This window comes from Streptomyces cinnamoneus (assembly GCF_014650495.1).
GTDB lineage: Bacteria > Actinomycetota > Actinomycetes > Streptomycetales > Streptomycetaceae > Streptomyces > Streptomyces cinnamoneus.
This window is the reverse complement of the sequence record NZ_BMVB01000003.1, coordinates 1-55200: the sequence shown is the minus strand read 5'-3', so window position 1 is coordinate 55200 and position 55200 is coordinate 1. Positions and strand designations below refer to the sequence as shown.

Sequence of the window (55200 nt, the reverse complement as noted above, 5' to 3'; positions counted from 1 at the left end):
GCAGGATGCGACGCAGCACCGCTGCGTGGTCCTTCCAGTCGCACGCGGACCATGTCCGGTAGAGGAGGTCCGGATCGAGCTCCGTATCCGGCGTCATCAGCAGTGCGAGCTCCTCCGCGCTGCCCCAGTGGCACTCGCAGTTCGATTCGTCTGGCCGTGCGGTCATACCGCGGAAGGCCGTCGCCACACGGGCCAGGGCGGCATCGAGGCGCAAGTACACGTCAGTCGTGTCACAGCTCATGTTTCAGGTGCAGCTCTCAGGACTCCCGCGGGCACCGCCCCGCCGAAGAGCGCAACCTTACTGACTACTTTCGCCTCGCACCAGCGTGCGTACCCACGGCGTGACACGTTCGCCCGTCCGCCATGCATTGCCGCGATCCGGTCACCGGTCCTGGGGCGGGAGTAGCGGGTGCGGCAGGCTCGCCTCCACGGACGTGAGGTCGGGGCGGCCGCACCGGGCCATCGGCCCACGGCTTCCTGGCCCTCGCCCGGCCACGTGCGCCGAGCCCAGCCAACTGCTGAGTGGATGAGATCGATAGCCTGAACGAGAGCCCGGCGGATACTTGTCGGATGGATGGATCAAGGACTTCTTGGGTCAACACCACGCACGACTGGGCCGGCACCGTGGACGCGGACCATCTCGGCCGGGTCCGGAAGGAATCTGCAGAGTTCGCTCCGGGCGGACCGGGACATCTCGTTCTTGAGGTCGTTGCTTATGCCGCTGACGAGGCAGTGAGCCGGGGCGGCGGACGGTGCGTGGTCACGCTGCATACTGACGGCTCCGTGTCAGTAAAGGATGACGGGCGAGGCACCGACACCCGGGTCGACGAGCATGGCCGTGTAGTGAAGAAGCCGGTCATGGCCACGAAGGACCTTCGGTTCTTCGACGTCCCGGAGGCGGAACGGCTCCCGGACGGGCATCCGCGTCGCGGCATGTCCGTCGTCGCAGCGTTCAGCGAGTGGCTGATCCATACCAACCGTCGTCTCAACGGATCCTGGAGTCAGCGCTATGAGTACGGCATCCCGGTGACCGATCTGGAACCCGTCGAGAACGACGGGACCACGGGGACCTGCGTCCGCTTCCTGCCGGACGAAGCCCTGGGCTCGCGGTGGGCGTTGACGGTGGATGACCTGGCGCGGTGGTCCGAGCACTGGCCCGAGCTGACTGTCCGCCTCGTGGACCAGCGTGACGACGGGGGCCGGTCAGGCCGGTGACCGCGGGGTGTGACCGAACTGCACCGAGGGGAGCAACCCGAAGCAGAACTGGGTTTGGCGCAGCGCGAAGGTCACGTCGCGATCGCCGTCGTTCTCGGGGAGTACGTACACCTCGGCTTCGAAGGCGCTGTGCGCCCTGGCCGTGCCGGGGGTGGCGAGGGCCCGGCCGCGTTCGACGTCCCAGCGTGTGACCATGCAGCTCGGGCCGACGTTGTTCCCGGTCTCCGCCCGCTCCGCGCGGTCGCCGCGGGACCGTTCGGTGGCGGTGGCGGTCCCCGAGGTGCTCGGGCCGGCGTACTCCACTCGGCGGCCGGCTGTTCGACGGGCGAATCGAAAAAATCATGGATTGCGGGAAACCCGGCTCCGGGGTGCGCACGAGCCTGCACGATGTGAATCCGCTGTCTCTCTGCAGCTCATCCCTTAGGTGGCCCGCATGCCCGCACCGCATTCCCGAAGCGATCGCAGCATTCCCCTGTGGGCGGCGGTCATCACGGCGTTGGGCTCGCTGCTGGCTGCGCTGATCGGCAAGTACGGGCTGCCGTCCTTCTCGTCCGACCGCTCCCCGTCCCGGCACGACGGCGGCGTGCCGGACGCGTTCCTCGGGCAGTGGCGGGGCGACGTCACCGAGGAGGGCGTGCGGCCGTCCGCCTACGCGGCCACCGTGTCGATCGGCGATGCCGGTCCGGGAGACGAGGTCGGCGGCATCGAGTACACGGCTCCCGGGCTGCTGTGCAAGGGGGTTCTCGTGCTGCAGGAGGTCGGTGACGACCGCAGGACGATCACGCTGGGGGAGGAGATCAGGACCGGACGGTGCGTCCCCCGGGGACGGATCACCCTCACCGCGGGGACCGAGCGCCATGTGACGTTCTTCTACACCGGTAAGAAGTACGACGGCACCGTACAGGTGGTCAGGGGAGGGCTGGACAAGAGCGTGTGAGCCCGATCGCCGCCCTTCGTGATGATCTTCGTGTGGGGCGGGGAGATCTGAGGGGATTCCGCGCGTCGCGCTGAGTCCTGCGGCATCCGGCGGTCGTAGTGTCGACCCCTGTTCGCGAGGAGGGCTTCTGATGCGCAGCGTGACCTATTCGATGGGCGTCTCACTTGATGGCTACATCGTCGGGCCGGCCGGCGACTTCGGCTGGACGGCGCCCGACGAGGAGGTCTTTCGTTTCGTCACCGACGAGGTGCGGGGGGTCGGCGTCCATCTGTTGGGGCGACGGTTGTACGAGACGATGCTGTACTGGGAGACCGCCGACCAGGATCCATCGCTCGACGACTCGATGCTTGAGTGGGCTGCGATCTGGAAGCTGCTCCCAAAGGTGGTGTTCTCCACTACGTTGTCGGCGGTGCAGGGCAATTCCCGTTTGGCCTCCGGTGGCCTGGCGGAGGAGATCGAGCGGTTGCGGGCCGAGCCGGGGGAGGGCGACATCGCGATCGGCGGCGCGACTCTCGCCGCCGAGGCGGCCGCGTTGGGCCTGATCGACGAGTACCGGGCCAGGGTCTACCCGGTACTGGTCGGCGGTGGCATTCCGTTCTTTCCCCGGTGCGAGCGCAGGGTGGATCTCGAACTCGTCGAGACCCGCACCTTCAGCTCAGGAGTCGTCTACCTCCACTACCGCGCGGCGCGCCAGGCTTTGCTTTAGAAGTTGCTGATGCGCTGAGTGGGCTGTCCCGGGAAAGGTGCGGGCGGCTATCCAGATCGTCAGATCGCGGGCAGTCCGCCCGGTGCTCTTCTCGGAGGCGGCGTGGCGTTCGCGGCGGATGGTGTCGCGGCAGACGGCTTCGTAGCCGCCTTCATCCAGGGTCGCGACGGAGGTGAACCAGGCTGGTTCGCCTTTGTTGGGGTGGATGACGACGAAAGCATTGTCCGGCGACCAGGCGACCAGGCGACCCGGCGACCCGGCTACTCGGCAGGTTGCGTGGGCCCGGGAAGCCCTGGTGTGCCCGTGGTGTCAGCGAGCGCGATCCGTCCGCCCTTCAGCCAGCCCCGGGACGTACTTGTACACCGTGCTCTGGGAGACGCCGAGGAGCCGGGCGATCGACGTGACGGTCTTCTCGGGCCGGGTGAGCAGATCGCGCGCGTGGCGGATCTGCTCTTCGGCCATGGCCGGCGGGCGGCCGAGATGGGCTCCGCGGGCGCGGGCGGCGTCCAGGCCCTCGTTGGTCCCCTGGACGATGAGTTCGCGGATGAACTCGGCGAGGCGGCGAAGACGTGGAAGACCAGGCGTCCGCCGGGGGTGGTGGTGCCGAGTGCCTCGTGGAGCGAGGTGAAGCCGATGCCGCGCCTTCCGAGCCCGGACACGATCGCGATGAGGTCCTGGATCGAGCGGCCGAGCCGGTCTAGGGAGGGGACGACGAGGGTGTCGCCGGCCCGGAGCAGTCGAGGGCGCTCTACAGTTCCTCGCGCTCGGCGTACTTGCCGGACTTCTCGTCGGCGAAGATGCGTGCGCACCCGGCATCGGTGAGGGCGCTCCCGGAGCCGGCACGGGCGGGACTGCCCGCCGACGAGGCGGTCCGGGTCCGGCTCCGGTGTTCCTCTCGGACGACCGCTTGCCGACAGTGGATAGCCGCCGCCCGATTCGGATAGGGCGGAGCGTCGACGCGCCCTACGGTTTCGGAGAAATCGGCGCTCTGGAGGCGTATATGGACAGCAATCGCAGTGCACGGACGGCCGTGATCGTGGGTGCGGGCGTGGCTGGTCTGACAGCGGCCACTGCCCTGGCACGCTGCGGATGGCAGGTTGAGATCGCCGAGGTCGGGCCGCCGGAGGCGCCTTCTGGATGGGGGTTGTGCCTGACCGGTCCGTCGCTGCGCGCGCTGGACGAGCTGGGCCTTTCGGACGCATGTCTGGCCGAGGGCTACGGCATGGGCACGATCACGCACGTGGACATGAACGGCGCGCCCGCGGGCGAGGTCCAGTTGCCGCGGCTGATCGGTGCGCAGCGGCCGGCGATGGTCGGTATCGCACGCCCTGTACTGCACCGCATCCTGTACGCGGAAGCCGAGCGGCGTGGCGCAGTGGTACGCCACGGAGTGACCGTGGCCGCGGTGGATCAGGAGGGGGGACTGGTCCGCGTGCGGTTGTCGGACGGGACGGTCCGGAGGGTCGCGCTGTTGGTGGGCGCGGACGGGATCCGCTCGTCGGCGCGGCGCCTGCTGGGGCTTGAGACCTCGCTCGACTTTCACGGGCAGATGGTCTGGCGGGCTCTGGTGCCCCGCCCGCTGTGGGCCACCGGGATCCATCATTTCGCCGGGAAGGCCGGCACGGCCGGCCTCGTGCCCCTCTCGGGCAGGCAGGCGTACGTGTTCCTGACGGAGAACGGAGTGGAACAGAGCGTTCTGCCCGATGCCGAACTCGCCCCGCGCCTGCGGCAACTGCTGGAGACCTTCCCGGGCCGGGTGGAGGAGATCCGCTCCCTGATATCCGAGTCGGAATCGGTGGTGCGCCGCCCGGTGCTGACGGCGCTCCTGGAGGGCGCCTGGAACCGGGGCAACGGCGTGGTCATCGGTGACGCCGCGCATGCGCCCGCCCCGCAGATGGCCAGTGGCGCCGCCCTGGCCGTCGAGGACGGGCTCGTGCTGGCCCAGGAACTCGGGCGGCATGAGTCTGTCGGCGCGGGGCTCCGAGCGTTCGTCAGCCGGCGCACGCAGCGGTGCCGAATGCTCGTGGAGACCTCGGTGACGATCGCCGGCCTGGAGCAAGCGCAGCGCCACCACGAGGCGTATGTGCTGGGCGATTCCTGCCACCGGCTCATGGCCGAGCCCGCGTAACGCTCATGGCCGAGCCCGCATGACCATCCGGCGCGAAGGGCGGCCCGGCCTGCCGTTCGCACGACGGACAAGGAGAGAGGCTGCCCGCTGCTTCTGGTCAACGGCAAGGACGACCGGCAAGCAGAACGCCTCGGCCGACCTCTGCCTGGCTCTTGAGCATGGAGGCCCCCAAGACAGCCCCGGATGTTCCCCGGCGGCCACATGGGCGAGGGGCCCGTGCTGCCCACCGTCCTCGACTGGCTGACCGAACGACTGAGCTGACCGAACGACTGAGTTGACCGAACAACTGGACTGACCAGCGCAGCTTAAGGGAGTGCACCATGAGCAACAGCAGTCTGATCACCCACCTGCGGCACATCGATATCGCCATGCCCAACTTCGCGGAGCAGCGCCGGTTCTACACCGAGCTGTGGGGTCTGACGGAGACCGCCGGTGACACCGGTGTCTCCTTCCTGGCGGCCGAAGGCTCCCCGGAGCGGTACGTGGTGCGGTTGCGCGAGGACGCCCACAAGCGCACCGACCTCATCGCCTTCGGCGCCGCCGTCGCCGAGGACGTCGACACCCTGGCCACACAACTGACAGCTCATGGCGTGCAGTTGGTCCACGAGCCGAAATCGCTGGACACCCCCGGTGGCGGCTACGCGGTCCGCTTCTTCGACAACGAGGGCCGCGTGGTCGAGGTCTCCGCCGACGTCTGCGCCCGCCGGCACCGCAAGGTCGAGGCCCGCGAGTCGGTCCCCGTGCGCCTCTCCCATGTGCTGATGAACTCTCCCACCCCCGAGGCCACGGTTGCCTGGTACATCAAGCATCTGGGGTTCCGTCTCTCGGACACGATGTGCCTGGGCGACCGCGGCGCGATCATGTGGTTCCTGCGGTGCAACACCTTTCACCACAGCTTCGGCATCGTGCGCGGGCCGCACGCGGCCTTCCACCACGCCTCCTTCGAGATGCGCGGAATCGACGAGTTCATGCGCGGCACGGGCCGGATGCGACGCATGGGCATCGAGCGGCTGTGGGGACCGGGGCGGCACCGGGCCGGTGACAACTCCTTCAGCTACTTCCTCGACCGGGCCGGCAACACCGTCGAGTACACCACCGAGCTGGAGATCCTGGACGAGGACACCTGGCACCCTCACATCTACGACCTGCGCGATCCCGCCAACGCGGATCAGTGGGGCACGGCCGAGGAGATGGACGAGTTCATCGCCGCCAAGTCCCACAACGACGTCGACCCGGGGCTGTTCAAAGCCCCGCCGATGTGAGCGGAGAGCCCGGTGGAACCCCTGCGCACCCGGCTCGTCGCCAGCCGGGTGCGCAGGGGTTCCACCGGGCACCCGGCTCGTCGCCGGCAGGCTGCCGGCCGATGGGACGGTCTTCACCGAGGCCGGGCCCGCTGACCCGCCGCTCGGCCCGGCCGAGCGCTGCACCGCGCCTGCTCATCCACACCCCGGAGGGGGCGATGAGCGTCCACCCGACGCTGACGGACCGGGCCCACTTCACCGACGCCTCGCGCGACGCCGGCAGTCCGCAGAAGAGAGCCGCGGCGTACAGCTCGATGTGTACGCCCGCGACGGAACCCGCCGACCGCCATGGCCGACAATGGGCCCCTAGGGAGGTGACCCCACCATCGTGCCGACGCCGCTGCGCAACCACCTCATCACCAGATCTCAGAACCCCGCCGACCTGCTCAACGCAGCCACCCGCCTGTTCGGCGGCTCGATCGCCACATCGCCCCTGGACGAGCTGTGCGGCGGCGATCACGAACTGCGCGGCGTCGCCGCGCACGGCTTCGCGGTGGGCTACTTCGTCTCGCCACTCGATGTGCGCGTCGCCCCGGCCGAGTGCCGTAACCGCGGCTCCTACTTCGTCAACATCGGTGTATCCGGTGCCATCTCGGCATCGCGTGGCGACCTACGGGCGACCCTCGACGAGGCGACGGCGGGAGTCGTCAACCCCGGCGACACCCAGGAACTGCGGCCCCTGCGCAGCCGGAGGGCTGGGTTCCTGGGCCTGCGGATCGACGCTGCCCTGGTCGACCAGGAATTCGCCGCGCTGACCGGGCATCCGCCGGTGTCCACCGTGCGCTTCGATTTCGCCCTCGGCCTGGCCAACTCCAAGGGCCGGGCACTGCGGCTGCTGGTCCGCTCCCTCCTCGAACAGCTGGACTCGGGAGACCCCCTGTTCCAGCACGCGGAGCTGCAGCGCAGCCAGCTGCGCTGCCTCGTCACCGCCCTGCTCCTGGCCCAGCCGCACTCGCACACCGGCGAGCTGCACGGCGGTCCACAACCCGGCTACCCGCGCTCCTTGCGGGCAGCCCTCGCGTTCATCGAAGCGAACCTCGCCGAACACATCAGCCTCGGCGGCATCGCCGGTGCCGCAGGCTGCAGCCCGCGGACCCTCAGCTCCGCATTCCGCGCCCGGCTCGGCCTTTCGCCCCTGTCCTACGTCCGCAACCTGCGGCTCGACCGGATTCGTGAGGACATCCTCGCCACTGGCGACCCCGTCGGCACCATCGCCTACCGGTGGGGCGTCTCGCACCTTGGCCGCTTCGCCGGCGAGTACCGCGACCGCTTCGCCGAACTGCCCTCCGACACCGCAACCCGCAGGTAGCCCGGCGTCCTCCCGCCCCTGCCTGCCTGTCACCGCATCAGCCCGGGGCCGTCGGCCGAGGCCCAGCGCGGCGGTCAGGGCGACCTTGTCGGCGAGGTCGATTCCCGTGCCTGCCCATCGACGAACGGGCTGCTGCCCCCGCTCTCGACGCATCCTCGAAAGCCCCGCTCGGGGCTGGAGACCGTCTACGGACGGCTCGGCTGGAGGGAAATCGGGCGCGGCCGGGAGCTCTCCGCTTCGCGCCCAGCGACGATCGCGACGAAGCCCTCAGCTTGCCCTTGAACCTTTTGGCGCAGCCTCAGGCACCGGTAGGTTCTTCGTGGTGACTTTGAGGGAGACGCAAGACCTCGCATCGATGACCGACGAAGCGCAGTTGCGCTGGATGGCACTGGGGGACACGACTCGGCAGCCGGCGGTGGTCCTGCTCCATGGCGGTCCGGGTCTGCCGGACTATCTGGACGATGTCGCCTCCATGATCGCGGATCTCGCGCCTGTGTACCGGTACGACCAGCGTGGCACGGGCCAGTCCCCGTGGCGGGGCCCTCATTCCTTCGCCCGGCATGTCGACGATCTCGCCGAGCTGCTCGATGTATGGGAAGTGCCCAAGGCCGTGCTGATTGGGCACTCCTACGGCACCGATCTGGCGAGCCGGTTCTGCTTGAGGCACTCTGACCGGGTTGCCGCCATGCTGCTGATGTGCGGGCCGTTCGTCGGTGATTGGGATACGGGGTACCGAGCTGAGCGCGGCCGCCGCATGTCCGTAGCGCAGCAGGAGCGGTTCCGCGAATTGAAGGAGCTGCCGGACCGCACGGAGGAGCAGGAAGTCGAACTGCTCACTCTGGCCTGGTTCACCGACCACGCCGATCCCGAACGCGGGTGGCACTGGGCAGCCCGGAGTGCCCGGTGGCGTCGCCCGGTCAGCTGGTCCATGAACGACGAACTCGGCAAGGAAGGACGCGCGGATCCGCTCGATGAACACCTTGCCGATCTATGTGCGCGCCTGCCCGCACGGGCGGAGCTCCTCGGTGGGGCCGATGATCCCCGCCCTGTGACGGCGCTTGAATCACTCGCACGCCGGCTCGCTCTTCCGCTGACCCGGATCGGGGGCGCAGGGCACGAGCCCTGGCTGGAGCAGCCCGACGCTGTGCGTAGGCACCTTCAACGATTTGTGCAAGGCGCCGTGGGGGCTTAAGGCTTCGACGGGTTCGCTGGCCGGCCTACCCCAGCAGCAGGCGGCCGATGGGCGCTTGGAGTTGGCGGTGGACAAACCGTCTCCGCCGCACAGACTCACACCGGATCCGCGCGACGGCGACCACCGCATGCCGGGTGGTGGCGGCCGGGCGTCTCATGAATCACGCGCTGTCCCGCAGTTCTGTGATGTCGAGCGGTGGCAGCTGTGACAGCTCGGCGTTGGCGGCGGTCATGGCGTCGTCATAGCGGGAGTTGCCGAGGACGGCCGTGATGGCGTCGGCGATCTCGCCGCGCGTCGCGGTGAGATCCAGCGCGCGGCCCAGGCCGCGACGGGCGAACGCGGCGGCATTGTCGGGCTGGTCGGCGAGAACGCCCATGCCCAGCACAGGTGTCGCGCCCTGCACCGCGTCGAGCAGGGATGCCCGGCCTCCGTGGGTGACGAACAGGTCGGCACGGCACAGGAGTGCGGGCTGCGGGACGTGTTCGACGACCTTGATGCGGGGGCTCGTGCTGCGCAGGTCCTTCGCGAGGTCTCCCGCGGACACGATGGCATCGCAGTCGATTCCGGAGAGTGCGGCCATGGCCTCCCGGTACGCGTTTCCCACGACGGTGCGCAGACCGGACATCGCGGTGGTCAGGGTGCCGAGGCTCACGTAGACGAGCGGGCGGGAAGGGGAGCGGTCCAGGCGCTCGGGGAGGACAGTCCGGAATTCCGCGACGGTGCGCCGGACCGCGCGCGCCGAGGGCGGGGGTGTTTCGTAGAACCACTGGACCGGTGCGGGGGTGAGCATCGGGGGCAGCACGGGTGCGTCCTGGTCGTGCTGCTTGTACAGGGGGGTCAACGCGGGCGCGATGTCAGTTTCCCAGAGGTCCAGGAGCACCGGTCCCAGGCCGTTGTCCGCCGCGCACACGGGCAGATCCAGCACCATCGCCGCGAGGTGCGCGCCGAGATCGCTGCACTCGGCGATCACCAGGTCGGGCCGCGCCCGCGTCCATGCGGTGATCAGGTCATGAGCCTTCGCTTCGGCCTGATCCGGCCAGAGCCGACCAAAGATGTAGCGGTTGAAGGGTGCGTTCCCGGATTCCTTCCAGATCTCACTTGCCGCTTGCTCAACGGCGGGATCGCAGGTCCAGTCCGTTCCTGCCCTGCGGAACTCCACTCCTCGCCGCCGGGCTTCGCGGCGGAACATGAAGGGGGCGTACAGCACGACATCGTGGCCCTGCTCAAGGGCCGGGCTGGTGACGTAATCGAGCGCCGACACATGCGAAGGTATCGGCTCAGCAGTGATGGCTATCCGTAAGCTCACAAAGGCTCCAAAGGGGTTTCACCGACGTTGGCTGCGCTGATCCGATCACGGCGCATCGGCTCGTGTCCCCTTCGGGCGTCGGGTGCCCACTTACTTAGCTGAGCGGAAACAGCGAGCGAGGCCAGTTCCGTCACGAGCACGCCGCCGGCCCGTCACGCGGGCCTGCGGAGCCGCCGCCTGCGGGCGCGCCTGCTGACTCACCTGCTGACTCACCTGCTGACTCGCGATGGCCGGGCGCTGTCAGCTCGCCCAGGCGGCGTGAACGATATTGCCGCCAGGCTCTCGATCAGTGGCGAGACCGGTACTCGTCCAGGAGAAGGAAGAACATTGCCAATGGGTCCTCTCCGTCGGCATGGCGTTCTATCGCAGCAGCCCATCCGGTGGACATCGACCACCCACGGCGGCCACGCAGCCACTCAGCGAACGGGCCGCCAGGCGAGAGCTCGAAAGGCTCGTCGACGGCATGGACTGACAAGGCCGTGGCATAGCCGATCAGGATGTTCTGCAGGTCTCGGAGAGAGCCCTGAGGGATCCACATCGAGGGACGCAGCCGAACCTGTTCCAACACGTCATGGACGTCCCGGCACTGGTCGATCGGGCGGACTCCCCGTCCTGGTTCAACTGACACAGGACAGACTGTATGACCAGCGATTCCAAGAGGCTGCCGCTGCGCTGTGGCAAGGCGGCAGCAGCAGCTCTCGTCAGTCGCATGCCCGGTCTGACGAGAGCTGCTTCACCGGATCAGCCTTTCAGGCTGTAGAAGTGAATTCGTGTGTTCGGCCTGAACCCGATGCGCGGGTACACGGGGGCTCCGGCGGCGGTGGCGTGCAGTGTGGCGCGGGTCAGCCCGGTGGCCCGCTCACCTTCGTACAGCGCCTTGCGCGTGACCGCCTCGCCGTAGCCCTTGCGCTGCCACTGCGGGTCTGTGGCGACGAATGCGACGAACAGGCGGCCTTGTGCTTCGACCGTGGCGGCGCACGCCACCGGTTCGTCGCCTCGCATGGCCAGATAGGCGTAGACCTCGTTCTTCCAGAGCACGGATCCGACCAGGCCGTCGCGCCCCTCCTCCAAGGGAAGCCCGTACGCGCGTGATTGGAGGTCGGCGTAGGCCCGCAACTGCTCGTCGGTGCTCACACGGGCGAACGTCAGGTCGGGATGGGCCGGCTCGGGGACGGGGAGCAGGTCGCCGGCCATGCCCGTACCGGGGAAGGCGTACTGGAGGCCGGCCTCCTCGGCTGTCGTCTCCAGCGCGGAGCGGGCCTCGTCGTCGAGAAGGTCTTCGAAGAGCCACACGAAGCCTGGGTGCTTCTTCGTCCGCATGATGTCCGCGGCCTGGCTCAGACGGTGCCTGACGAGCTCTGCTCCCGCTTCCGCCTCGGTCAAGGTGATGCAGTTGAAGAACCCGAACCGGCTGTCGGCCCAGCGAACAGCGATGCCCGGAAGGTCGCGCACGTCCGCGTCTGCGTCGCGGTCGAGCACCATGGTCCGCCAGACCGTGGTGAGCTGCTGTACCGATTCGATGGACTCCGCGGAAACGGTCACGGTACCTCCATGACTTGTTGTGGTCGGCTAGGCTCCTGAGCAGGTGGTGCATGCTTTTGGTGCCTCTGCGGCAGCGGGGACTCTACTTGCGACATGCCGTTCTGATGTCATCAGATGATGTTTTCGGCCTCTTCGATCTGGTCGTGGGCGTTCGCCGTGCCGGCGCTGGGCACACCGTAGGAACGGCGTCCGAAGCGCCACCACAGGGCGGCCATGACGAGGGCCACCAGCAAGGCGACGGGCGTGTAGTTGAAGCTCGTGGCGGTGACCGGGCTGGACTGCGGCAGTAGGAACAGCACCGTTACCCCGGCTGCCCAGAGCACTGCCACCCAGCCGATCGGCCGGCTCCAGCGGCCCAGGTGCCAGGGCCCGGGGGTGAACCGGTCCCGGTGGCGCAGCCGCAGCAGCACCGGGATGGCGTAGGCCGGGGTGAAACCCACGACGGAAATGGCGGTCACTGCCGAGAACGCCGTGGCGGAATAGAGGGACGGCAGGGCAAGCACGAAAGCGACACCGACTGCGAGCCAGACAGCGTTGGCCGGGACGGCCGTACGGCGGCTGACCTTCTGCCAGCGCGCCGAGCCGGGCAGGGCGCCGTCCCGGGCGAAGGCGTAGGTCATGCGGCTGGCGGAGGCGGTGACGGTGTAGCCGCACAGGAACTGCGCAACGATGATCACCAGCAGCAACGCCTTCGCCGTCGCCACGCCCAGAGCGTCCAGGAAGATCTGCGCCACCGGCACCCCGGTCTCGCCGCCCAGCGTCGCGGCGTAGTCCTGGACGGCGAACAGCAAGGCGCCCAGCAGGACACCGCCGGCGATCCAGGACACCGCCACCGAGCGGACGATCCCGCGGGCCGCGGCCACGGAAGCGCCACTGGTCTCCTCGCTCAGGTGGGCCGAGGTGTCGTAGCCGGCCAGGGCGAAGCACGGCAGCAGCATGCCCAGCAGGATCACGTACACGGGGCTCGACCAGCCGGTGTTGTTGGTGAACTCCGCGAACACGAAGCCGGCCGACTGGTGGTGAGAGGGGACGAGAGTCAGGGCGCCGACGATGACGACGGCCCCGGCCAGGTGCCACCACGCGCTCAGGGAGGTCAGGACGTTCATCAGCCGGGTGCCGAAGAGGTTCAGGACGGCGTGCAGCGCGAGGATGACCGCGTACATGACCAGCAGGGACCCTGGCGTCGGCTCGTGACCGAACTGCAGGTTCGCCCAGGCGGCGGTGAAGGTCGCGAGGCCGTAGTCCTGGGCTGCGATCCCGCCGAGCAGCCCCAGAAGGTTGAGCCAGCCGGTGTACCAGCTCCACCGCTCACTGCCGAGCTGGCGGGCCATGTAGTACAGGCCGCCGCTGGTGGGGTAGCGGGAGGTGATCTCGGCCAGTGCCGCGGCCAGGCACAGCACCAATGGCCCCACGGTGAGCCACCCCCACACCACCACTGCGGGTCCACCGCTGTTCAGGCCGTAGCCGAAAAGCAGCAGCGTCCCGGACATGATGGAGATGGCCGACAGGGAAGCTGAGAAGTTACCGAAGGCGCCTATGCGCCGGTGCAGTTGCTGGGTATAGCCGAGATTCTTGAGTATGCGCTCGTCGTCGTCCGGCGGCTCGGACCGCTTCCATCGTGCATGTGCTGATGTACGCATGGAGAATCTCCGCACAGGGAAGAGCAGCAAGGGATAGGGGGCAGGCTGGCTGCTGGGCCGTCAGCGCGGCACGGCGGAGCCCGCCCGCGGAGCCAACAGGTATTCACGGCCGTCTCCCCGCGTTCGGCGGCGGCTTGAGCCGCCGCAGGCAGGCGCTGCGGGTCGCCTTGAACTCCTCCCACCACCGGTCCGGGTGGTGCGTGATGTGCTGCCACGGGGCTGGGGTGGCGTAGTCGCCGATGGCTTGGAATTCGGCAGCGGCTTCCTTCAGGAAAGCGCCTGCCGTCAACGCATGGTCCAGACGGTTCAGGTCGGCTGGCGAACCGGCCGCCGGGGCGCAGGCCAGCACCTGCCGCATCTGCATCCAGTGCCCCGCCTTCACATCGTGCACCGCCGCGTAGAGAGCGGTGTCACGGCCGGCCGGGTGGTAGACCACCATCAGCGGGAACCCCCCGTTGGCCGCAGAGCTGGTTGGACGACAGGCACCGGGCGCGGCATGGCACGATCAGCCGGCCGTCGGGGCGTGGCGGGAGGAGGAACGTCCCGGCCGCCGAAGCGGTCTCTGTAGCCGCCTGCGAGACAGCGCCACACCGGCCGCCCGTCGCAAGCTCCGGCTACCCGAAACTGCGTCGTCCCGCACCGCGGCTGGCGAAGGCCCGCAGGACGGGACGGTCAAGCACAACGCTACGGCGCTCTGGGACAGAGACAGACCGCCCGAGGGAAGAGGAGCCGCTCATGGCGCTGTGTTTGACAGGTGCGCGGTTGGCGCAGCCGCCCCGCGATGCCTGATGTTGACGGCCGAAGCCTTGGCAAGTGCCACGGGGTTCAAGAATCGCAGCGGACCGATCAGGCGGGAAGCAAACAGATACATGTGCCGCGCCAGCGATTCATCGCGCGCTGCCGCCGAGAACATCAGCCGTTCCAAGGGGTTGAACGGGCGGCCCGTGGCGAAGTCGACGGCCAGGTAATGGTGCCCTCGCAGCCGGCGCCGGTGTCTGCGCGCGTACGCCACGAGCGACCTATTGAGGTCGCCCCGACCGGTTGCGGCTGAAGCCACTGCCTCTGCCAGCCATTGCGCGGACTGCAGAGCCCATCCGCATCCCACTCCCCACAGGGGATCGCTGGTCAGGGCGGCGTCTCCGATGAGCGCGACGCCCGGGGCAGTCGGCTTGCGGCTGTGAAGCGGGTAGTTGACAGTGCCGATGATCTTCGTGAGGCGCTCGGCGGAGTCGATGGGCGGCGCCTCGGGAAGGGCGCGGACGAATGCGAAGAAGCTCCCCTCCAGGTCGTCCCGGAAGGCCGGCAGCCGTTTCTTGCCCGGGAGCACCGCGATGACCGTCACCCCGTCGTCGTTCGGAAACGCGTACGCCATGTCGGGGTCGAGGAACCATGTGTGACCGATCCCGCCGTGCAGCGGAAGGTTGCGGAAGTGCGCGAGATAGCCGAACCGCGCGTTCTCGTACCGCCGAGCAGGCACCCCGGTGTACTGCGCTACGGCCGAGTCTTTGCCATCGGCGCCGACCACCAGGCGGGCCCGGATCTCACGCTCGCCCTGTGGTGTCGACGCGCGCACCCCCAAGGTTCGCCCGGCTTCCCGGACCAGTCCGGTCACATGATGACCGAGGAGCAGATCGACGCCAGGGGTCTGTGCCGCATGGGACCTGATCAACGGGTCGAGGGTGCTGCGTCGAATGTTGTACGCGTACGGCAGCTCGGGGCCCGCCGGCGCTGCCCTCGGCTCGATCCATCCCCAGCGGGTGTACCAGCGGGCCTCGTTGCGGACGGCTCCTGCCTCCTCAAGGGCGGGGATGAGGCCGAGTTCGTCCAGCACCGGGTAGGCGCTGGCTTGGAGGGAGTGGGTGCACAGCACCTTGTACGCTTCGGGGTCCGAGCGGCGTTCCAGCAGTGCGACGCGGACGCCGCGTCGCGCGAGCAAGATTGCCGCGGCGCTGCCGGCGAGGCCAGCTCCGCTGATGACGACGTCGTAGTCGTATCCCGCGCTCTCAGGCATGGTCATGCGCTGATTGCTCCCTTCGGGGCGTGGACCGTTCGTGGAGTGGTGCAGGGCTGCTGCTGTCAGGCGCATGACCAATGTAGAAGCTGTGGACCGGATGATGCTTGATCAGGCTGCGGTGACTTCCTGGGGTTGAACGTCCCATGCCCTACGTCGTGACTCCTCCTGGCGAGGGCGGGAGTTCGTCCCGGTCGAGCACATGCAGGCCGAGGCAATCAAGGTGTGGCTCGACAGCTCAGCCCGACGCACGAGGCGACGGCAGGACGTGAAAACTTCCGGGTCCGTATCTGCCGCATCCCTCGTTGTAGCGTTCTTACCAGGTCACCAGTCCTGCTGCGTGTTCACGCGGCTCTGGAGTTGCACGGTCAGCTCGTGGTCCTCGCCCAGCACACGTTGGGCGTCGGCCAGGGCCTCCCTGTAGTACGCGAGCGCGCTGTCGAAGTCGCCGGCTCTCCGGTAGACGCCGCCGAGGGTGCCCCGGGAGGTGATCGAATGCGGATGATCGCGGCCCAGGACGCGGACGCGATCGTGTAGGACCGCGTGCAGGAGGGGGATCGCCGTGTCCAGGTCGCCGGCTTCCGCGAGGGCGCAGGCGTGGTTGTTGCGCGTCATCAGCGTGGCGGGGTTGTTCGAGCCCAGGACCCTTGTGCGGTCGCGAAGGGCTTCCTCGTACAGGGCTATGGCCTTGTCCGTGGCTCCAACCGCGTTGTAGCAGCTGGCGAGATTGTTGAGGGAGGTCAGAATGTCCGGGTGGTCAGTGCTCAGGACGCGCCGCCGGTCGGCGAGGACCGCTTCGGCCAGCGGGATCGCCCGCTCCCCGTCGCCGGCGTCGTGATACACGAGGGCGAGGTCGCTGCGGGAGGTCAACGTGTCCGGGTGGTCCGGCCCCAGCACCCGTGCGCGGTCGTCGGCCGTCTTCTTGTACAGCTCCGTCGCCCGCTCCAGGTCGCCCAGTGCCCCATGGGCGGACGCCAGGTTGTTGCCGGTGCTGAGGGTCTGCGGGTGGTCCGGGCCGAGCACCCGTTTCATGTCCTCGATGAGTTCGGTGTACAGCGAGATCGCCAGGTCCGGTCGGCCTGCCTCGCCACGCGCGTACGCGAGGTTGTGGCGCGCGGTCAGCGTGTTCGGGTGGTCTCGGCCCCAAACACCCTCGTGATCGGCCAGGACCTCGGTGTACAGCGGGATCGCCAGATCCGGTCGGCCCGCCGAATCGAAGGCGTGGGCCAGGTTGTTGCGCGCCATCAGGGTGCACGGATGGTTGCGGCCGAACACCCGCTCAGAGTCGTCAAGCGCCTGGCCGAGCTGCTCGATCGCCAGGTCGAGCCTGCCCGCAGCCTCGTAGGCGCTGGCGAGGCGGACCCGGGACGTGTGGGTCTCCGGGTGGTCCGGGCCCAGCACGTCTCGGCGATCGGCGAAGGCCGTCTCGAACAGCGGGATCGCGTGCGCCAGGTTTCCGGACTCCTCATAGGCCGAGGCGAGTGCGACGCGCATGTCCAGGGTTGAAGGATGCTTCGGTCCGAAGTCCCGTGCGCGGGCTTGCAGGGCGTGCACCAGGTAGGGCACCGCGCGGTGCTGCTGGCTCTGCTGGATCAGGTGGATGGCCGTGTTCATGAACAGGGCGTCCGCGAGAGGGAGCGGATCCTCGTCGGCCGATTCCGCGAACAGCGCGTCGATGTGGGGCAGCAGCAGGCGCCAGGTGGCCGTGTCCGCCAGGGCATCCTCTGCGGGGAAGGCGGCGGACAGCAGTGCGACGGCGTCGGTCCACCCTTCGCGGACGGCCTCGGGGCTGCGATGCGGGTTCCCGGCCTCCGGCGTGCGGGTGACGGCCTGTACGAGGCGGTGCACCGAGATCCGGGCGCCGGCAGGGTCCCCGTCGTCGTCCTTCAGGGTGATCATGCTGTAGGCGTTCAGTCGACCGACGGCGCGGTTCGCCGCGGCCTGGTCGGGCATCGGGTTCAGCAGGCGCCGCGGAATCCCGGTCGGCGCGAACCACGCCAGAGCCCGCAGGAGTTCCACCGCGACCGGTTCCTGCTCGGCCAGACGGTCCAGCGTCACCGACCAGACCGCGGAGACGGTCCGGTCCCGGGCCGTGCCGTTCGCGGCGTCGCGCAGGGTGTTGGCGCGGTCGTCGGCCAGTAGCTTGAGGTATGTGCGGGCCTCGGTCCCGGTCTCCTCCAGATAGGCGCCGGCCTGATCCAGGGCCAGTGGTAGGTGTCCCAGCGCACGGCACAGCTCCTCGGCTGCGGCGTCGTCGAGCTCGGCACCTGCCCCGCGCAGCACTTCTGCGGCCGCCTCCGGCGCCAGCGTGCCCACGGCCAAGGTCGGGATTCCGCGCCAGCCGGTCGCCAGCCTTGTGGTGATCAGGAACCGGCCCTCGGGCAGTCGTGCCAGCAGGGAGGTGATGTGGCTTCGGTCGTTGACGTTGTCCAGGATCAGCAGCCACCCGCGATGCGCGCCCAGCCAGGCCGTGGCCCAAGCGGCAGCCAAGGGCGGGGCGGCCTCCGCCCAGCGCGCGTCAAGCCGGGCGGCGAGGCCCGCGAGGCCGGCCTCGATTGCGTCCGGGCTCTCCGCACTCAGCCAGTGGATCAGGGCGTGGTCGCCCCGGTGGACGTCGGCGTAGTGGTTGGCCAGCGTCGACTTGCCCACGCCACCGAGCCCGGTCAGCGCCCTGACGATCAGGCCCGGGCCCACAGCCTCCGACAGCGCCGCGTGCAGCTCGGCGATCTCCGCCTCACGTCCCACAACCGGCACCCCTGCCACGTGAGCCGGGGAGAGCGAGACCGGCAGCGACGGAAACCCGGTGTCGACGGGGCTCGGCGGCGGCCCGTCGAAGATCACCAGAATGTTGGTGGCGTCGTCGCCGGTGGAGATGATGCCGTAGTTGTCCGCTCCGAGGGTCACGGCGCGAGCCGCGGCTCCCTCCGACTCCGTCATCCAGGGTTCGCGATGCTGTTGCGGACGTTGTCTCCCAGCGACACGATGCCGTGGTTGGTCGTCATCCGCACCGACCGGTCCCCGGAGACCGTCGCCAGGCCGACGCCGGACTCGGCGAGCAGCGCAGCCAGGTCGCTGGCCAGACCGTCCTCGCGACCGAGAGCCCTCTCGACCTTGGCTCGCAGTACAGCTGTGTAGTCCTCGTCCTCCGGATCGTCGGCAACGGCCAGGACCGCTCTGGAGATCTGCGCGTCGGAGTCGGGATTCCGCCGCAGCCGCTCCAGTAACCGCCGCCCCAGGCGTACTGTGGCCTGTTCCGCAGCAACCTCGCCCTGGTCGAGAACGTTCCGACCGTAGGTGGCCGCAGCGACGCTCACGGCCGCGACCACTCCGTCGATCATCGAGCTGTCCATCGAACCCCCCAATGGCCTGGGACACCGGCAGCACGCCGTGGTCGGAATATTAATGAAGAGCCCCGGCGGAAGGGCCGTCTTGGTGATTCCGGCGCCGGCCGGTTCCCGCCGGCTAGCGGGCCGGGGGGGTGAGGGCATGCAGTGTTTGGTGACTTCGGTCCGGAGACTCACACCGTCCGCCGCGGGACGACCGTCCCGCTCCTGCGCAGCGTGCCTGGGCCCCGGCCCACGCCGCGGAAAGGAGTGCGCGGTGACCGGCAAGGCGGACCTCCAGGGTCCGCGCCGCCCATGTCACCACCTTGGCCTACCGCTGGTGTGCGTTGGCCCAGTCGATGACGTCCTGCACGGTAGTGATCCTCTCGGCCTCCTCATCGGGTATATCCGTGGAGAACTCGAATTCCAGGGCCGTGCCGAGCTCGACGAGGTCCAGGGAGTCTGCTCCCAGGTCCTCGAATGACGCGTTGTTCGTCACCTCCTCTGGCTTGACGTTCAGTTGCTCGGCGATGATGCGCTTCACGCGCTCCTCGATGGTGGACACTCTGCAGCCTCCTGCACTGACGTGCACGGGAACGGGCAGAGCTTGCCCACTCCCACAGTTGGTCAAGCGCTGGTGAAGCCGCTGGCGACCGTCTTCGCCAGGACACATTGCCCCTGACAGCCCGGAGCCTGAAGTGTCCGCGTGACGGCATTCAGCTGATCAACGAACGGGAGGTCACGCTGACCGCTCACAGGCGGCGGTCTGCAGACGTACCTCGGTTTCGACGGCCGGTCCTCCAGCCGGCATGCGCCCTGCGACGAGCAGGACCCGCTCGACGGGCCGGCCGGGTGCGACCCCTCACTGAGAGGCTGACCAGAGCGGGCCGTCGTCCGGCCAGTCGCTCGGAGGCGCCGGGCGCTTGGGCTGGCTCGGCCAGGTGGTGTGCTCGTGGATCTCCAGACGGACTCGGTAGGACTGCCAAGCCACGCCCGTGGGGCTGCACGTCGCCGCCACCGTGACGGATGCGGACGGGATCCCGGACGTGGAGATCTGCGATCCGATGGCGGACACCGGCAGGCTCTTCGCGGACTGCACGGACCACGTCACCCACCACATCGTGGAGGCCAAGGAACACAACGGCCAGGTCCGGCGGGCGATGTACCTGCTCGACCAAGGGGACGCCTGCCTCGGCGAGGCCGTCAGCGCCCGCTACGGACCGGGCAGCGCACGGGCGGTGTTCCGCGACCATCTGCGAGAGCGGCTGGAACTCACCCGGTACGTCCGCGACGGGATTGCCCGCAGAAATTTGGACCAGGAGAGCGACCGCCGCTCCCGCCTCCGGTCGCTCTGGCCCCTCCTGCCCGACCGCCATTCGGACGACCGGAGGCAAGTCGAGCAGCGCCCGTCACCAGGAATGGGAGGGCGGCTGGAGGCCCCGAGCAGCGAGTTGGTCCGCCGCCTGGCCGCCGAAGCCTTCACCCCTCACCCACAGCAGCCGTACATGGCAGCAGCGGCGCGATCCGTTCCCACAACTCGTCCGACACGATTCACCCGGGCGGGACAGACGTGCCCAGGGATACTTGTTTCCCGGCCGGGGCCCGGTGAGCCGGCGCCGGCCGGGCACGCCGGCGGCTGTTCTGTTCAGTGCGTGAGACCTCTGCTCAGTGCGTGAGACCTCTGCGCGAGGTCAGCCGGGCGGGTCCGGAGCGGAACAGCTCCGGGCTCCGCTCATGCGCTCCTACTCGAGTGTGGGGTCGGTGGAGAGGAGTGGGCGGATGGCGCCGAGGATGGCGCCGATGCACACGTCGCGGAGCTGAGTGCGGGTGCAGGTTTCGCTGGTCAGCCAATCGACGACGAGGACCCGGACGAACACCAGCCAGCTTTTGAGGACTTGGGATACGGCCTCGCGGGCGGTGTCGTCGGCGAGGGGGAGCACGCTGAGCAGGCGGGCGCGGATGATGTCGAGTTCGTTCGCGATGATCGTCTGGATGAGGGGGTCGCCGGCGAGGACGCGGTTGCCGGCGAGGATGGTGTTGCGGTTTGCGATGAAGTAGTCGAGGTGGGCATCCATGCCCTCGACGAGTTGCTCGATCAGGCTGTCGGCGGGGTCGAAGCGGCTCTTGGCGAGTAGCTGGTCGGCTGCTTGCTGGTAGATGGCTGCGAAGAGGTCACGCTTGCTCGGGAAGTGACGGTAGAGAAGCGCGCGGGACACGCCGGCCTGTGCGGCAACGTCCTCCATCAGCACCTTTTCGTATGGGTGGGCGGAGAAGAGCTGCGCACCGACGGCGAGGAGCTGGGCGCGGCGGTCGGCGGGGGTGAGGCGTTGGCGGGGCGGCATGGAGGAAGGTTACTTGACACGTGTCTACTAGCCGCCGCTAGTCTAGTAGATGCGTGTCCACTAAGGGGGTTGGGCGTGATCAGGGCTCTGCGGGTACTTGCGTGGGTGATGGGCGTCGCGTGTGTGGCGATAGGTCTGTACCACGTCGTAGCGGGTAACGCGGCGATCCCGGGTGCTGAGGACGCCAACGCGACGGTCGACAGCTTCGGCCGTTTCATGGGCGCGATCTTCGCCGGGTACGGGCTGGCTTGGCTGTGGGCCGTCCGGCAGATGCCGACCCCGGCGGCGGCGGTGCGGCTGCTGACCGGGGTGTTCCTGCTGGGCGGGCTCAGCCGGGTGCTGTCGATCATGGTGGAAGGGCGGCCACACGGGTTCCAGATGATGCTGATGGTGATCGAACTCGCTTTGCCTCCCGTGTTCTTCTGGCTCGCGGATGCGGAGGAGCGGGTGGTGCGAGCGCGGACATGAACCGTTCCGCCGTCTCGGGGGAATGGCGGAACGGTTCATGCCTGCGTTCGTATCCCGCGAGCCGGCCGGGGTTACCGTTGAACACCGCCGACATCATCAGAAGCAAGAGAACAGCTCGGGGAGAGAACACATCGGGGGGCCTGGAGCCGATACGCCCCCGGCGACCACACGCGGTCGCCAAAGGAGACTGGACCCCACTCCCCAAATGGTCCGTCTCCTCTAGCCGTGAGATCGGCAATGCGGCGAAGAGTTCATGTCGAGGACGTGAGTTGACTCCATCTGCCACGCGCCTGATGGATAGATCATCTGCGATTGCGAGGGCTTCAACCGGGAGAGGCGCGGCCCGGTCCGTGATCGCCGCATGTAGTGCCAAGGACATGATGGTTCGTGTCAGTGCCTTCCCTGTTGTGACGTCGATCTTCCATGTCGGGAATCGCTCTCGCTGCTTCCGTATCTCGTGGGAGGAACGGGCTCCCGCCGCGAGGACGGGATCGGACAGCGAGGCGCACAAGTTCCCGACCGCGATGCTTGCTTCGCCTGTGGCCAGGTTGGCATTGTGCCGGGGAGCAGCCAGGTTGGAGCGGCTCCCCGGCTATCGCTGGTGCTCACACACTTCAGGTAGCACGTCGCCGTGTGCCGACCCGGAGTCTCGGCTGCCTCCGTAGACGATGGAGCCCGTAGTGATGATCTCGTAGCCGCGGGTCGGGTGGTCGCTGTTGTGCTTGCAGTCGATGCTCGCCCTGTCAGACCGCTAGGGCGGGGGCAACTGCGGAGGGTGGACCAGGGCGACGGCGATGAGGTCGGGTCCGTGGTCGTCTCCGGGCCGGGTGTGAACGCGCTCGATGAACGGACCGACCCGGACGGCGACGTCTTGGCCCTGGCCCGGCGTCCAGGGCGGCGAGCCTCGCGCGGTACGCGTCGACGGCGGCCTGGTCGTCGAGTACGAGGGTGGCGGGGGGCTGCGGCCACCGCCGCGGGGGCGCGATCGCGACGGCGTCGGCCCACTCACGGATGATCTGCGCCGGGGCGCCGACATGGACGATCTGGCGGAACGGGCAGTCCAGCCGGGGGTACTTGCGGGACATGGACGGTCTGCTGAGGTGGTGGTGAGTGACTGCGACGCGGACGCCGGCCTCTTGCATGAGCCGTCCGATCGCCTCGGCGATGACGGGTGCGCTTTTCGGAACCAGGAAAAGATCAAGAGTGAGGGCTCGCTGTGCCTGAGCGGACCATTTGGCCAGTGCACGCTCAGGTTGGCCAACGTGACAGTCAGCGGCGCGGTGCGGGGATGGGCGGCCAGCACCGTGTCCGCGGGATGTCGGCCGTCCGGGGGGGGGGACTGTCGTTGATCCATAGGCGATGTGTCGGTGGCCGCTGGAACCGTGGATGCCGAGTTGCCCGAGAGAGCGGCCGCAGCCGCCTTCAACAGCAAGGAGCCCCCGTCGCCATGTCATCCTCAGCCTCCGCCCCGCCCTGGAATGTCCAACGACTGCCTGGTGCCGATGGCCGCGTCTTCCTGGTCACCGGCGGCAACGCCGGCATCGGGTACTTCGTCGCGGAACAGTTGTCGGCAACCGGAGCCACCGTCGTACTCGGCAGCCGGAATCCCGCCAAGGCCGAAGCCGCCACGGCCTCGATCCGTGCGCGCGTTCCTGGCGCACAGGTGCGAGCCATACGGTTAGACCTCGCCGACCTCTCGTCGCTCGAAGCAGCGGTGGAATCACTGGAGGTGGAACGCCTCGACGCGGTAGTCCACAACGCTGGCGTCGCGCTTGACGACCCGCCGCGCAAACAGACCGGGGACGGTCACGAGCTCATGTTCGGCACGAACCACCTCGGGCACTTCGTCTTGGCCCAGTGGCTGATGCCGCTGCTGTCGGCTGCACCAGCGGCCCGCGTCGTGACCATGGGCAGCTTCGCGGCGAAGTCCGAGCGGCTCGACCTCGACGACTTGCAGTCCCGGAAGGACTACCAGCCCAAGCGCACCTATGGCCGCTCCAAGTTGGCCCAGATGTACTTCGGCGTCGAACTCGACCGCCGCCTGCGCGCTGCCGACAGCACGGTGGCGAGCGTGGTGGTTCATCCCGGCGGCGCGCTGGACTCCCTCACCCCGTCACGGCCACCGGTCCATGTGCGAACCACCGGCGCACGGCTGAGCGCGGCACCTGCGGCCCTCCTCGTCCAGGGCAAGCACGCCGGAGCTTGGCCCGCGGTCCGGGCGGTGCTCGACCCGGCCGTGCGTGGAGGACAGCTGTGGGAACCGCGCCTCTTCGGCCTGCGCGGCGAGCCCCGACGCGCACCGGTGTGGAACCACCTTGCCGATCCCTCCGTCGCGGCACGGCTGTGGGACGCAAGCTGTGATCTGACCGGCGCCGACCTCAGCACCATCTCCGGATAGCTCACGCACGCGCGCGTTGGCCAACGGGTTTGTCGAGCAGTTCCTGGGGTCGAGGATGTCGCGGGCTGCGGCAGAGCAGAGCGCAGAGCCGGTCGCGGTGTCCTCGATCCGGTCGGCAGCAGACGGTACGGGAGAGCCGTCCGGCCCGGTGGGCAGGTGCTGGTAGCCGAAGGAGATCAGGCGGATCGGGCGCACGAAGGTGCCCCCTGGGTTGCTGGTGGAGGGTGGGCGCGGCGCTCCGGGGCTGGCCCCCTCGCCGACCCACGCCCCGGCCAGGTCGAAGACCGGGACCTGGCCGAGGTCCGGCGTCGAACGCGCGTGTCGCAGGGGATGATGGTGCCCCGATACGTCGATCACGAGGTCAGGAGCTCCGATGCCACGACGGGTTCATCAGCCACTGGAGGACGAGGAGGTCGACTTCGTGTTGAGGATGAGCAAAGGCCCGGTCCTCGCCTACTTCTCCGGGACGTGGCCGAAGGCGATCGAGGCATGCCGGGCAATGGACCTTGTCGTGGGTCGGATCGCGGAGGAGTACGCGAACCTCCTGACGGTCGTAAAGATCGACATCACCCGCTGTCCGGGGGCGACCAAGCGGTACGACGTCACTGGAGCACCGTCCGTCGTCCTACTCAAGGAAGGCGAGGTGGCGGCACGCAGCGCGGGGTCGATGACCCACGCCGAGGTCCGGGATTTCGTGCTCGCTCACTTCTGACCGGCCGTCCGCTCTTCCCCGGCCGGGGAGTGGATTCCCCGAGCCCAGGAAGCCGTCCAGGGCTGTCACGGTGTCCACGATTCAGCCCGCCGGGGTCAGGGGCTGTGGGGCCCGGGGCGGCCACGATCTTCTTCGGGGTGACGCCCTGTCGGGGGATGACGCCCTGTCGGCGATGGTGTGCCCGTTCGTGCTGGCCCAGACCGGATCGCGGCCAGCTGCTGCACCGTGATGGCGACCGGCCCAGAAGGGCCGCTCCACCCTCCGCCAGCATCCCGGGCAGGGAGGTGGTTCCCTGCTGGACGCGGGCTGCTACCCCGTCGGGGTTTCGGCGTAGTCGGATCGGATCCGCTGGCCCCGGCCGTAGCCGACAGTCCGGTCAGCGCGCTGTCCCGCGCGTGGTGCGCTGGCTGTGGGGGCCGGATACATGTACCCCTTCCGGCGCGTCACGGCGGAGAACCGTGCCGTAGGACGTGCGGGGTTCGCTGGCTGTGTGAGACATCCCTCTCCCGTCGTCGTGGCGCTGGTGGCCTGGGAAGGTTGACCATGTAGTCATGACCTCCTCGCCCCGCACGCCGCACGTCGGTGGCCGACCGGATCCGGCAGACGGGACTACCGCGCTCGGCGGAGAGTCCGCTCCCGCCCGCGGGTACCTGCTGGACAACGCGCGGGCCGAGGCGGGTGAGCGATTCGTCTGGCTGGCCGAGCTGTTCGACGGTGTGACGCGCGGGCACTTCGATCGACTGGGGGTCAGGGCTGGCTCGCGCTGCTGGGAAGTGGGGGCCGGTGGCCCCGGTATCCCGGAGGCGCTCGCAGCGGCCGTCGGTCCGACCGGGCACGTGCTGGCCACGGACATCGACCCGTCGTGGCTGAAGACAGGCGACGGGTACGAGGTGCGCCGGCACGACGTCGCCGCTGACCCGCCCCCGGAGCCGGGGACGTTCGATCTGGTGCACGCCCGGCTCGTGCTGGTCCATGTACCCGACCGGGCTCGCGCGTTGGCCACGATGGCGGCAGCGCTACGGCCCGGCGGCTGGCTGCTGGTCGAGGACGCCGATACCGCTCTGCAGCCACTGGCATGCCTGGACGACAGCGGCCCCGCGCAGCGGCGGGCCAACCGGCTGCGCGACGCGGTCCGGGAGCTGCTGACGCGCCGCGGCGCGGACCTGCGCTACGGCCGGACACTGCCGCGGGCATTGCGTGAGGCCGGCTTGGTAGATGTCGCCGCGGCGGGCTCTTTCCCGGTCGGCGGACTGGCCTGCGACCGGCTGGAGGCGGCGACCATCCGGCACGTGCGCGGCGAGCTGCTCGCGGCCGGCCTGGCCGACGACGCCGAGATCGACGCACACCTGGCCGCCATCCACGCGGGCGAACTCGACCTGACACTCGCGCCGCTGATCTCGGCCTGGGGACGCCGTCCAGCCGAGCACCCTCCGGCACTCGGTTAGGTGCGGATCCAGGCGTTGTCCGACCTGCCCACAGCGCTGTTCGCCGAGGGAGGCCAGGCAGCTCGCGCAGGTGCGCGCCGCGCGTCACCGGAGTTGGGGCCAGCCCCCGCACGGGGCTTCGAAGATCATGGAGATCTCGACGCCACGTGATCCGAGTGGAAGATCGTGCCTGCCGACGCGACCGTGCCTGCCGACGCATCATCCCCGGTCCCGCCTGCTCTTGACCAACTCCGCAAGCAGCCCGAACCCCGCCCCGAGGAGTGCCCGGGGCTGCTTGAGCGTCTGGCCCAAGTGCCCGACCCGCGTGACCCGCGCGGAGTGCGTCACGCCTTGGCCGCCGTGCTCGCGCTGAGCACGTGTGCCGTACTGACCGGAGCCACCTCACTGCTGGCGGTTCGGCGAGTGGATCGCCGACACCCCGACCTGCGTGCTCGAACGCCTCGGCATCCGTCGTGATCCGCTGCTGCCTGGGCGGCTGGTGCCCGCGGAATCGACGGTGCGCCGACTGCCGGCCCGCGTCGACGGCGACGCACTGGATCGGGCAGTCGGCCGCTGGCTGGCTGACCGCCGCCCGAAGGCGGCCGGCCCCCACTGGCTTGCGCGGAGTGTCGATGGACGGCAAGAGCCTGCGCGGCGCCGCCAAGGCAACCGGCCGCAAATCGCCGCAGCCCTCCGCCGCAACGCCCGCGACCACGCCGCCCACTCGCTCTGCTCGGGCTCACGTGATCATAAAACGCACATCACACGACTACGCCGAAGCCCTGGCCACCCCGTCCGGGCCGCTTAGCCGTTTCCTGGGCGCAATAACAGATATCCGCGCATCGACGCGGGCGTGGACGTTGCCGGCACCACGCTGCTGAGTGACGGCGACGAGTTCACGGAACAGCGCTCGTTCGGCTTCGTCCATGCCTGCCGCAACCCGTACGCGCAGGGGGGCGAGTCCGGTCGCATCTCGCTCACCTGGGCCTTCTCCCTGCCCGCCACGACATGTCCGGTACTGCGGATCGAACGCGAGGATCATGTCGAGGAGCGGGTCCTGCAGGCGGACGGCCAATGGGTCAACACCTTCCGGCGCAGGCCCTCACTCTGGGCCGGCCGTGTGGCGGGTGTATGCGAGCCGTCGGGATGAGCCTTTCAGGCGCCCGGCTTCCTGCGGTCGTGGCCTCCACTGGTGCATGCGGCTGCTGTATGCGGCCACCTCCGAGAGGCGCGATCCGCCGCGGATCGCGGGCGGCTGCCTGGCAGGGCTTCGGCATGGTCGGGTGGCGTCCGGTTTGCGCTCAAGCGAGGCCGGCTTCGGCAAGATTAAGACGGTTCGCGTGAACGCCATGCCGCGGGAGGGGGGCGGCGGCGTCCCGCCACGGTGCGGAACCGCCGCTCATCCTTCGTCCTCACCTTTGCGTCATCTATCGAATGTCGATAGATTCCCATCGTAAATCGATGGAGGGATGGGCCGTGGGGAAACTGACAGTGCATGCGCTGCGCGCCGTGCTCGTGGTGGTGCTCGCCGGCACCGTGTTCGTGCAGGCGTTGATGGTGTGGGCGTTGGCCACCGATCCGGAGGACGGGTCGCTTCCGCTGACCCCGCTGCGCGTCATGACGATCCTGGGGATGGTGTCTGCCCAGGTCGCCCTGGTCTGTGTAGGGCGACTGGTGGCGATGGTGCGACGCGGAACCGTGTTCTCTCCCGCAGCCTTCCGGTACGTGGACGGCGTGATCGGAGCGATCGTGGCGGCTGCCGTCGTGTGGTTCACGGTCACGGCCCTCAACGCGCCGGGCCAGCGGGACGACCCGGGCGTCACTGTGATCATGGGCGGGGTTGGCGTGGCCATCCTGGGGGTCGCGCTCATCGTGCTCGTACTGCGGATGCTGCTCGCCCAGGCCGTGGCGCGCGACGTCGAAGCGGCGCAGATGCAAGCGGAACTGGACGAGGTGATCTGATGCCGATCGCCGTCGACATCGACGTGATGCTGGCCAGGCGGAAGATGTCCGTGGGCGAGCTAGCGGACCGCGTAGGGATCACTCCCGCCAACCTGGCGGTGCTCAAGAACGGCCGCGCCAAGGCGGTACGCTTCGCAACGCTCGCCGCGCTCTGCGAGGTGCTCAAGTGCCAGCCGGGCGACCTGCTGCGCTGGGAGGCCGAGGACGCCGCAGGCGGATGACGTGCCCCGGAGGGGCGTGAAAACGCCTCACCACCGGCCCATCGTTGGCCTGCGAGCGTGATTTCCCCACCGCAAACCCCGTTCCTTCAGCAGGTAGAAGCGCGGGGGGTTCGTCGTTGGACGGGCAGCCAGGGCTGCGGTCGCTTGACGTTCGGCTGGTGACGGACTGTCGGTTTGACGCGGTCCTGGGATCCTGGCAGACGCGGGCTTCCAGGAGCAAGGAGTTCTCGACGCCTTGTGATCCGAGTGGAAGACCGTGCCTGCCGGTGCATCATCGCCGGTCCCGCCTGCCTTTGACCAACTCTGGGAGCATCCCCAGGCCGTACCCGGGGAGATCCCACGCCTGCTGGAGCGGCGGTACGGCCCGGTCCGCTGGTCTCGCAAGTGGTGTCGGCCGACGGAGATGACGGTGCGGTGCCTGCTGAGCCGCATCGACGGCGACACGTTGGACCGGGCGGTGGGTTCGACCCGCTCGACGCCTCCTCCGCTGCGGCTGCCCGGCGCGGAACCGGCCCGCGTGCGGCTGAGGCGGGGTTCCGTAGGGGTGGCGCGTCCGTGGTGCCGGGAGAGGGAACCCCGTCGATGCGCTCATGCGCCGCCGAGCTGGTGCCCCCTGGGGGCTCGGCGTCGCTCAGTGGTGCTCGCCGCGTGAGGGGTGTGGTGGGATGCTGTGCCGGGGGCCCGGTGGCTCCGGACCGGCATCCCGTGGCGTGACCTGCTGTCACGGTTCGGGAGCCGGCAAACGATCTACGACGTCACCGACCGTCCTGCCGCTGCGCGCACCGTCGGGGGCCGGCGCTCCCCATCGAAAGGCCGGCGCCGGGCTGACATCCGGGTGCGGAGCTGTCCGGGCTTGTTCCGGACAGGCTTCGATGCCGGCGCTGACCAGGCCGGACGGGACGTGAGGTGTCCGGGACAGTCCGGGACAGGTATCGCTCTTGCCCCACCCAAGGCATGCCAGCAAGCTGGGCCCACCGTCGCGGCATGACGGTAACCCAGTAGCGGGCAGCAGTGGCCCCTGGCCTCTTCCACGGCTGCGGTGCCGGCTGAGCGCTACGCCAGAGACCTGCGCACGACACACGCATCACTGGAAGCAATGAACTGCAACTACGGACGCGAACCGGCAGACGGTCGCGCGCCCGGCTGATGCGCGGCGTGGGCGCGCGTGGTGCGCGAGTACAGCGGACGCAAGGAGCCAACCGAAAGGCTTCAACGGGCTGGTCCAGCCGCATCAGCCAACGTTGAGTAGTCGTGATTCAAGGTCTGCTCAAAGGTTTGTCCACAGCGGGTCGACCGTGGTGCCGCCTGCCGCACCAACGCGTGCCGTGGAGGCGACGACTCACGGAACGAACGGCTCGCCCGACAAGGAATCGAGGAAGAGGAATGAGGAAAACCGCCCTGGTCGCTCTGGTGGGCGCCCTTCTGGCCACCGGCGCGACGTTCGAGGCGTCGGCGACCGCGACCGCTGCCGCGAACGCCACCACCGCGAACGCCACCACCGCGAACGCCACCATCACGAACTCCACCACCGCGAACGTCTCCGACGGCGCCGTCTCGGCCGCGGCGCTGCCCGAGAAGTTCGCCACGCATTCCGCTGCCCTCGCCCGGCTCCGGGAAGGCGGACTGGCCTCCAAGTTCCCCAAGCCGAAGTCCTCGGGCAACTGCACGACCCGGGCCAAGGGAGTCACCAACTGCACCTCCCTGGAAAAGATCAACAAGAAGACTGTCGAGGGCATGAGGATCTTCGCCCAGAAGAGCGGATGCAAGATCCAGATCACCGGCGGGACCGAGTGGGGTCACGCCCCGCGCAACGTTCCCGACCCGGACAACCACGCCAAGTACAAGAGCCACTGGAACGGCTACAAGCTGGACGTCTCCACGCAGGCGGGGGACGGCGGCACCTGCGTCACCAACTACGTCACGACCCACTACCGGCGCGACGGCTCGGTCGACGGCCACCCGCGCTACATCTCCGGTGGCGGCAACTGGTACGTCAACGAAGGCAACCACTGGGACGTCACGTACTTCTGACCCCTTCCGCAGCCGAATGGACATGCGATGAAAAGGGCTTGCAAGGTGCTGACCGTGGTCGCCGCGGTCGCCGCCGGACTCATGGCGGCGGGCCCGGCCCACGCCTCCGCGCCCGGCACCGTCACCGGCGACGGCGTACGTATCCGCTCGTGCCCCTCCACCGGCGCCGACTGCCGGGTCCTCACCGCGAACCGGGGCGACAAGGTCACCCTCCACTGCCTCGACGGCACCCCTGGTGACCCCTGGTGACCCCTGGTGACCCCTGGTTCCACGTCCGGCACGCGCGCAGCGGCAAGTCCGGCTACGTCAACGGTGGTTATGCCCGCCGGTCGGGACCCGGCACCATCCCCATCTGCTGAGCGAGGAGTACCTGATGCGAGGAACGGTACGAGGCGTTCTGGCCGGACTGGTCGCGGCCACCACACTCGCGGTCGCCACCGCACCCGCGGCGGCGGCCGTCGCCGGAAGGATCAGCGTGGACGGCACCCGCATCCGGTCCTGTGCAGGCACCAGTTCCGCCTGCCGGGTGCTGGCGCTCGGCTACTTCGGGGACTCCGTGACGATGAAGTGCGACACGACCGTGGGCGGCCTGCCGTGGGTCAAGGTTCACCACCACCGCAGCGGCAAGACCGGCTTCGTCTACGGCGAGTACGTGTACCAGGACGCAAGCGGCTCGATTCCCCGCTGCTAGATCCGTCAAAGGGAGTTTCCATGCACCTGCGCAACACCGTCGTCACCGCGCTCGCCACAGCGGCAGGCATCACCCTCGGCCTGCTCCCCGCCACCGTCACCACCGCCGTGGCGGCACCCAGCCCGACGGCCAACGCGTGCACCCCCGGCGACGCCCGGGTGGTCCGCAGCAGTGACATGGCCGGTCCGCTCGTCGAACTGCTCTACAGCCCTTCCTGCCGTACCGCGTGGGGCCGGGTCAAGCAGGCCTCTTCCGGAGACCGGGTCGAGGTCAAGAACCGCCTCGGTGCCCGAAAGACCGCGACCGTAGCCGGTGGCAGCACCACCGCCAAGACCGGATCGGTCAACGACAGGAACACGCAGGCATGGGCCTGTGTCACCACCCGCTCAGACAACGTGGCATGCACGGACGCGTACTGATGCGCATACACCGGAGAGGAGACGAATGATGCGCTTGCCCAGAACACTCGTGGGTGCGGCGTGTGGCACCGCCCTGGCTCTGGGCGTCGCGGCCGCGCCGGCCCAGGCGGCGGAGACCCGGGAGATGTGCGGTTTCGAGGTGTGCCTCAGCACGACCAACGGCTCGGCCCCCCTCTACTTCGACCGCTATGGCGGGAGTACGTGGAAGGTGTGTGACGACGCCCCGGACAAAAAGCGGGCGATGGCCGAAGTCCGGAGCCCCTCGGGACAGGTGCTCAGGCTGCAGACCGCGGACGGATACGGCAGTTGCAGCCCTGAGCAGACCCTCTATCCGGCTCCCTCGCGCGGCAGCGTGCTCTCGCTGAAGGTCTGGGTGCAGAAGGGGTCAGGCGGAACGCCTCAGTACCACGGATACGGCAGCTACCGCTGGTAGAACCATCGGAAGCATCGGCGGAACCGACACCCGCCGCGCGCCACGGCGACCGCCCTCCCCACGGGGCGGCCGCCGCAGGCGCCCGATGGTGCGACGGGACAACGCGAGGAAACATGTCCGCCTGGTGCGGACTCCTCGGTCGGTGTGTTCGGACCTGTCCCGTCCCGCCCGCGGCGCTCGTCCGCCAGGTGGCAAGAACGGGTTCGATCCCAGTTCCAGTTCCTAGCGTTCGTCGGACGGGTCACGCTGTGTCATGGCTCTGCGCCGGTCTCCCAAGGCAGCCCACGGTCGGCCGTCGCCATGCTGGGAATCCGCTCCCACGCACCACCGGGCAGCCCCTGCGCGCCGCTGACGCTGCGTGTCCACCCCCATACGATGCACGGATGAGGCTGCGCCCACGCTCCCGATCGAGGGCCTACGACCGTGCCCTGGAGACCACGCAGAGCCCCGTCCGCCCAGACGACACCGTTTACCCCTCCGGCTGGTACGTGGCCCGGTTCTCCCGGCACCTCAAACGCGGACAGGTGGTCCCGGTCACCTTCATGTCCCGCCACTACGCCCTCTTCCGCACCCGCAGCGGGTGCGTCGGCATGGTCGAGAGCCAGTGCTGCCACCTGGGTGCCGATCTGAGCCGGTGCGGCCACGTCGCCGGCGAGTACCTGGTGTGTGGCTTCCACGCCTGGGCCTTCGACCGATCCGGCCGCTGCACGGACATCCCCGGCCAGGACCGGATTCCGGTACGGGCCGGACAGCGAAGCCTTCCGGTCAGGGAACAAGCGGGCAACATCTGGTTCTGGCACGGCGACGGCCCGCCGCACCCCCTGGACGCGGTGGCCTTCGCGGACGACCGGCGCCGGTACGTCACCCTCCCCGGGCAGGTGTCCGTCTTCCGCGCGGACCTGCTGTCGGTGGCCGAGCACGTGGCCGACCTCGCGCACTGGCCCTACAGCCACCAGGCACGCGAGGCGATGGAGTACGTCCCCGTGCGGAATGAAGGCCCGCACTTCGAGTTCCGCATCCAGCCGGCCGCTGCCCCCGCAACCAGGAGGATGCAGCGCTTCTTCCGCCCCTACGCGCTGGTCACCATGGCCGGGCCGGCAGCCACGGTCTTCCGGGCCCAGACGGGCCCGGACATCGACCGCGACCGCCCCGCCTTCGCCGCGATCCTCGGCGCGAGCCCCGTCAGGGACGGCGTCACCTTCAGCACGTGGCGCGTCGCGGTTCGCAAGCTCGGCCCGGACCTCCCGCTGTGGCCGCTCAACCGACTGCTCGCCGCCCTGGTGTGGCTCGTCGTACGGCGCAATGCCCGCGCCGATCGCGAGATCCTGCGCTGGATGCGGCCGCCGGAGAAACCACTGTGGGTGAGGTCGGACGGCCCCTCCGTCCGGGAGTTCCAGCGCTTCTACCACCGTCAGACGGCCAAACCCCACCCGCCCGGGAGCAGCTGAACTCCACTTGGTGAGCGCTGGACTTCTTCGTCGTCCGGCTGCGGCATATGTCGTTACCCTCCTCCCTAGGGGGCCGGTGCTCGGCCGGCCCGCAGGCTCTTCCAAGGCCGGGCGCCCGGAAAGGTCAGTCGCCTCCGCCGCCCCCGCAGGACGAGTCGCCCCCACAGGACCAGCTGCTGCCGCAGGCGTGGCCGCCTCCGTCGCCCCAGGACCGGCTTCGCCCTGTCGGCTTGCTGTTTCCCCTGCCGCGCACTATCGCGATGAGCACCAAGGTGAGGGCGATCCCCAGCACCACCAGGTATCCCACTCGTCCACCCCCGTTCGGTCTTCCTGCGATCTCTGTGCAGGGGCAATCCCCTCGTCTCCGGTTCGTCAAGCGCGCCTTGAGTAACTTCAGAGGTTTCAGCACGCGACCTCACACAGCGTGGTCCGCGGCGTGCCGCTGGTGATGAGGGCTGTGGCGGGTTGTTCGCGCGCACAGTCGGTTGATCAAGGTTGTCGGTGTGAGGGGATGCTTGGACGGCGTGCACCACCTTGGGCGTCATGCATGACGCCGTGATCGAGGACAGCCGTCGGACGGACGGGAGCAAGGTGCGCGAACGCTACCGGTTCGGCACCTGGCCGGACTTCGATTCGAGATCACGTACGACGCTGACGGCCCGGGGTATCTGATGGACCGCATCGAGTTCGTGCGGGCCCCGGGCTCGGCGCAGCCCGTGGGGCCACCGGTGCCGTGGTCCTGCCTGCAGCGGGAGATCCTTCACGAGTACGAGTACGAGGACGTCCGGGAGATCGACACCTGGGGCAGCTACGACGCGTACTCGGCCCGCGGCAAGGGACGGGTCCTCTCTATTTCTCAGCTTCAGCTACGAGCTGCTTCAGCAGATCGAGCCGCTTGAGGAGCTCGACGACGTGACTCTCGCTGCAGGGCGCCTTCCGGAATGACCTCGATAGTGGATCCCGCAACTCCCGAGTGACGAGAGGGTCCGGCGCGGCGGTCGAGAGCGTCGGGGTACGTGTTCACATGGCTGCTTTGTGGAGGCACCTCTCTGCCGTGCCCAGGTGCTGGTCATGGGCGAGGAAGCCCGCTAGGGCGGCAACGGCGTGATGGTGTAGTGGCACGTCGAGCAGAAGAACGTTGGCATCTACTCGCAGCTCAAGAGCTGTTCGTCGTCCGAGGTCGTGACGATGATCGAGGGCCTGCTGCGCCTGCGGCACTGCGGCACGGGCGCTGGGATCGAGTCGTACTACGTCGACACCCACGGCGCGAGCATCGTCGGGTTCGCCTTCACCCAGCTGCTCAACTTCCGCCTGCTGCCGAGGCTGAAGAACATCGGACGGTATCCGCCTGTACCAGCCCGACGACGACCGGCTCGGCCGGCCGCCGCTCGGCGGCTCGCTGACCAGGTCGATCCGCTGGGACCTGATCGCCCAGCAGTACGACCAGATGGTCAAGTACGCCACCGCCCTGCACCTGGGCACAGCCGAGGCGGAACAGGTACTGTGGCGCTTCACTCGCGGCGGCGCCAAACGCCCCGCCTACCAGGCCCTCGAAGAGCTGCGCCGTGCGGTGCGCACGATCTTCGCGTGCGACTACCTCGCCAGGCCCGGCCTGCGCCGGGAGACTCACGGCGGCCTCCAGGTCGTGGAGAACTGGAACAGCGCCAACACCGTGCTGCACTACGGCAAGGACGGTCACTTTTGCCGCCGGTTCTGCCCGGCCGGCCTTAGCCCACCGCCTTCTTGACAAGCGCGCCGATGCGCTCTTCGTCGGCCGCGGTCAGCTCCCTCACGGCGTAGGCGGTCGACCACATGGCGCCGTCGTCGAGTGCTGCCTGGTCGCTGAAGCCGAGCGTGGCATACCTCGACTTGAACTTCTCCGCGCTCTGGAAGTGGCAGACGACCTTGCCGTCTCTGGCGTACGCGGGCATCCCGTACCAGAGCTTGGGCGCGAGGTCCGGAGCGGCGGTCTTGATGATCTCGTGGATCCGCTCGGCGAGGACGCGGTCTGCCTCCGGCATCTCGGCGATCTTCGCGAGCACGTCCCGTTCCTCCGCCGCCTTCTTCTCCGCCCGGGACGCACCGCGTCGCGCCGCCGCCTTCTTCTCCTCGTGTGCGTGCTCCTTCATCGCGGCCCGCTCCTCGGCGGTGAATCCGTTGTACTGCTCGGTGGTCGTGCCGGAGACCTCGGCGGGCGACTTCGTGGACGGCATGACAAGTTTCCTCTCGTACAGGGGCAAGCGGGGCGGGAGTGAGGGGCCGGGAGTCAGCGCGGCGTGGGGGCGAGCGACGCGGCAGCCTCCCAGGCGAACCCGTCCGGGTCGGTGAAGGCGTCGGCGGTGCTGCCGAGGACGATGCGGTGCGAGCCGGTGCCGTCGGCGGTGACGCCGAGGTCCTTGGCCAGGGCACGGCGCTTGTACAGCGCCAGCTTGACGGGGCTGTACTGACCGGGGGCGAACTCGGCGTACTTGCCACCGAAGCTCTTGGCCACGGTCAGGCCCCGGCCGGCGTAGAACTGCTTGGTGGCTTTCACGTCCTCGACGCCGATCAGCAGGACGACCTCGTCGATCTCGCGGGTGGCGGGGCCGGTGTCCTTCTTCGCCGAGGTCGCGATCTTCCAGATCGTCCCGTCCGGGGCCTGGACGACGCCGCTGTAGCCCCACAGCGACTTCGCGGCGGGCTTGAGCACCGTGGCGCCGGCGTCCACGGCGGCGCCGACGAAGCCGTCGACGGTGGCCGGCCCGGCCACCGTGAGCGCCAGGGTGAAGCCGCGGAATCCGGTGGAGTGCGCCTCGGACGCCCGCAGGTGTATGTAGGTGTCCGCGCCGAAGGCGCTGTAGAAGCGGCGGGCGGCCTCGGGGTCGGCCACCTCAAGAGTGACGGACGCGAGGGACGTGTTGGCTGCGGTGGAAGTGGTGGTTGCCATGACCATCACGCTAGGGGCTGCGCGGCGGCCGGGGCTTCTCGATTCCTGACCGGTCTTGAGACTTGCTTCGCCACGCACGCCGGCATCCCCTCCAGCGTGATCGCCGACCCCGCATCGCGGGCCGTACCCGCAGCATCGGCATGGTCGGCCGCCGTATCCGCCGTATCCGCCGTATCCGCCGTATCCGCCGTATCCGCCGCCTGGCGCCGGAAGGCCCCGGGCGGCATGCCGACCAGCTCGGTGAAGCGGGTGGTGAACGTTCCCAGCGACGCGCAGCCGACCGCGAAGCAGACCTCGGTGACGCTGAGGTCGCCCCGCCGTAGCAGCGCCGTCGCCCGCTCGATGCGACGCGTCATCAGGTACGCGTACGGCGACTCACCGTATGCGGCCCGGAACTGCCGACTCAGGTGCCCGGCAGACATGTTCACATCACGGGCGAGCGCCTCCACGTTCAGCGGCTGCGCGTACTCCCTGTCGATCCGGTCGCGGACGCGGCGCAGCCGCGCGAGATCAGCCAGACGCTGCGCCTCCACGCGTGCACGCCGCCATTCAGGCTTACACATGGGAACCCTCCCCTTCGTCTTTCATCTGCCATTTCCATCGACGTCTTCGAGCGTCCGGGGTGCCCGCCTCGGCAGGCACCCCGGACGCTCGGTGGTGTGGACCGGCCCGCCGGACTCGACCAGCAGCCGGTCGAGCAACTGCCCGCCAGCAGCGGGACGGAGTCCGGGTTCACGACCGGTTCAACGAGGACCCGGACGCGGCCCGGGCGGGCGACCGGCAGGGCAGGCACTTCCGCTCTCGTGCGCCGCCGCGTTCCTTATGGGTGGTCGCGATGTCGGCCCGCACGGCCGCATCGATACCCGCACAGCTCAGCGCAGCTCCTGGATACGGACCAGGTTGCCCGCGGGGTCGCGGAACGCGCAGTCGCGGACGCCGTACGGCTGCTCGGTCGGCTCCTGGACGACCTCGGTATCACCGGCCTGCACCTTCTCGAACGTGGCGTTGAGGTCCGGGGTGGCCAGCAGGATCCAGCCGTAGGTGCCCTTGGCCATCATCTCGGTGATCGTGCGGCGCTCGTCCTCGGTGATGCCGGGATCGGCGGCAGGCGGCGCCAGAAGGATCGACGTGCCCGGCTGACCGGCCGGGCCGACCGTGATCCAGCGCATCCTGCCCTGCCCGACATCGCTGCGGACCTCGAAGCCGAGGACGTCGCGGTAGAAGGCGAGCGACGCGTCCGGGTCGTCGTGCGGAAGAGAAGTCGTGTGAATGGTGATGTCCATGGTGAGCAGGCTAGAGGCGGCTCCGTGAACCCCGCTTCTCGATTCCTGATCGATCCGGACACGCCCGGACGTTCACGGGCATGTCACGCGGAGCGCACTCGCATGAGATCTGGGAGCGATGGCGAACGGGTGAGTCGTTCAACCCGATGGGCCGGGCGTTGGGTGCCCCGATGCATGTCGTTCGCAGCTTCCTCGCCCAGGCCGACGGGATTCGGCAGGCTGCGCGAAGACGTGCGAAGCAGCACCTGACGGCCGCTGACCGTGAGGAAGTCTCGCGCGGCGTCGCGGCCGGCGAGTCCGCCCGCCGGATCGGTTGCCGTCTGGGGCGGTCGCCGTCGTCCATCTCGCGGGAGATCGCGTGCAGCGCAACGGCGGCCGCGAGCACTGCAGGGCCACCGCCGTGGACCAGGAGGCGTAGCAGCGGGCCCGGCGTCCGAAACCGGCGAAGCTGGCCCTGCTGCTGCCGGCCCTCAGAGCGGTGGTCGAGGAGAAGCTCGCGCTGAGCTGGTCGCCGGAGCAGATCTCCGGCTGACTGCAGCGCCGGTTCCCCGGCGAGAGCGCCATGCAGCTCTCGCACGAGGCGATCTACCTCTCGCTCTACGACCCGCGCCGCAGGCAGGCCATCAACCGCAAGCTGACCCAGCGGTTGCGGACCGCGCGCCTGATGCGGCAACCGCGGGCGGCGCGGCACCAACGAGAACACCAACCGGCTCCTCCGCCAGTACCTTCCCAAGAACGCCGACCTCCACAAGTACAGCCAGCTGACCGTTTGAGGCCGTCATCGTCTGCCGACACTCGGGTCGGCGATCACGAAACCCGCAAGTGGGCAGTGTCGGCACCTCGCGTCGGAAATCAACGTCGGGAACGGTCCTTCGGCGGTTTCCGGCAATGCTCATTGGCTACTGCCGCACATCGACGGCCGACCGGAACCCCGATCATCAGATCGACGCACTACCCCGCCATGGCGTCGACCGCACGGGCTCGCCTCCGCGCGGGCCCGGGGGCGGGTCGGCGGCGCCGGCCGAAACTCACCGAGGACCAGGCCGAGCTCGCCCAACGGCTCTACGACGAGCGGGAGAACACGGTCCAGCAGATCGCCGACAGGTTCGGCGTCCCGCGGTCGACGGTGTACGGGCACTTCGACAAGACCAGGACCGTCCCCCGTCAACCGAGGAAGCCCGTCGTCACGAAGTCCTGACGGGCAGCTTTGCGGCTGGTGTCTGAGCTGGGTCTCCAGGGTCGAAGCCCTGTGCACGCTCCTGGTAGCACCGCCATGGTCCGGTACCGGCCGGTGCCTTCCGGGACGGCACCGGTGCCGACGGGCATCCGTCGCCCGGGAGCGGTAGGGCTGGGGCCGGCTCGCGTGGTCCGGGTCAGCCGCGGGCGAGCCGGGGGAGGAGGGCCTCGGCGTTGCCGCGGTTGACGGCGTACAGCTGTCCGGGTGCCCAGTGCGGGTAGCCCTCCAGTGCCAGGTCGAAGCCGGTGCCCCAGTCCTCAGGGACCATGGGGAAGTCGCTGCCGTAGAGCACGTGTCCGGGTGCCGCGAAGGCGAGGAGCGAGGGCAGGGAGGCCGGGCCGGCCGCGAAGGCGGTGTCGAAGTAAAAGCGTCGCAGGTCGGCCATGACGCCCTCGGGCGTGGTGCCGGGCCATAGGCGTCCGGCGCAGGAGAACCGGTGGGCGGCGTACGGCAGGAAGCCGCCGGCGTGGGGCAGGATCATCCGGATCCGCGGATACCGGCGCGGAACACCGCTGAGGACCAGGTGCAGGGCTGTTCGGGTGGTGTCGTACGGGAAGTCCACCAGCGGGCCGGGCAGGTCCGGGAGCGTGGCGCCCGGCGGTGCGGTGGGGTGGATCAGGACGACCGTGGCACGGGTGTCCAGCTCGGCCCAGAGCGGCTCGAACGCGGAGTCGCCGAGGTAGCGGCCGTGGGCGTTGCTGAGCACCATCACGCCGTCGGCGTCCAGTTCGTCCAGAGCGTGCACGGCCTCGGTGAGCGCCCCCTCCACGTCCGGCAGGGGGAGGACGGCGAAGTGCCCGAACCGGTCGGGCCGGTCCTTGACCAGTTCTGCCGTGTACTCGTTGACCCTACGGGCCGTGGCGCGGGCCCCCTCCTGGTCGTCAGGTGCCCCGACCGGGGCGGCGTACGACAGCATGCCAGTGGTGATCGACCGGCGGTCCATCATCGCGATCGCGCTCCGCTCGTCCCAGACCGGCGCGGGCCAGCCGAAGGCCGCGGCACGGCCGGACATGGCCCGGCGCAGCTCCGGCGGGACCAGGTGCTGGTGGACGTCGATGCGTGCGGAATCCGTCATGCCTTCCGAACCTCCTCGAATCCCCGTCTCCCGGTCCGGCGACGACCACCGGAGCGTGGACCGTACCCATCAGACGCGACGGCGGCATGGAACGGGTCCACTGGGCACCGGACCCGGGCGGCCCGGCCCGGGAGACCACCCGGGCGGCCCAATCGACGGACGGGCCCCGTTCCAGCGCGAGGACCGGGGCGCCGGCCGTGCCGGTGGCGACACCGGAGCCAGAGCCCGAGGCGCGGCAACAGGCCGCTCCACCGTCACCAGGACACCGCCCGCCGTCACCACACCCCGTGCTCCCCGGCCGGCACGCCCGAAACCTCCCGTACGGGACGTCGCGTCTCGCACAGCAAGTGCCAACTCAGCTGCCTCCCGTCGAGTATCTAGTTCACGAGTTCGGTTACATTCCCTTCATGACAAGCCGGTCGCTGGGTGACCACAGTCACGACACGGCTGTGGTCGTTGCCCACGAGATCTACGGTGTCAACGACCACATCATCGGCGTCGCCAGGATGCTTCGCCCCTACCGGTGCGATGTCCTCACGCCCAGTTTTCTGCCGTTGGGCCTCGTGCACCCCCGAGAGGACGAGCGCCAGGCGTACCGGAAATTGATGCCGGCCCCTGGCGTGATGAGCATGAGCCAGGCGCTCGTGCAGTTCCCGGTAGTCCCCATTACTCCGCCGAGCACGGCCATCAGGCGTGCGCTGTGACAGCAGGCGTCCCTCGGCATCGGTGAGGACCATCGCCTTGACCGCGCTCTGCTTGCTCTTGCCCGAGATGAAGGGGTCCCGGTCCGGAGTCGCCTGGGCGGGACGGCGGACCCGGATCCCGGTGGCGTCGAGGAGCGCGCTTCTCCCGCTGGCCCGAGGTGCCCCAGTGCCCCATGACCTCGGCGAGGGTCCGCAGCCGCACCCCGGCCTCGATGGTGCAGCCCCGCTCGGCCAGCAGAGGCGGATCTCACCGACGGCCCGGGTGACGGTGGACCGGTCCACACCGAACCAGCAGGCCAAGACGCCCGATATCAGCACCGAGTTCCGCCAGCACCGTCGTCCCCAGACCTGTGACCCGCTGATTCACCACAACAGCAGAAACGCACCATACCCACCAAAGGCAACACAGCGATCAAGATGGCGACGCGCTACGGCCAACCGCGCACGAGGTCGGTGGAGCAGGGGTTCATGACCTGCGGGGTTGGCAGTCAGCTGGTTGGCTGATCAGGCCGTGTCATCTGCGCAAGGGGCCCACATGCTGGTGCCGGGACGGCGCTGCCGTCCCGGCATTTCTCGCAGTGATGACTTACCTCAGCAGTTGCCCCAGGTGAAGGTGCTGGGCCAGCCCGGGCACGGCGAACTCCAGCTGACGGTGCTGATCAGCGCTTCCGAAGCCTCGCCTACCTGCACGGAGGGAAGCTCCTGCATGTCCAGAATCTGGTTCATTTGCCACTCTTTTCCATCGGATTGTCCACCAGGCGGTTTCCGCCTGGCTCCTGGCCGTGCCCGTTCCTGAGATGTGGGGTGGCCAAGTCTTTGTCGCCGCGCCGTTCGGGCGGCAGGAAGGGAAGCCCCGGCTCTCCGCGCAGAGCGGTGTGCACGGCGAGGAGGACTCCCGCCGTTCCTGTAGCCAGATCCATCGACAGGCGCAACGACTGGTTGCCGCGAAAGGCTATGTGGCCCAGGTAGGGCAGTGCGTGGAGACGCAGAGTCGACAAGATGTGGTCGATGCGATCCTGGATCCGCTGACTCGGTTGTGCTGCACGCCTGTTGCACAGATAGAGCAGGATCCCCGTGCTGCCGAAGGACACCGTCGGCATGCCGTAGTGCTCGTAGCAGGCAGCCCGCTCGATGGCACGGTCTGCCTCCAGCAGGTCCGGCGCCTGGGCATGCCGGAGGTACTCGGTGAGCACAATGCCGACGCCCACCCCGCCGATGTGCAGGTAGGGCAGGGTCCGCCATCCTTCGTCGGCCTCCAGGGCGCCGTGTCGGGTCAGGGTGCAGTCACGCAGGTCGCGGCGCAGGGCTGCGGCGGCACGCTCCAGGAATTCGGTCCGTCCGCTGACCTCGTGGAGTCGGATCCAGAACAGGGCAGGCCCAGACCAACCGTGCATCAGCCCGGGGCGTCCGCGGGGGGCGTCCGGCGCGCTCGCATCGCCCAGACGGTCGTACAGGAGCGACTCCATGGCAAGCGCGCTGTCCCACAGTTCCGCGTCCTGCTCCTCGCAGGCGGCATCGAGCAGCGTCAAGCCTGCGCCCGCGATGCCCTCGAAGAGGTCGAACCCCTGGCTTGCGACGTCGCAACGGCTTGCCCGCCGCAACACAGTTGTCGCGTGGTCGTCGTACCCCAGGGTGCGCAGGGCATAGGCGATGCCGTGGAATCCGTTGTAGAAGCCCGGCCGGGTCCGCGCCCCCTCAACCCGGCTGAGCAGCCACTGCTCGTGACGCGGTTGACGTTCCCGACCGGTTGCGGCCAGGACGTGGAGGACGCCCGCCGCGCCGTAGGCCATGCAGAGTCCGTCGCCGCTCAGGAACTGCTCGATGTCGCCGGGGAACAGCCGGTCAGGGCGCTCCGGCGTGGCGCTGGCCAATACGGCCTGGCTCATGGAATGAATCACGTCGTCCCACGCCGGGGAGGCGCCCCCGCCCAGGAACTGGCGGGTGGTCTCGGTGGCCACACGCGTCAGCGTCGCCTTCGGCCGGCGGAGGGCTCGCTCAGGGCCGGCCCCCGAGAGAGCGCGCGGCGCAGCGCTCGCGTGATCCGTGGGCGAGGTGCGGGAGGCCCAACCCATGCCGGCCAGGATGGACAGGAGGAAGTCGTCGTCGAGTCCGTAGCGGCGCGCGGCGTACTCGGCGAGCTGAACGGCCTTGCCCGGTTCGTACTCGAGCAGCATCGTGTGCGGGAGGAAGAGGTCCAGCTTTACCGCGGCGAGTGCCCAGGCGTCCGCGTCGCGCCCGGTGACGCCCGCCGGTGCACGAAACCCCGGAGAGCCGTGGAGGGCCACGTGATCCGGATCGTCCAGGCCGCTGAACTCGAAGTCCACGAAGACCGGTTCGTCACCGCGCATGACGATGTTCTTGGGGTGGAGGTCTCCAACCACCACGCCGCGCTCATGAATGCGCTTCAGGGTCCGCTCCAGGCGCTCGGCCACGCCCCGTGCCCAGGAGACGTACTCCGCGGTGACGTCGTAGCCCGCTCCCTCGGGCCTCAACAGCGGTGTGCGCTGCATGGCGGCCCTTTTCAGATCCAGGCCGTCGATCTTCTCCATGGCGAGGAAGTGGTGATCCCACGCCGAGAAGTATCCGTATGACTCGGGCACGCCCGGTATGCCTGCAAGCCTGGTGAGAACCTTGGCCTCATGGCGCAACCGCGTCACAGCGTCCTGGTCGGCGCTGTCCAGGCCGGCGAAGGGACGGGCTTCCTTCAGCACCACGGCGGTACCGCTGTCCAGGGCCTCAGCGGCGTACACACCGCCACCGTTCGAGAAGTGCAGCGCATGAGAGGGGCGGTAGGGAAAACTGATGTCGCTGGCGCGGTTGCTCTCCACCTGTTCCTGGAGGAAGTGCGGCACCTGGACCCAAGGCGGTAGCTGAAACACCGGCCTGCGCACATCAGGTACGAGCTGCCCTCGCTCGTTCTCCAGCGCGGGCACCTTCTCCCCCTTCTCGTCCCGGCAGAACCGGGGGGTGAACGCCCCGTACCGGACGTAGAGAGGGCCCGACCGCCAGCGAAGGTCACTGAGGATATGAGGACCGCCCTGTCCGGAGAGCAGCTGATCGAGTTCGAGCAGTGTGCGGTGCAACTGTCCGGTGTCGCGAGGGTAGATGGTGATGAACTTTCCGCTGGAGCCGCGGTCCGCGTACTTCGCGTTCGCTTTTCTCAGGGATTCCATGCTGCGGAGGAACTTGAAGGACAGCTCGTGGGCGCGGCAGTACTCCCACACCAGATCGAGGATCTTTTCGGCGTTCCCCGGGTGGGCGGAAACGTGCACTTTCCAACCTTGCTGCGGAAGTGTCGAACCCTTGGGGCGGAGGTAGACCCAAGGCTTGGAAGCCTGCTGCTCCCAGGCGGCCGGCGGCAGGGCGTTGAGAAGCGGGAAGCCGGGCTGGCCACTCTCGTCCGGCGCGTCGTAGAAGTCCTTCCCCGGCACGCAGAATTCCACGTATCGCAAATCAAGAGGCATCCTCTGCCGCTTCCTTCCGGGATTCGATGTTCCATTCTCCTGGCGTTGCCGCACGCGTGAAACGGAGCGCCTTCTCTCGTTTCTGCGGAGCCGTTCACACTCTGCTCCCGGTTAAAAGGACCCCGCGGATCAACGCGCTGGTAATCCACGTCGAGAGCGTGAGCGACTGTGTCACATACCTTGTCTGCGCTCACATGCGACGGCAATAGTGGGGCTTGTTCGTGAACGTTCACGAACGCGGAGGGATGCCTTGCTGCGTTCGTCGCCCGACTCCGCCGCCTGAAAGCGTGGTCAGGGCTGTCCTACCGTCAGCTGGAGCGACGCATCGGCCACGCTGACGAGGCCCTGTCATCACGAGCCCGAGAGCACGCGCACAAAGGCGTTGCGCCGACTGCGCAGCTGGTACCTGCACACGGCCAACGCCGCCGACCAGGCCATGAACCGCGAAAGCCCCTCGTTCCCCTTGGCGCCGCTGTCGGCCGGTTGCCCGCCGCTGTCCTTCCAGGACCGGTGCTCCGGCCTCGCGTGGTGTGAGACCGAACAGGCGAATCTGATCGCCGTCATCCAGCTGGCGGCCTCTACCGGCGACCACACCACCACCTGGCAACTGTCTGCCGTCCTCGTCCCCTACTTCACCCTGCCCGCCCAGGTCTGGGCCCTGCTCAGCCTCGGCTTCGTCGACCAGTGGTTCCCGCGTCGTTCGATCGTGCGCTGGCCCTTGACGCCCTGTGGGAACCGAGCGCGGCCCTCATCGCGTGGGGGAGACGCATCGGTACCGCGGTGACCTCGGCCTGGCGCAACGCACTCTGAGCGGGCGCCGAGCATCTGCCATGAGACCTGGCGCCGAAGACTGGAGATGGAGACAGCGCCACCGCACCACCTCCAGGTCAACCGGTGCGAAGGACGACGCGGACAAGTCGAACTACTCCGAAGGACACGTCGTTTGTCGAAGCGGGCTGGAAGCTGTCAGCCGACATGGAGGAGGCCGAGGACCACCCGGTGGTAGACGGCGTAGATCTGCGGCAACTCGGCGAGGCGGGCACGCATCGTCGATGCCGTGCAGTCCCTCGTAGGCGGGCCCGAACCCGAGGATGGCTGGGACACATGCCGTCAATATGCTGATGCGCACCGGGAGATGAGCCACAGAGGTCCCCTGGTATGGTGCGCCGATGTCATCGATCAAGCGGTTCCAAGTCACCTTCGACTGTGCAGAACCTGAGCGCGTCGCTCGTTTTTGGTGTGAGGTCTTGGGGTACGTCGTACCGCCGCCACCGGAGGGGTTTGCTACTTGGGGCGATTTCGACCGCTCCCTGCCGTCCGAGCGGCAGGGTTCGGCGTTCGCCTGCAGTGATCCCTCAGGCGTGGGCCCGCGGCTGTACTTCCAGCGTGTCCCTGAAGGCAAGGTCGTCAAGAATCGGCTGCATCTTGACGTGCGAGTCGGCACCGGACTCGTGGGTGAAGAGCGCCTCGCGACGCTCGAAGCTGAATGCGCACGGCTGGTCGCACTCGGCGCGGTACGCGTGCGACTGCTGCTTGCCGATGAACACAATGAGTCGTGCATCGTGATGCAGGACATCGAGGGCAACGAGTTCTGTCTCGACTGAGCCTCCTCCGGGACGGCGAGGTGGGAGCCGTCTCCCTTGGACCATGCGAAGACGCGCTCGACGCGGGCCGGACCTTGCGGTGGGGGGGGGCTCCTCCTTCCAAGCAGGCAGCTCGGTCCGGTCGCGTTCGCGGCGTGCGGGATGACCAGGCCGGTGCCCCGATAGCCGCCGTCCGCGATGACCGTGGTCCGGCCGACGGTGGCCTTCGCACCGGACATCTCCCACGCCGTGCAGCCGTTGCGGTTGCCGGTAACCGGCCGGCCGACGGCGACGAGTCGGGTGTCGGGTGGTCGTCGAGAGCGGTGTGGAGGTAGGCGTCACCGGCACCGGTGCGGTTGCGCCGGCCTGCGGCCCGGCCGACGCTCTTGTGACCGCCGCCATCGGGGATCCGGTCGAGTTTCTTGACGTCGATATGGACCAGCTCCCCCGGCCGGGCAGCCTTCGTAGCGGCGGACGGCTTCTCCGGTGGCCCCGTCCGGCGCGGCCAGGGACGGCAGGCCGTGCCGGGCAGGGATCCGGTGGGCGGTCGAGGGGGCGTTGCCTGCACGGGCTGCCAGACGCAGGGGGCCGATCCGGTGCTCGCGCCGCAGCCGCAGCACGAGGTCCCTCTACCACGGACGCGGTCCTGTGTCAGAAGGCCCTCACCCAGTTCGTGCACCCAGCACGCGTGTCACCAACGTCCCGGAACAACACACCCACGGCGTGTATCGAAAGCGCCCGGTGAGGATGGCGGAGAGCCCACCTGTGACCCAGACTGATCGGGTGGTCACGCTTGAGACTCCCCGTTTGATCCTGCGTCGCTGGCGCGAGGAAGACGTTGCGCCCATGGCTGCCGTCAATGCCGACCCCGAGGTCATGCGGTGGATCCGTGACGGCAGCGTCTGTGACGAACAGCAGACTCGCGGCAGGGTCCAGGCATGGGAGAGCGAGTGGGAGTCACAGGGCTTCGGCCTGTTCGCTGTGGAGATCCGGTCCACTGGCGAGCTGGCCGGGTTCACCGGTCTTTCGGTGCCCGACTTCTTGCCGGAGGTACTGCCGGCGGTTGAGGTCGGCTGGCGGCTGGGACGTTCCCACTGGGGGCAGGGCTTGGCCACCGAGGCCGCTGCGGCCGCTGTGCGGTTCGGGTTCGAAGAGCGAGGGTTGGAGCGGATCGTCAGCATCGCTCAAGTGGGCAACGACGCCTCCGAACGGATCACGGCCAAACTGGGGATGCGTCCGGTCCGCGAGACCGTCAATCCCACCTGCGGTCGACGGGTACGGGTGTTCGAGTTGTCGTCGGGCCAGTACGTCACAGCCACTCGATGATGGCGGCAACGATGACGGTGGTGGCCTCGTAGCGGACCGCGAGTTTGTCGTACCTGGTGGCCGGCGATGTCTCTTGAGGCGATTGATGCCGCACTCGACCGCGTGCCGGGCCTTGTAGCCTTCTGGGTCGTACTTCGGTGGCCGGTCACCGCTGGGCCCGCACTTCTTGCTCCCGGACCTGATCGGCCTTGTCCGGAATGGTGCAGCGGATACCGCGACGCCGCGGGTAGGCGCGGTTTTTGCGGGACGCGTACGCCTTGTCCGCCCGCCCCTGTCGCGGGCGCACGCGGGGCCTGCCGCACCTCAGTCGGGGCACCGGATGCGGCCCAATGCGACCTCGAACTGTGGATAATCCCCGCGCTGCCCGGCCGTGATCACGATGGGCAGGGGCTTCTGCCTCTGTTCGACGACCAGGTGCAGCTTGGTGGCAAGATTGCCGCGGGAGCGTCCCAGCCCGTGGTCGTCCGGCTCGCAGGCGACAACCTCGTGCCGAGCCGCACCGCTAGGCGGTTCCTGTTGGAACTCCCCTTTGTGCGCGCACCGACTGCGAGCTGCCACGGAAGCGCGACGAGCGTCCCCCCCCCCCGCAAATTGTCGTGCCGTGCTGCCGCGCCGGCCTCGGTGCCGGCCGAGGAGCGGGCTCGTGGCTCCGTAGGATGCCGGGCTGGCGGAGCTCGATCCGTCGATCCGGGAGGTGACAAGAGGAGTGCTGACGACATGGTGAACCGCTGGGCCGGGGTGACGATTGACTGCGTCGACGTGGAACGGGTGGCAGGCTTTTGGAGCGTGCTACTGGACCGCCCTCAGGGCCCGTCCGAGCCCGGCTGGGTCTACCTCGGTCATCGCGACGACCCGCAGCCCTGACTCGTCTTCCAGCCGGTGACCGAGCCGAAGCACGGCAAAGTACGCCTGCACCTCGATGTCGCAGTCGACGACATCGAGGTGGGAATAGCCCAAGTCCGTACCCTAGCCAGCCGGTTCACCGGCGAACGTCACGACTACGACGAGGGCGTTGTCGTCGTGATGGCCGATCCCGAGGGGCACGAATTCTGCCTGGTCCAGTACTACTGACCGTGCCATGCCCCGTCGCTTCGCCGGATCGGCCGGCAAGTGCTGTGCGGCCGCGAGCAGGTGTCCGGCAGCACCGGTCCGTGCGACTCCGCGGGCGTGCTCCGCTCCGGCAGCGTGGTGTGGGTCTCCCGTTCGAGCTTGGGGATCTGCTGGGAGACGGCCGACGGATTGTGGCCGCGGGCGGCAGCGGCGCGGCTGACAGACAGCGGGGGACCTGCGCGGCGGTCCGTGAGTCATGGGATGCCGAGCAGGCGCAGTACGGCGGTCACCGCGGCGGCTGCCAGAACCACTACGAGGAACGGGGCCTTGCGCCAGGCGAGCAGTCCGGCCGCCAGAACGCCGACCGGTCGGGCGACTCCGGCCGGCCCGTGGCCTTCGGTCAGCGCTGTCGTGGCGACCAGTGAGGCCAGCAGGACGACGGTGGAGATCTCCATGAGCTTCTCTGCGCGTGGCGGGAAGGTGATTCTGCTGCGTAGGTAGGGGCCGGCGAGCCGGGAGGCGAAGGTGCCTCCGGCGAGCACCAGCATCGCAGCGATAAGGGCGACAGGGTCGTTCATGGGTGGTCCTTCTCCCTGGCAGCAGTGAGAGACAGCCCGGTGAGGGCGAGCAGTACCGGGAGGCCGGCGGGCAGAAACGGGGTGGCGGCCAGCGCAACGGCGGCGCCTGCGAGGCCGGCCCGGCGCTTCTCCCGGTCTGTGAAGGCAGGGACGATGAGGGCCAGCAGGATGGCCGGGAACATCGCGTCCAAGCCGAGGTCGTCGGTGTCGTCGATGACTGTGCCGATGGCGCCGCCGGTCAGGGCTCCCAACGGCCAGCACACCAGAATGCCCAGGCCGCAGGCCCAGTAGGCGGCCTTCTTGCGTTCCGGGTCCTCTTGGGCGAGGGCGAAGACCACGGTCTCGTCGTTCATCAGGTGGGTGCCGAGCAAGCGGCGCCAGCCGTGACCGAGGACATCGGGCAGGGCCAGCCCGAACGGCAAGTGGCGGGCGTTGACCAGTAGCCCGGCGAGCACGGCGGCCACCGGACTGCCACCGGCCGCCACGATGCCGATGAACAGGAACTCTGACGAAGCGGCGAGGACGGTCAGACCGAGCACCACGGGAAACCACAGAGGGAAGCCCGACGCCACAGCGATCGCACCGTACGAGAGGCCGATGACCCCAACGGCGAGACCCACAAGGGTGATGTCCCGTAAGAGCGCGCGGTCCAACGTTCTCCATATCGAATGCACGTTCAGTATGATGAACGGAAATCGTCGCGTTCGTCAAACAGAACGCATGACTGCTGGAGCGAACGATGGTCCCGGAACCGCAGACCCCCGCAAAGGTCCCCATGGAGTCGATCGCAGCCGGCCTGCGACGAGAGCGGTCACGCTCGGGGCTCTCGCTGAGCGAGGTGGCTCGCAGGGCCGGCATCTCCAAGTCGACGCTCTCGCACCTGGAGGCGGGAAAGGGCAACCCCAGCCTGGAGACCCTGTGGGCCCTGTGCGTGGCTTTGGACATCCCGTTTTCCCGGCTGCTGGACCCGCCTCGCCCGCACATCCGAGTCGTCAGGGCGGGCGAGGGAGCCGCGGTCGCCGCGGCGGAGTCGGACTATCGCGCCACCTTGCTGGCCGCCAGCCCATCTGGTGCCCGCCGAGACGTCTACCGCATCGACGCCGAGCCGGGCATGGTGCGGGCCTCCGACCCGCACATGCCCGGAGTCGTCGAGCACGTCCTGCTCGCCAGCGGCCGGGCTCTGGTCGGCGTTACGGGGGAGCCCGTCGAACTGGGGCCCGGCGACTACGTCGCCTACCCGGCGGACGTCCCGCACGTCTTCGAAGCCCTCGTCCCGTCGACGCGGGCAGTCCTCGTCCTCGAACACCCCTGAACGAAGAGCCGCACAACAAGCGGGCGTTTGGTGGCCTCCTGTCACATCACAGGCTGAACGACTCACCTGCCCCACCAGTACCTGAACGCCACTACTGGAAAACCGCCATATATCGCCCTGAAGCAGGAGCAAACGCCCAGTCAACGCTAGTTCGCCAAACCCGGCGGTATGCGGAGGCTGACGGCTGGTCATGATGGGCCGTCAAGCGGCGTCATACGCCCTCGTCCATGCCGGCCGGCTACCCCATGGGCTGACCGTCCGGGACCCAGTTACCGTGGAGGCCGAGCGGGACTCGGGTGGGCAGGTGGATGCGGGCGATCGGTCGGCCCGTGAAGTCCTGGGAAGAGAGGATCGCCAAGTCTGCGGCGCCGCGCTCCGGGTTGTGCACGTAGGCCATGACGTACCCGTCGTCCTCCGCCGTGGGCGTCTCGGCAGGGACGAACACGCCTTCGCCGACCGCTGCGTGGCGTCCGAACTCGTGCGCCTCCGTGGTACCGCGCACCAGGTCGTGCTTGAGCAGCGCATTGCTGAAGCCCTCGTCAGGCCGCCGGTCCTTGAGACCGGCGGGCGGTGCGTAGAGCTCGACGGCGGCGGCGTAGCCGTACCGGTATGGCCTCCCGGCGAAGCGGGCGTTGAGGCGGGGGAACTCTTGGGTTCGGTCGTCCAGTCGCTCCTCCCGGACGGTTCCGGTCGCGAGGTCGATGGTCCACCGGTCGAGTGTGGGGCGGCTGGTGCCGAAGTCCCGGATGTTGAAGCCCTCGGGGTGGCGGACGAGGTCGACGACGACCTTCGTGCCGTTCTCGTAGGCGTTGAGGGTGTGGCCGACCAGGCTCGGCGAGACGTCGAACCAGCGCACATCACCGCCCTCTCGCGGCATCACGCCGACCCGGGCCGGGTGGCAGTCGTCCCAGACGAAGGGCACCCCGGTGGCAAGGTGAGCCGCGCTGAAGACCACAGGGGCGTCGAACAGGACGACGTGATGCGCCGTCAATGCGAAGTCGTGCATGTACGGGTTGCCGGGTGCCGGAACGGTGGTGGCGCGCAGCACGGTCCCGGTGGCGTCCATCACGATGTGCTGGACGTGCTCGGAGCCGTAGCGGAAGGCGAGCGAGTGCAGCTCGCGGGTATGCGGGTCGAAGAGGGAGTGAGCGTTGGCGTTGTAGCCCTCGGACGTCGCACCGAGGTCACACGGGCCGACCGTGTCCAGCTCGTAGGTGAGTTCGTAAGGCTTCAGCCCTCCCTCGATGAGGGCGAACGTACGCCCGTCCAGCCCCGCCACCTGGACGTTCGGGGCGAAGTCCATCCGCTCGTCAACGACGGTGCCGCGGCGCGGTTCACCGAGGCGGTCGGCGACGGAGGCGGAGCGGACCCAACGGTTGCGGTACCACTCCGCGCGCCCGTCGCGGATGCGCACGCCGTGCACCATGCCCTCGCCGAGGGTCCAGATGTGCGCGGCGGCATCCTCGACACCCAGCGGGTTGGGGCCGGTGCGCAGGTAGCGGCCGCTGAGGTGGGCCGGTATCCGGCCGGTGACGGGCAGGTCGTAGGCGGTGATCTCCTCGGTGACGGGTGCGAAGTTCCCCGACAGGTAACGGTTGGTGATCCTTGGCGTCGTCGACGTCGTCATGCGGTCCGTCCTTGGTTCGTGGTGGGTTCCGGCTGGGCCAGGAATGCCTGGGCCACGGCGGTCATCAGCGCTTCGTAGCGGCGGGCGGCGGTGTCCGGCGGGAAGTGGCCGGCGATTTCGAGGCTCACGGCTCCGTGTGCGGCGGCCCAGAAGAGCTTTGAAATCTCGTGAGCGTCGCCGGACCGGAAGACGCCGGCCTCGATGCAGGCGGCGACCGCCTCGGTGGAGGCGTCGAAGGCTGAGGCCGCCACGGCCAGGGAGTCGGCGCTCGGGCGGTAGCCGGGGATGACCTGCTCGAACATGACCCGGTAGTAGGCAGGCTCGGCCAGCGCGTGCTCCCGGTAGGCGGTGCCGAGTCTGGTGAGGTGGGCCAATGGATCTGTTGCGCACGGGACGTGCTGCTGCGCCCGGCGCAGCCGCGCGAACCCCTCCCGGTACAGGGCATCGGCGAGACCGTCCTTCCCGCCGAACATGGTGTAGAGGACCTTGGTCGAGGTACCGATCTCGGTGGCGATCCGCCGTATCGTCAGCGCGGCGATCCCCTCCTCGACCAGCAGTCCTATGGCGCAGTCGAGGACAGCGGCGCGCGCTGCCTCCTGGCCGCTGCGCAGGGCGTTCCGGTAGAGCGTACTCATGGGTAACACTGTAGCCCACAGGTAACACTGTTACCCGCGATGGGTTCGCGCAACGTGCGGAAACTTCCGTCGAGTTACCGAGGTGGGCGCCGACACCCCGGGGGAGCTCCGGAACGGGCGCACCACCGCTCTCCGGCCGACGTGGCCTGCCGTCATCCCCTCCATGCCGCCGAGTTCAACGAACTGCCGTCAATCGGCCTCACGGGCCCGGTTGCCGTACTCCACGACCAGGCCGGCCGCCTTCTCGACTGCGCCACCGACCAGGTGTCGCCGCAGGGATTGGGGGTACGGGGTGAGGGGGCCGGGGAAGCACCATGAGCAACGAGGTCGCGCTCACCGATGCCGTCGACGCTGAACTCCTGGACAGCCCACCAGCCAGTGGCGGCGTACGTTTCGACGCCGGCCGCCGTGCTCGCCGTCCTCGGCAGGGCGTCGACGAGCACATCGCGGCCGTGCGCCCGCGCAAGACGAAGGTCTCCTGCGCTCGCGACTGGACGCTGTGGATGGAGTTCCGCTCCTGGCTCGCCGGGCAGACTGGCACCGGGCTGCGACTGTTCCCCCTCAGTGGCGGCGGACCAGGGGGCGTAGCTGGTGCACCTATGACGTGTGGTCCGTACTGGGGCTCCTGGCCCGGAGGCGGGCGAGGCGGTGCGCTGGCTGCGGGCACTGCGGTGGGGGGCTGGTGCCGTGCTGGGCGAAGATAGTTCTGTGGCTGAGGCGGCAGCGGTGCAAGAGACCTGGTGGCTCATGCAGGGCGACACCCGGGTCGGCGCACTTCGGGAGTACGCGGTCGATCAACCATCGTTCCTCTGCCACTCCGTCCCTGGCTCCGGGTGGGAAGCGGTCTGCGGTCAGTTCGAAAGCTGGGCGGGCCCGCGCGGCCCGGACCCCGACGGCGCCCGAACCATGCAAGTCGTCAAACCCATCATGGACCTCGGGTGACGCTGGTCTCTGACAACGATGGCCAGCCGATGCGGCTGCGGCTGTTCAAGGACTGCATCGTCCGTATCGACGGAGACACTGCTTGGCTGCGCTATTGATTGTGTGCGGGGCCGGCGTACACCGCAGGGTGTTCAGGATTCTCGGCGGCTTCAGAGGTTTTGGCCCGGGTGCAGTGCTCGGGGTAGCAGTTCCCTGAGCTTGACATTTAAGGCCCGGTGTCGAACACGGCTCGGACTCGGTCAGTGTTTTCGCAGTTCAGCGGACGTGAGGGCGGACTTCGTCTGATCCTGTGCTCCGTCACAGAGGCAGAGAAACCAATACGAAGGCCGTGGTCGTGAGTTTGGGGTATCAGGGCGTCCCGCGGGATGCGTTCGCGGAAGTGTCATGCTTCCGGTCGGAGTTGTACGTGTTTCTGACCTCGTGAAGCGACGTGCTGTTCGAGTTATGCGATGCGCTGTTGTGCACGGACGGGCCGGTGCGGACGCTGGTCGATCTGGCGCTCGCCCCGGAACACCGCCGCGGGCACGGGGCAGGGCTTCGGCGTAGTCACCTGATGTCCGTTTTGTGATCACGCGAGGCCGAGGAGGGCCAGGGGGCGGTCGTGGATCACGGGCGTTGCGGCGGAGGGCGGTGGCGATGTTGGTGACGCCGTTCAGCCGCAGGGCGCCGATGGCGAGGTTCCGCCAGGCGGTCATCGCGCGTGGCGCGTTGCCGGTCCGCGGTTGGGATGCGTCCTCAACGAAGGTGGTGTCGCGGACGTGATGCAGGGACTCGATGCTCCAGCGGCTGCGGACCAGCTTCGTAAGCTGGGCCGGGGGGCCTGGTGGGTGGTGAGACTCGTGACCGCGTAGACGGTCTTGATGGTGGCCTTTCCGGTCTTGCGGTCGGTGCGGCGGCGCTTGATCTGGATGCCCTGGCGGGCGCCGGGGAACAGCAGGTTGCTCACGGTGGCGACCTTGATCCGGCGGATCTCGCAGCGCCGTGGCCGGTCTCCGTCGTCCGACCCAGGAGCGGGATGTCCCGCCAGGGAAGCGACTTGAGCTGCATGGGGAGACCTTCTGGCTGCCCTTGACGAATCGACTGAGCCGCTCAAATAAATAGCTTGCCGATCCGGTGGGCCTGTGTCACTGTTCCGCCTGGATCAACAGCCGGACAAGAGAATTGGCGCCATGGGAAATCAGTACGAGGAAGAGTGTCGTCGGTCGTTGGCCGAAGAGCAGGCGAAGAGCCTTGCCGAGACCAACAACTGGGAGCACGTTGACAGGTCTCAGGTCCACCAGGACTGGGACGTGCTGTACCGGGAGATCGCGGCCTGCCTGGACGGCTCCCTGCCCGGGGATCCCCACATCCAGGAGCTCGTCGGCCGGCATTTCGGCATAGCCTGCCGATTTTACGCCCCCAGCAGGAAAGCGTACGTCGGGATGGCACTCTTCTATGCGGAAGACGATGCCATGAGGGAGTTTCACAACTCCTACCATCCCAGGATGGTGGAATTCCTGGGTGAGGCGATGAGGATATTCGCCGAACGGGGAGTCGGCTTCGCTTCGTAGTACTCCCGCTGCAGATCGTGATCTTGCCCGTTGGCGGGGCAGGGCTTCGACGTTTCCTGTGGCGTCCGGTTCATGACGGTTTATCGGGCAGGTGGCTACGGGAGCGGAAGCAGGCACGGCTTCCAAGATCATGGAGTTCTCGACGCCCCGTGATCCGACTGGAAGACCGTGCCTGCCGACGCACCATCGCTGATCCCGTCCGCCTTTGCCCAGCTCCACCGGCAGCCCGATCCCGGCCTCCAGGAGGTTCCGGGGCTACTGGAACGGCTCGCGGAGGTGCCCGACCCGCGCGATCCGCGCAGCGTGCGGCATGCGCTGGCGTCGCGCTCGCGCTGACAGCGTGCCCGGTGCTGGCAAGGGCGACCTCGCTTGCGGCGGTCGGTGAGTGGATCGCCGGCGCCCCGTTCCATGTGCTGGAACAGCTCGGCGTCCGGCCCGATCCGCTGCTGCCGCGGCGTCTGGCGCCCTCCGAGTCCGCCGTGCGCCGACTGCTGGCCCGCCTCGACGCAGACGCGCTGGACCGGGCGGTCGGCCGCTGGCTCGCCGACCGCCGCCCGCAACCGAGCGGTGGCGCTGACCTGCGCGGAGTGTCGGTGGACGGCAAAAGCCTGCGCGGCGCGGCCAGGGCGAAGGGCCGCAAGGCCGGCAAGACCACCGTCAAGACGATCTAGGTGTGTTGTCCCGGGACGTTGGTGACACGCGTGCTGGGTGCTTGAACTGGGTGAGGGCCTTCTGGCTCGGTGTGGATT

General features: G+C 68.8%; 56 protein-coding genes and 7 pseudogenes (1 of these 63 only partly in view). 36 read left to right on the top strand and 27 right to left on the bottom strand.

The annotated features are described in order from the left end of the window. Positions 1-220, bottom strand: the beginning of a protein-coding gene (locus IE182_RS05185; protein WP_308432067.1) for a hypothetical protein. 512 nt of this gene lie to the left of the window's left edge; the window shows 220 of its 732 coding nt (coding positions 1-220); the start codon lies at positions 218-220; its stop codon lies beyond the left edge, outside the window. Positions 221-858: 638 nt separating this feature from the next. On the opposite strand from IE182_RS05185, the gene IE182_RS31835 reads away from it, so the two are divergent. Then, the gene (locus IE182_RS31835; RefSeq protein ID WP_229844587.1) at positions 859-1215 is read left to right on the top strand and encodes a hypothetical protein; all 357 of its coding nucleotides are present in this window, start codon (positions 859-861) and stop codon (positions 1213-1215) included. On the opposite strand, the gene IE182_RS05175 is transcribed toward IE182_RS31835, so the two are convergent. After that, positions 1204-1518 (bottom strand): hypothetical protein, encoded by a 315-nt coding sequence (locus tag IE182_RS05175; RefSeq protein WP_190108435.1) that lies wholly within the window; start codon positions 1516-1518, stop codon positions 1204-1206. The two genes, IE182_RS31835 and IE182_RS05175, sit on opposite strands and share 12 nt — an antisense overlap. Positions 1519-1648: 130 nt before the next feature. On the opposite strand from IE182_RS05175, the gene IE182_RS05170 reads away from it, so the two are divergent. Together IE182_RS05170 and IE182_RS05165 are read left to right on the top strand one after the other, a co-directional pair. Further along, positions 1649-2152 (top strand): hypothetical protein, encoded by a 504-nt coding sequence (locus tag IE182_RS05170; RefSeq protein WP_190108434.1) that lies wholly within the window; start codon positions 1649-1651, stop codon positions 2150-2152. A gap of 130 nt (positions 2153-2282) precedes the next feature. Next, complete coding sequence (locus IE182_RS05165) at positions 2283-2858, top strand: dihydrofolate reductase family protein (protein WP_190108433.1); 576 nt, start codon at positions 2283-2285, stop codon at positions 2856-2858. Between the two features lie 309 nt (positions 2859-3167). Here IE182_RS05165 and IE182_RS31830 read toward each other — a convergent pair whose 3' ends face one another. Beyond that, entirely contained in the window at positions 3168-3320 is a 153-nt protein-coding gene (locus IE182_RS31830) for a helix-turn-helix domain-containing protein (RefSeq protein ID WP_229844586.1), read from the bottom strand. Between the two features lie 155 nt (positions 3321-3475). Beyond that, a pseudogene (locus IE182_RS31825) lies at positions 3476-3667 on the bottom strand (recombinase family protein); the annotation flags it as partial. Positions 3668-3858: 191 nt separating this feature from the next. On the opposite strand from IE182_RS31825, the gene IE182_RS05155 reads away from it, so the two are divergent. From IE182_RS05155 to IE182_RS05140, 4 genes are all read left to right on the top strand, one after another. After that, the gene (locus IE182_RS05155) at positions 3859-4986 is read left to right on the top strand and encodes an FAD-dependent monooxygenase (protein ID WP_229844585.1); all 1128 of its coding nucleotides are present in this window, start codon (positions 3859-3861) and stop codon (positions 4984-4986) included. A gap of 320 nt (positions 4987-5306) precedes the next feature. Then, positions 5307-6248, top strand: coding sequence for a VOC family protein (locus IE182_RS05150; RefSeq protein WP_190108431.1), 942 nt, complete (start codon positions 5307-5309; stop codon positions 6246-6248). A 367-nt stretch (positions 6249-6615) separates the two neighbouring features. Continuing rightward, positions 6616-7596, top strand: coding sequence for a helix-turn-helix transcriptional regulator (locus tag IE182_RS05145; protein ID WP_190108430.1), 981 nt, complete (start codon positions 6616-6618; stop codon positions 7594-7596). Between the two features lie 355 nt (positions 7597-7951). Continuing rightward, complete coding sequence (locus IE182_RS05140) at positions 7952-8788, top strand: alpha/beta fold hydrolase (RefSeq protein ID WP_190108429.1); 837 nt, start codon at positions 7952-7954, stop codon at positions 8786-8788. Positions 8789-8948: 160 nt separating this feature from the next. Here the strand turns inward: IE182_RS05140 and IE182_RS05135 are convergent, their stop codons facing one another. The 8 genes from IE182_RS05135 to acpP all read right to left on the bottom strand — a co-directional run bounded on the left by IE182_RS05135 (position 8949) and on the right by acpP (position 19175). Further along, positions 8949-10049, bottom strand: coding sequence for a glycosyltransferase (locus IE182_RS05135; protein ID WP_229844584.1), 1101 nt, complete (start codon positions 10047-10049; stop codon positions 8949-8951). A 786-nt stretch (positions 10050-10835) separates the two neighbouring features. Beyond that, complete coding sequence (locus IE182_RS05130) at positions 10836-11636, bottom strand: GNAT family N-acetyltransferase (RefSeq protein ID WP_190108427.1); 801 nt, start codon at positions 11634-11636, stop codon at positions 10836-10838. A gap of 110 nt (positions 11637-11746) precedes the next feature. Continuing rightward, positions 11747-13276: an amino acid permease gene (locus IE182_RS05125; RefSeq protein WP_190108426.1), complete on the bottom strand. Its 1530-nt coding sequence runs from the start codon at positions 13274-13276 to the stop codon at positions 11747-11749. A 103-nt stretch (positions 13277-13379) separates the two neighbouring features. After that, the gene (locus IE182_RS05120) at positions 13380-13715 is read right to left on the bottom strand and encodes a hypothetical protein (protein ID WP_190108425.1); all 336 of its coding nucleotides are present in this window, start codon (positions 13713-13715) and stop codon (positions 13380-13382) included. Positions 13716-14009: 294 nt separating this feature from the next. Beyond that, entirely contained in the window at positions 14010-15293 is a 1284-nt protein-coding gene (locus IE182_RS05115; protein ID WP_190108424.1) for an NAD(P)/FAD-dependent oxidoreductase, read from the bottom strand. A gap of 318 nt (positions 15294-15611) precedes the next feature. Next, the gene (locus IE182_RS05110; RefSeq protein ID WP_190108423.1) at positions 15612-18191 is read right to left on the bottom strand and encodes a tetratricopeptide repeat protein; all 2580 of its coding nucleotides are present in this window, start codon (positions 18189-18191) and stop codon (positions 15612-15614) included. A 29-nt stretch (positions 18192-18220) separates the two neighbouring features. After that, the gene (locus tag IE182_RS05105; protein WP_190108422.1) at positions 18221-18637 is read right to left on the bottom strand and encodes a hypothetical protein; all 417 of its coding nucleotides are present in this window, start codon (positions 18635-18637) and stop codon (positions 18221-18223) included. Between the two features lie 304 nt (positions 18638-18941). Next, positions 18942-19175 carry an acyl carrier protein gene (gene acpP, locus IE182_RS05100; RefSeq protein ID WP_190108421.1) on the bottom strand — a complete coding sequence of 78 codons (234 nt, stop codon included), beginning with the start codon at positions 19173-19175 and terminating at the stop codon, positions 18942-18944. Positions 19176-19605: 430 nt separating this feature from the next. Between acpP and IE182_RS05095 the strand changes: the two genes are divergently transcribed. After that, entirely contained in the window at positions 19606-20286 is a 681-nt protein-coding gene (locus IE182_RS05095) for a hypothetical protein (protein WP_190108420.1), read from the top strand. 66 nt (positions 20287-20352) lie between these two features. Here IE182_RS05095 and IE182_RS05090 read toward each other — a convergent pair whose 3' ends face one another. After that, entirely contained in the window at positions 20353-20952 is a 600-nt protein-coding gene (locus IE182_RS05090; RefSeq protein WP_190108419.1) for a TetR/AcrR family transcriptional regulator, read from the bottom strand. Positions 20953-21027: 75 nt separating this feature from the next. On the opposite strand from IE182_RS05090, the gene IE182_RS05085 reads away from it, so the two are divergent. The 17 genes and pseudogenes from IE182_RS05085 to IE182_RS05010 form a co-directional block, all read left to right on the top strand. Beyond that, positions 21028-21420 (top strand): DUF4345 domain-containing protein, encoded by a 393-nt coding sequence (locus IE182_RS05085; protein WP_190108418.1) that lies wholly within the window; start codon positions 21028-21030, stop codon positions 21418-21420. A 1447-nt stretch (positions 21421-22867) separates the two neighbouring features. Beyond that, on the top strand, positions 22868-23818 hold the full coding sequence (locus tag IE182_RS05080) for an SDR family NAD(P)-dependent oxidoreductase (protein WP_190108417.1): 951 nt from the start codon (positions 22868-22870) through the stop codon (positions 23816-23818). Between the two features lie 373 nt (positions 23819-24191). Continuing rightward, a complete protein-coding gene (locus IE182_RS05075) occupies positions 24192-24530 on the top strand; it encodes a thioredoxin family protein (RefSeq protein ID WP_190108416.1) in 339 nt (112 codons plus the stop codon). A 551-nt stretch (positions 24531-25081) separates the two neighbouring features. Then, entirely contained in the window at positions 25082-25975 is an 894-nt protein-coding gene (locus IE182_RS05070) for a methyltransferase domain-containing protein (protein ID WP_190108415.1), read from the top strand. Between the two features lie 165 nt (positions 25976-26140). After that, on the top strand, positions 26141-26431 hold the full coding sequence (locus IE182_RS32585) for a transposase family protein (RefSeq protein WP_308432065.1): 291 nt from the start codon (positions 26141-26143) through the stop codon (positions 26429-26431). Positions 26432-26807: 376 nt separating this feature from the next. Beyond that, the gene (locus tag IE182_RS05060) at positions 26808-27104 is read left to right on the top strand and encodes a hypothetical protein (protein WP_190108414.1); all 297 of its coding nucleotides are present in this window, start codon (positions 26808-26810) and stop codon (positions 27102-27104) included. A gap of 326 nt (positions 27105-27430) precedes the next feature. Further along, positions 27431-27916, top strand: coding sequence for a DUF2975 domain-containing protein (locus IE182_RS05055; RefSeq protein WP_190108413.1), 486 nt, complete (start codon positions 27431-27433; stop codon positions 27914-27916). Continuing rightward, complete coding sequence (locus IE182_RS05050; RefSeq protein WP_010981499.1) at positions 27916-28137, top strand: helix-turn-helix domain-containing protein; 222 nt, start codon at positions 27916-27918, stop codon at positions 28135-28137. Before IE182_RS05055 ends, IE182_RS05050 begins: the two co-directional genes overlap by 1 nt. A 1383-nt stretch (positions 28138-29520) precedes the next feature. Next, positions 29521-30168 (top strand): hypothetical protein, encoded by a 648-nt coding sequence (locus IE182_RS05045; protein WP_229844583.1) that lies wholly within the window; start codon positions 29521-29523, stop codon positions 30166-30168. A gap of 27 nt (positions 30169-30195) precedes the next feature. Next, positions 30196-30417, top strand: coding sequence for a hypothetical protein (locus IE182_RS05040; RefSeq protein WP_190108412.1), 222 nt, complete (start codon positions 30196-30198; stop codon positions 30415-30417). Positions 30418-30541: 124 nt separating this feature from the next. Beyond that, the gene (locus IE182_RS05035; RefSeq protein ID WP_190108411.1) at positions 30542-30859 is read left to right on the top strand and encodes a hypothetical protein; all 318 of its coding nucleotides are present in this window, start codon (positions 30542-30544) and stop codon (positions 30857-30859) included. A gap of 20 nt (positions 30860-30879) precedes the next feature. Continuing rightward, positions 30880-31278 carry a DUF2690 domain-containing protein gene (locus tag IE182_RS05030; protein WP_190108410.1) on the top strand — a complete coding sequence of 133 codons (399 nt, stop codon included), beginning with the start codon at positions 30880-30882 and terminating at the stop codon, positions 31276-31278. 34 nt (positions 31279-31312) lie between these two features. Next, positions 31313-31711 (top strand): hypothetical protein, encoded by a 399-nt coding sequence (locus IE182_RS05025; RefSeq protein WP_190108409.1) that lies wholly within the window; start codon positions 31313-31315, stop codon positions 31709-31711. Between the two features lie 383 nt (positions 31712-32094). Continuing rightward, positions 32095-33159 carry a Rieske 2Fe-2S domain-containing protein gene (locus tag IE182_RS05020; RefSeq protein ID WP_190108408.1) on the top strand — a complete coding sequence of 355 codons (1065 nt, stop codon included), beginning with the start codon at positions 32095-32097 and terminating at the stop codon, positions 33157-33159. 543 nt (positions 33160-33702) lie between these two features. Beyond that, positions 33703-33831, top strand: a complete 129-nt coding sequence (locus IE182_RS32405; RefSeq protein WP_268249605.1) for a hypothetical protein — start codon at positions 33703-33705, stop codon at positions 33829-33831. Next, a complete protein-coding gene (locus IE182_RS05015; protein WP_190108407.1) occupies positions 33831-34058 on the top strand; it encodes a hypothetical protein in 228 nt (75 codons plus the stop codon). Before IE182_RS32405 ends, IE182_RS05015 begins: the two co-directional genes overlap by 1 nt. Before the next feature lie 193 nt (positions 34059-34251). Then, positions 34252-34855: pseudogene (locus IE182_RS05010) on the top strand (Tn3 family transposase); the annotation flags it as partial. Between the two features lie 31 nt (positions 34856-34886). Here IE182_RS05010 and IE182_RS05005 read toward each other — a convergent pair. The 4 genes from IE182_RS05005 to IE182_RS04990 all read right to left on the bottom strand — a co-directional run bounded on the left by IE182_RS05005 (position 34887) and on the right by IE182_RS04990 (position 37368). Beyond that, complete coding sequence (locus IE182_RS05005) at positions 34887-35372, bottom strand: iron chaperone (protein WP_190108406.1); 486 nt, start codon at positions 35370-35372, stop codon at positions 34887-34889. Between the two features lie 53 nt (positions 35373-35425). Then, positions 35426-36091 (bottom strand): VOC family protein, encoded by a 666-nt coding sequence (locus tag IE182_RS05000; protein ID WP_229844582.1) that lies wholly within the window; start codon positions 36089-36091, stop codon positions 35426-35428. Further along, the gene (locus tag IE182_RS04995) at positions 36091-36648 is read right to left on the bottom strand and encodes a helix-turn-helix transcriptional regulator (RefSeq protein ID WP_190108404.1); all 558 of its coding nucleotides are present in this window, start codon (positions 36646-36648) and stop codon (positions 36091-36093) included. Before IE182_RS04995 ends, IE182_RS05000 begins: the two co-directional genes overlap by 1 nt. Before the next feature lie 309 nt (positions 36649-36957). After that, on the bottom strand, positions 36958-37368 hold the full coding sequence (locus IE182_RS04990; protein WP_190108403.1) for a VOC family protein: 411 nt from the start codon (positions 37366-37368) through the stop codon (positions 36958-36960). 80 nt (positions 37369-37448) lie between these two features. On the opposite strand from IE182_RS04990, the gene IE182_RS32695 reads away from it, so the two are divergent. Then, the gene (locus tag IE182_RS32695; RefSeq protein WP_373303500.1) at positions 37449-37871 is read left to right on the top strand and encodes a helix-turn-helix domain-containing protein; all 423 of its coding nucleotides are present in this window, start codon (positions 37449-37451) and stop codon (positions 37869-37871) included. A 458-nt stretch (positions 37872-38329) separates the two neighbouring features. Next, positions 38330-38566 carry a helix-turn-helix domain-containing protein gene (locus IE182_RS04980; RefSeq protein ID WP_229844581.1) on the top strand — a complete coding sequence of 79 codons (237 nt, stop codon included), beginning with the start codon at positions 38330-38332 and terminating at the stop codon, positions 38564-38566. Between the two features lie 175 nt (positions 38567-38741). Here IE182_RS04980 and IE182_RS04975 read toward each other — a convergent pair whose 3' ends face one another. Beyond that, positions 38742-39680, bottom strand: a complete 939-nt coding sequence (locus IE182_RS04975; protein ID WP_190108402.1) for an amidohydrolase family protein — start codon at positions 39678-39680, stop codon at positions 38742-38744. Positions 39681-40087: 407 nt separating this feature from the next. On the opposite strand from IE182_RS04975, the gene IE182_RS04970 reads away from it, so the two are divergent. Further along, positions 40088-40384, top strand: coding sequence for a hypothetical protein (locus IE182_RS04970; protein ID WP_190108401.1), 297 nt, complete (start codon positions 40088-40090; stop codon positions 40382-40384). A gap of 591 nt (positions 40385-40975) precedes the next feature. On the opposite strand, the gene IE182_RS32400 is transcribed toward IE182_RS04970, so the two are convergent. After that, complete coding sequence (locus IE182_RS32400; RefSeq protein ID WP_268249604.1) at positions 40976-41110, bottom strand: hypothetical protein; 135 nt, start codon at positions 41108-41110, stop codon at positions 40976-40978. Next, entirely contained in the window at positions 41107-43848 is a 2742-nt protein-coding gene (gene lanKC, locus IE182_RS04965) for a class III lanthionine synthetase LanKC (RefSeq protein WP_190108400.1), read from the bottom strand. The genes IE182_RS32400 and lanKC overlap by 4 nt, the downstream gene beginning before the upstream one ends. A 382-nt stretch (positions 43849-44230) precedes the next feature. On the opposite strand from lanKC, the gene IE182_RS04960 reads away from it, so the two are divergent. After that, positions 44231-44632, top strand: a complete 402-nt coding sequence (locus IE182_RS04960; protein WP_190108399.1) for a hypothetical protein — start codon at positions 44231-44233, stop codon at positions 44630-44632. 385 nt (positions 44633-45017) lie between these two features. Further along, positions 45018-45452, top strand: coding sequence for a VOC family protein (locus IE182_RS04955; RefSeq protein ID WP_190108398.1), 435 nt, complete (start codon positions 45018-45020; stop codon positions 45450-45452). An 11-nt stretch (positions 45453-45463) separates the two neighbouring features. Here the strand turns inward: IE182_RS04955 and IE182_RS04950 are convergent. Continuing rightward, positions 45464-45736 (bottom strand): annotated as a pseudogene (locus IE182_RS04950) (IS5/IS1182 family transposase); the annotation flags it as partial. A 2-nt stretch (positions 45737-45738) separates the two neighbouring features. Further along, positions 45739-46051, bottom strand: a pseudogene (locus tag IE182_RS04945) (IS481 family transposase); the annotation flags it as partial. 193 nt (positions 46052-46244) lie between these two features. Here IE182_RS04945 and IE182_RS04940 point away from each other — a divergent pair. After that, positions 46245-46757 (top strand): GNAT family N-acetyltransferase, encoded by a 513-nt coding sequence (locus tag IE182_RS04940; RefSeq protein ID WP_268249607.1) that lies wholly within the window; start codon positions 46245-46247, stop codon positions 46755-46757. A gap of 717 nt (positions 46758-47474) precedes the next feature. Next, positions 47475-47828, top strand: a pseudogene (locus IE182_RS04935) (VOC family protein). A 36-nt stretch (positions 47829-47864) separates the two neighbouring features. Here IE182_RS04935 and IE182_RS31815 read toward each other — a convergent pair. The 3 genes and pseudogenes from IE182_RS31815 to IE182_RS04920 all read right to left on the bottom strand — a co-directional run. After that, positions 47865-48034, bottom strand: a pseudogene (locus IE182_RS31815) (LysR family transcriptional regulator); the annotation flags it as partial. 27 nt (positions 48035-48061) lie between these two features. Then, complete coding sequence (locus IE182_RS04925) at positions 48062-48385, bottom strand: AzlD domain-containing protein (protein ID WP_190108397.1); 324 nt, start codon at positions 48383-48385, stop codon at positions 48062-48064. After that, on the bottom strand, positions 48382-49038 hold the full coding sequence (locus IE182_RS04920) for an AzlC family ABC transporter permease (RefSeq protein WP_229844580.1): 657 nt from the start codon (positions 49036-49038) through the stop codon (positions 48382-48384). Before IE182_RS04920 ends, IE182_RS04925 begins: the two co-directional genes overlap by 4 nt. 86 nt (positions 49039-49124) lie before the next feature. Between IE182_RS04920 and IE182_RS04915 the strand changes: the two genes are divergently transcribed. Next, a complete protein-coding gene (locus IE182_RS04915; protein WP_190108395.1) occupies positions 49125-49697 on the top strand; it encodes a helix-turn-helix domain-containing protein in 573 nt (190 codons plus the stop codon). Positions 49698-49935: 238 nt separating this feature from the next. Here the strand turns inward: IE182_RS04915 and IE182_RS04910 are convergent, their stop codons facing one another. After that, positions 49936-51324 carry a carotenoid oxygenase family protein gene (locus IE182_RS04910; RefSeq protein ID WP_190108394.1) on the bottom strand — a complete coding sequence of 463 codons (1389 nt, stop codon included), beginning with the start codon at positions 51322-51324 and terminating at the stop codon, positions 49936-49938. Continuing rightward, positions 51321-51959 carry a TetR/AcrR family transcriptional regulator gene (locus IE182_RS04905; RefSeq protein ID WP_190108393.1) on the bottom strand — a complete coding sequence of 213 codons (639 nt, stop codon included), beginning with the start codon at positions 51957-51959 and terminating at the stop codon, positions 51321-51323. The genes IE182_RS04910 and IE182_RS04905 overlap by 4 nt, the downstream gene beginning before the upstream one ends. A gap of 1270 nt (positions 51960-53229) precedes the next feature. Here IE182_RS04905 and IE182_RS31810 point away from each other — a divergent pair. The 3 genes and pseudogenes from IE182_RS31810 to IE182_RS31805 all read left to right on the top strand — a co-directional run. Beyond that, positions 53230-53433 (top strand): annotated as a pseudogene (locus IE182_RS31810) (NF041680 family putative transposase); the annotation flags it as partial. Positions 53434-54070: 637 nt separating this feature from the next. Further along, positions 54071-54451, top strand: coding sequence for a TipAS antibiotic-recognition domain-containing protein (locus IE182_RS04900; RefSeq protein WP_190108392.1), 381 nt, complete (start codon positions 54071-54073; stop codon positions 54449-54451). Between the two features lie 347 nt (positions 54452-54798). Beyond that, a complete protein-coding gene (locus tag IE182_RS31805; RefSeq protein ID WP_229844579.1) occupies positions 54799-55122 on the top strand; it encodes a hypothetical protein in 324 nt (107 codons plus the stop codon). Positions 55123-55200 lie beyond the last annotated feature (78 nt).

Bases quoted from the DNA above. Each gene is read 5' to 3' on its own strand.
- IE182_RS31835 (WP_229844587.1), top strand. From the start codon at position 859: ATGGCCACGAAGGACCTTCGGTTCTTCGACGTCCCGGAGGCGGAACGG.
- IE182_RS05170 (WP_190108434.1), top strand. From the start codon at position 1,649: ATGCCCGCACCGCATTCCCGAAGCGATCGCAGCATTCCCCTGTGGGCG.
- IE182_RS05165 (WP_190108433.1), top strand. From the start codon at position 2,283: ATGCGCAGCGTGACCTATTCGATGGGCGTCTCACTTGATGGCTACATC.
- IE182_RS31830 (WP_229844586.1), bottom strand. From the start codon at position 3,320: ATGGCCGAAGAGCAGATCCGCCACGCGCGCGATCTGCTCACCCGGCCC.
- IE182_RS05155 (WP_229844585.1), top strand. From the start codon at position 3,859: ATGGACAGCAATCGCAGTGCACGGACGGCCGTGATCGTGGGTGCGGGC.
- IE182_RS05150 (WP_190108431.1), top strand. From the start codon at position 5,307: ATGAGCAACAGCAGTCTGATCACCCACCTGCGGCACATCGATATCGCC.
- IE182_RS05140 (WP_190108429.1), top strand. From the start codon at position 7,952: ATGACCGACGAAGCGCAGTTGCGCTGGATGGCACTGGGGGACACGACT.
- IE182_RS05125 (WP_190108426.1), bottom strand. From the start codon at position 13,276: ATGCGTACATCAGCACATGCACGATGGAAGCGGTCCGAGCCGCCGGAC.
- IE182_RS05120 (WP_190108425.1), bottom strand. From the start codon at position 13,715: ATGGTGGTCTACCACCCGGCCGGCCGTGACACCGCTCTCTACGCGGCG.
- IE182_RS05115 (WP_190108424.1), bottom strand. From the start codon at position 15,293: ATGACCATGCCTGAGAGCGCGGGATACGACTACGACGTCGTCATCAGC.
- IE182_RS05105 (WP_190108422.1), bottom strand. From the start codon at position 18,637: ATGGACAGCTCGATGATCGACGGAGTGGTCGCGGCCGTGAGCGTCGCT.
- IE182_RS05090 (WP_190108419.1), bottom strand. From the start codon at position 20,952: ATGCCGCCCCGCCAACGCCTCACCCCCGCCGACCGCCGCGCCCAGCTC.
- IE182_RS05080 (WP_190108417.1), top strand. From the start codon at position 22,868: ATGTCATCCTCAGCCTCCGCCCCGCCCTGGAATGTCCAACGACTGCCT.
- IE182_RS05075 (WP_190108416.1), top strand. From the start codon at position 24,192: ATGCCACGACGGGTTCATCAGCCACTGGAGGACGAGGAGGTCGACTTC.
- IE182_RS05070 (WP_190108415.1), top strand. From the start codon at position 25,082: ATGACCTCCTCGCCCCGCACGCCGCACGTCGGTGGCCGACCGGATCCG.
- IE182_RS05050 (WP_010981499.1), top strand. From the start codon at position 27,916: ATGCCGATCGCCGTCGACATCGACGTGATGCTGGCCAGGCGGAAGATG.
- IE182_RS05045 (WP_229844583.1), top strand. From the start codon at position 29,521: ATGAGGAAAACCGCCCTGGTCGCTCTGGTGGGCGCCCTTCTGGCCACC.
- IE182_RS05040 (WP_190108412.1), top strand. From the start codon at position 30,196: ATGAAAAGGGCTTGCAAGGTGCTGACCGTGGTCGCCGCGGTCGCCGCC.
- IE182_RS05035 (WP_190108411.1), top strand. From the start codon at position 30,542: ATGCGAGGAACGGTACGAGGCGTTCTGGCCGGACTGGTCGCGGCCACC.
- IE182_RS05030 (WP_190108410.1), top strand. From the start codon at position 30,880: ATGCACCTGCGCAACACCGTCGTCACCGCGCTCGCCACAGCGGCAGGC.
- IE182_RS05020 (WP_190108408.1), top strand. From the start codon at position 32,095: ATGAGGCTGCGCCCACGCTCCCGATCGAGGGCCTACGACCGTGCCCTG.
- IE182_RS32405 (WP_268249605.1), top strand. From the start codon at position 33,703: ATGCATGACGCCGTGATCGAGGACAGCCGTCGGACGGACGGGAGCAAG.
- IE182_RS05015 (WP_190108407.1), top strand. From the start codon at position 33,831: ATGGACCGCATCGAGTTCGTGCGGGCCCCGGGCTCGGCGCAGCCCGTG.
- IE182_RS05005 (WP_190108406.1), bottom strand. From the start codon at position 35,372: ATGCCGTCCACGAAGTCGCCCGCCGAGGTCTCCGGCACGACCACCGAG.
- IE182_RS05000 (WP_229844582.1), bottom strand. From the start codon at position 36,091: ATGGTCATGGCAACCACCACTTCCACCGCAGCCAACACGTCCCTCGCG.
- IE182_RS04995 (WP_190108404.1), bottom strand. From the start codon at position 36,648: ATGTGTAAGCCTGAATGGCGGCGTGCACGCGTGGAGGCGCAGCGTCTG.
- IE182_RS04990 (WP_190108403.1), bottom strand. From the start codon at position 37,368: ATGGACATCACCATTCACACGACTTCTCTTCCGCACGACGACCCGGAC.
- IE182_RS32695 (WP_373303500.1), top strand. From the start codon at position 37,449: ATGTCACGCGGAGCGCACTCGCATGAGATCTGGGAGCGATGGCGAACG.
- IE182_RS04980 (WP_229844581.1), top strand. From the start codon at position 38,330: ATGGCGTCGACCGCACGGGCTCGCCTCCGCGCGGGCCCGGGGGCGGGT.
- IE182_RS04975 (WP_190108402.1), bottom strand. From the start codon at position 39,680: ATGACGGATTCCGCACGCATCGACGTCCACCAGCACCTGGTCCCGCCG.
- IE182_RS04970 (WP_190108401.1), top strand. From the start codon at position 40,088: ATGACAAGCCGGTCGCTGGGTGACCACAGTCACGACACGGCTGTGGTC.
- IE182_RS32400 (WP_268249604.1), bottom strand. From the start codon at position 41,110: ATGAACCAGATTCTGGACATGCAGGAGCTTCCCTCCGTGCAGGTAGGC.
- lanKC (WP_190108400.1), bottom strand. From the start codon at position 43,848: ATGCCTCTTGATTTGCGATACGTGGAATTCTGCGTGCCGGGGAAGGAC.
- IE182_RS04955 (WP_190108398.1), top strand. From the start codon at position 45,018: ATGTCATCGATCAAGCGGTTCCAAGTCACCTTCGACTGTGCAGAACCT.
- IE182_RS04925 (WP_190108397.1), bottom strand. From the start codon at position 48,385: ATGAACGACCCTGTCGCCCTTATCGCTGCGATGCTGGTGCTCGCCGGA.
- IE182_RS04915 (WP_190108395.1), top strand. From the start codon at position 49,125: ATGGTCCCGGAACCGCAGACCCCCGCAAAGGTCCCCATGGAGTCGATC.
- IE182_RS04910 (WP_190108394.1), bottom strand. From the start codon at position 51,324: ATGACGACGTCGACGACGCCAAGGATCACCAACCGTTACCTGTCGGGG.
- IE182_RS04905 (WP_190108393.1), bottom strand. From the start codon at position 51,959: ATGAGTACGCTCTACCGGAACGCCCTGCGCAGCGGCCAGGAGGCAGCG.
- IE182_RS04900 (WP_190108392.1), top strand. From the start codon at position 54,071: ATGGGAAATCAGTACGAGGAAGAGTGTCGTCGGTCGTTGGCCGAAGAG.